The organism is Sutcliffiella tianshenii (genome assembly GCF_016908565.1).
Taxonomy (GTDB): Bacteria; Bacillota; Bacilli; order Bacillales; family Bacillaceae_I; genus Sutcliffiella_A; species Sutcliffiella_A tianshenii.
This window is the reverse complement of sequence record NZ_JAFBED010000003.1, coordinates 403,700-461,370: the sequence shown is the minus strand read 5'-3', so window position 1 is coordinate 461,370 and position 57,671 is coordinate 403,700. Positions and strand designations below refer to the sequence as shown.

59 protein-coding genes and 1 pseudogene (2 of these 60 running past the window's edge) are annotated in these 57,671 nt (G+C 41.0%); 39 read left to right on the top strand and 21 right to left on the bottom strand.

All coding sequences use genetic code 11. The features are described 5' to 3' along the window. The 9 genes from JOC95_RS09220 to JOC95_RS09180 all read left to right on the top strand — a co-directional run. Nucleotides 1–3,477 carry the 3' portion of a DEAD/DEAH box helicase gene (locus JOC95_RS09220; protein ID WP_204415384.1) on the top strand. It extends 1,317 nt beyond the left edge of the window, so the window shows 3,477 of its 4,794 coding nt (coding positions 1,318–4,794); its start codon lies off the left edge, out of view; the stop codon is at nt 3,475–3,477. Nucleotides 3,478–3,734: 257 nt separating this feature from the next. Then, nucleotides 3,735–6,254 carry a UvrD-helicase domain-containing protein gene (locus JOC95_RS09215; RefSeq protein WP_204415382.1) on the top strand — a complete coding sequence of 840 codons (2,520 nt, stop codon included), beginning with the start codon at nt 3,735–3,737 and terminating at the stop codon, nt 6,252–6,254. 625 nt (nt 6,255–6,879) lie between these two features. After that, complete coding sequence (locus JOC95_RS09210) at nt 6,880–7,122, top strand: hypothetical protein (RefSeq protein ID WP_204415381.1); 243 nt, start codon at nt 6,880–6,882, stop codon at nt 7,120–7,122. Between the two features lie 785 nt (nt 7,123–7,907). Beyond that, nucleotides 7,908–8,147 carry a hypothetical protein gene (locus JOC95_RS09205; protein WP_204415380.1) on the top strand — a complete coding sequence of 80 codons (240 nt, stop codon included), beginning with the start codon at nt 7,908–7,910 and terminating at the stop codon, nt 8,145–8,147. An 11-nt stretch (nt 8,148–8,158) separates the two neighbouring features. After that, the gene (locus JOC95_RS09200) at nt 8,159–8,899 is read left to right on the top strand and encodes a DUF6946 family protein (protein ID WP_204415379.1); all 741 of its coding nucleotides are present in this window, start codon (nt 8,159–8,161) and stop codon (nt 8,897–8,899) included. 20 nt (nt 8,900–8,919) lie between these two features. Further along, on the top strand, nt 8,920–9,207 hold the full coding sequence (locus JOC95_RS09195; protein WP_204415378.1) for a hypothetical protein: 288 nt from the start codon (nt 8,920–8,922) through the stop codon (nt 9,205–9,207). Nucleotides 9,208–9,220: 13 nt separating this feature from the next. Continuing rightward, on the top strand, nt 9,221–9,457 hold the full coding sequence (locus tag JOC95_RS09190; RefSeq protein WP_204415377.1) for a hypothetical protein: 237 nt from the start codon (nt 9,221–9,223) through the stop codon (nt 9,455–9,457). A 71-nt stretch (nt 9,458–9,528) separates the two neighbouring features. Continuing rightward, complete coding sequence (locus tag JOC95_RS09185; protein WP_204415376.1) at nt 9,529–10,578, top strand: tetratricopeptide repeat protein; 1,050 nt, start codon at nt 9,529–9,531, stop codon at nt 10,576–10,578. Between the two features lie 508 nt (nt 10,579–11,086). Then, nucleotides 11,087–12,139, top strand: a complete 1,053-nt coding sequence (locus tag JOC95_RS09180) for a PIN domain-containing protein (protein WP_204415374.1) — start codon at nt 11,087–11,089, stop codon at nt 12,137–12,139. Nucleotides 12,140–12,383: 244 nt separating this feature from the next. Here JOC95_RS09180 and JOC95_RS09175 read toward each other — a convergent pair whose 3' ends face one another. Continuing rightward, entirely contained in the window at nt 12,384–13,412 is a 1,029-nt protein-coding gene (locus tag JOC95_RS09175; protein WP_204415372.1) for a DUF4365 domain-containing protein, read from the bottom strand. 404 nt (nt 13,413–13,816) lie between these two features. Between JOC95_RS09175 and JOC95_RS09170 the strand changes: the two genes are divergently transcribed. The 4 genes from JOC95_RS09170 (at nt 13,817) to JOC95_RS09155 (ending at nt 17,958) form a co-directional block, all read left to right on the top strand. Beyond that, nucleotides 13,817–15,202, top strand: a complete 1,386-nt coding sequence (locus tag JOC95_RS09170; RefSeq protein ID WP_204415370.1) for a M20/M25/M40 family metallo-hydrolase — start codon at nt 13,817–13,819, stop codon at nt 15,200–15,202. 33 nt (nt 15,203–15,235) lie between these two features. Next, nucleotides 15,236–16,135 carry a gamma-glutamylcyclotransferase family protein gene (locus JOC95_RS09165; RefSeq protein WP_204415368.1) on the top strand — a complete coding sequence of 300 codons (900 nt, stop codon included), beginning with the start codon at nt 15,236–15,238 and terminating at the stop codon, nt 16,133–16,135. 54 nt (nt 16,136–16,189) lie between these two features. Continuing rightward, entirely contained in the window at nt 16,190–16,711 is a 522-nt protein-coding gene (locus JOC95_RS09160; RefSeq protein WP_204415366.1) for a hypothetical protein, read from the top strand. Between the two features lie 416 nt (nt 16,712–17,127). After that, nucleotides 17,128–17,958, top strand: a complete 831-nt coding sequence (locus tag JOC95_RS09155) for a GNAT family N-acetyltransferase (protein ID WP_204415365.1) — start codon at nt 17,128–17,130, stop codon at nt 17,956–17,958. A gap of 51 nt (nt 17,959–18,009) precedes the next feature. Here the strand turns inward: JOC95_RS09155 and JOC95_RS09150 are convergent, their stop codons facing one another. From JOC95_RS09150 to JOC95_RS09140, 3 genes are all read right to left on the bottom strand, one after another. Next, nucleotides 18,010–18,390, bottom strand: coding sequence for a DnaA N-terminal domain-containing protein (locus tag JOC95_RS09150; protein WP_204415364.1), 381 nt, complete (start codon nt 18,388–18,390; stop codon nt 18,010–18,012). A 105-nt stretch (nt 18,391–18,495) separates the two neighbouring features. Continuing rightward, the gene (locus JOC95_RS09145) at nt 18,496–18,978 is read right to left on the bottom strand and encodes a hypothetical protein (protein WP_204415362.1); all 483 of its coding nucleotides are present in this window, start codon (nt 18,976–18,978) and stop codon (nt 18,496–18,498) included. Continuing rightward, complete coding sequence (locus JOC95_RS09140) at nt 18,978–19,184, bottom strand: helix-turn-helix transcriptional regulator (protein ID WP_204415561.1); 207 nt, start codon at nt 19,182–19,184, stop codon at nt 18,978–18,980. Before JOC95_RS09140 ends, JOC95_RS09145 begins: the two co-directional genes overlap by 1 nt. 379 nt (nt 19,185–19,563) lie before the next feature. Between JOC95_RS09140 and JOC95_RS09135 the strand changes: the two genes are divergently transcribed. The 4 genes from JOC95_RS09135 to JOC95_RS09120 all read left to right on the top strand — a co-directional run bounded on the left by JOC95_RS09135 (nt 19,564) and on the right by JOC95_RS09120 (nt 22,375). Continuing rightward, nucleotides 19,564–19,854 carry a hypothetical protein gene (locus tag JOC95_RS09135; RefSeq protein WP_204415360.1) on the top strand — a complete coding sequence of 97 codons (291 nt, stop codon included), beginning with the start codon at nt 19,564–19,566 and terminating at the stop codon, nt 19,852–19,854. A gap of 301 nt (nt 19,855–20,155) precedes the next feature. Further along, nucleotides 20,156–20,569 carry a GNAT family N-acetyltransferase gene (locus JOC95_RS09130; protein ID WP_204415358.1) on the top strand — a complete coding sequence of 138 codons (414 nt, stop codon included), beginning with the start codon at nt 20,156–20,158 and terminating at the stop codon, nt 20,567–20,569. 83 nt (nt 20,570–20,652) lie between these two features. After that, the gene (tolA, locus tag JOC95_RS09125) at nt 20,653–21,198 is read left to right on the top strand and encodes a cell envelope integrity protein TolA (protein WP_204415356.1); all 546 of its coding nucleotides are present in this window, start codon (nt 20,653–20,655) and stop codon (nt 21,196–21,198) included. Nucleotides 21,199–21,433: 235 nt separating this feature from the next. Then, a complete protein-coding gene (locus tag JOC95_RS09120) occupies nt 21,434–22,375 on the top strand; it encodes a DNA/RNA non-specific endonuclease (protein WP_204415354.1) in 942 nt (313 codons plus the stop codon). 81 nt (nt 22,376–22,456) lie between these two features. Here JOC95_RS09120 and JOC95_RS09115 read toward each other — a convergent pair whose 3' ends face one another. The 5 genes from JOC95_RS09115 to JOC95_RS09095 all read right to left on the bottom strand — a co-directional run bounded on the left by JOC95_RS09115 (nt 22,457) and on the right by JOC95_RS09095 (nt 28,968). Continuing rightward, nucleotides 22,457–24,889, bottom strand: a complete 2,433-nt coding sequence (locus tag JOC95_RS09115) for a bifunctional diguanylate cyclase/phosphodiesterase (RefSeq protein WP_239582794.1) — start codon at nt 24,887–24,889, stop codon at nt 22,457–22,459. A gap of 195 nt (nt 24,890–25,084) precedes the next feature. Then, on the bottom strand, nt 25,085–26,464 hold the full coding sequence (locus JOC95_RS09110) for a sensor histidine kinase (protein WP_204415352.1): 1,380 nt from the start codon (nt 26,462–26,464) through the stop codon (nt 25,085–25,087). After that, complete coding sequence (locus tag JOC95_RS09105) at nt 26,461–27,141, bottom strand: response regulator transcription factor (RefSeq protein WP_204415350.1); 681 nt, start codon at nt 27,139–27,141, stop codon at nt 26,461–26,463. Before JOC95_RS09105 ends, JOC95_RS09110 begins: the two co-directional genes overlap by 4 nt. An 83-nt stretch (nt 27,142–27,224) precedes the next feature. Next, complete coding sequence (locus JOC95_RS09100; RefSeq protein ID WP_204415349.1) at nt 27,225–27,932, bottom strand: ABC transporter ATP-binding protein; 708 nt, start codon at nt 27,930–27,932, stop codon at nt 27,225–27,227. Between the two features lies 1 nt (nt 27,933). After that, nucleotides 27,934–28,968 carry an ABC transporter permease gene (locus tag JOC95_RS09095; RefSeq protein ID WP_204415348.1) on the bottom strand — a complete coding sequence of 345 codons (1,035 nt, stop codon included), beginning with the start codon at nt 28,966–28,968 and terminating at the stop codon, nt 27,934–27,936. 185 nt (nt 28,969–29,153) lie between these two features. On the opposite strand from JOC95_RS09095, the gene JOC95_RS09090 reads away from it, so the two are divergent. The 3 genes from JOC95_RS09090 to JOC95_RS09080 all read left to right on the top strand — a co-directional run bounded on the left by JOC95_RS09090 (nt 29,154) and on the right by JOC95_RS09080 (nt 30,868). Then, the gene (locus tag JOC95_RS09090) at nt 29,154–29,372 is read left to right on the top strand and encodes a hypothetical protein (RefSeq protein WP_204415347.1); all 219 of its coding nucleotides are present in this window, start codon (nt 29,154–29,156) and stop codon (nt 29,370–29,372) included. Between the two features lie 56 nt (nt 29,373–29,428). Continuing rightward, nucleotides 29,429–30,307 (top strand): HNH endonuclease, encoded by an 879-nt coding sequence (locus JOC95_RS09085; RefSeq protein ID WP_204415346.1) that lies wholly within the window; start codon nt 29,429–29,431, stop codon nt 30,305–30,307. A 90-nt stretch (nt 30,308–30,397) separates the two neighbouring features. Then, on the top strand, nt 30,398–30,868 hold the full coding sequence (locus JOC95_RS09080) for a peptide-methionine (S)-S-oxide reductase (protein ID WP_204415345.1): 471 nt from the start codon (nt 30,398–30,400) through the stop codon (nt 30,866–30,868). 79 nt (nt 30,869–30,947) lie between these two features. On the opposite strand, the gene JOC95_RS09075 is transcribed toward JOC95_RS09080, so the two are convergent. After that, nucleotides 30,948–31,913: a phosphotransferase enzyme family protein gene (locus JOC95_RS09075; protein WP_204415344.1), complete on the bottom strand. Its 966-nt coding sequence runs from the start codon at nt 31,911–31,913 to the stop codon at nt 30,948–30,950. 189 nt (nt 31,914–32,102) lie between these two features. Between JOC95_RS09075 and JOC95_RS09070 the strand changes: the two genes are divergently transcribed. The 3 genes from JOC95_RS09070 to JOC95_RS09060 all read left to right on the top strand — a co-directional run bounded on the left by JOC95_RS09070 (nt 32,103) and on the right by JOC95_RS09060 (nt 34,075). Next, on the top strand, nt 32,103–32,633 hold the full coding sequence (locus JOC95_RS09070) for a C40 family peptidase (protein WP_204415343.1): 531 nt from the start codon (nt 32,103–32,105) through the stop codon (nt 32,631–32,633). Nucleotides 32,634–32,803: 170 nt separating this feature from the next. Further along, nucleotides 32,804–33,463, top strand: coding sequence for a Type 1 glutamine amidotransferase-like domain-containing protein (locus JOC95_RS09065; protein ID WP_204415341.1), 660 nt, complete (start codon nt 32,804–32,806; stop codon nt 33,461–33,463). 150 nt (nt 33,464–33,613) lie between these two features. After that, complete coding sequence (locus JOC95_RS09060) at nt 33,614–34,075, top strand: DnaA N-terminal domain-containing protein (protein ID WP_204415340.1); 462 nt, start codon at nt 33,614–33,616, stop codon at nt 34,073–34,075. A gap of 72 nt (nt 34,076–34,147) precedes the next feature. On the opposite strand, the gene JOC95_RS09055 is transcribed toward JOC95_RS09060, so the two are convergent. Continuing rightward, the gene (locus tag JOC95_RS09055; RefSeq protein WP_204415339.1) at nt 34,148–34,504 is read right to left on the bottom strand and encodes a hypothetical protein; all 357 of its coding nucleotides are present in this window, start codon (nt 34,502–34,504) and stop codon (nt 34,148–34,150) included. Nucleotides 34,505–34,787: 283 nt separating this feature from the next. On the opposite strand from JOC95_RS09055, the gene JOC95_RS09050 reads away from it, so the two are divergent. Continuing rightward, on the top strand, nt 34,788–35,813 hold the full coding sequence (locus tag JOC95_RS09050) for an ion channel (RefSeq protein ID WP_204415338.1): 1,026 nt from the start codon (nt 34,788–34,790) through the stop codon (nt 35,811–35,813). Between the two features lie 41 nt (nt 35,814–35,854). On the opposite strand, the gene JOC95_RS09045 is transcribed toward JOC95_RS09050, so the two are convergent. From JOC95_RS09045 to JOC95_RS09035, 3 genes are read right to left on the bottom strand one after another with little or no spacing between them, the layout of a single operon-like run. Beyond that, a complete protein-coding gene (locus JOC95_RS09045) occupies nt 35,855–36,253 on the bottom strand; it encodes a DUF350 domain-containing protein (protein WP_204415337.1) in 399 nt (132 codons plus the stop codon). A gap of 5 nt (nt 36,254–36,258) precedes the next feature. After that, nucleotides 36,259–37,512 (bottom strand): glutathionylspermidine synthase family protein, encoded by a 1,254-nt coding sequence (locus tag JOC95_RS09040; RefSeq protein ID WP_204415336.1) that lies wholly within the window; start codon nt 37,510–37,512, stop codon nt 36,259–36,261. 4 nt (nt 37,513–37,516) lie between these two features. Next, complete coding sequence (locus JOC95_RS09035; RefSeq protein WP_204415329.1) at nt 37,517–37,855, bottom strand: aminotransferase yhxA; 339 nt, start codon at nt 37,853–37,855, stop codon at nt 37,517–37,519. A 148-nt stretch (nt 37,856–38,003) separates the two neighbouring features. Here JOC95_RS09035 and JOC95_RS09030 point away from each other — a divergent pair, with 148 nt between their 5' ends. Further along, nucleotides 38,004–38,459: an RNA helicase gene (locus JOC95_RS09030; protein WP_204415327.1), complete on the top strand. Its 456-nt coding sequence runs from the start codon at nt 38,004–38,006 to the stop codon at nt 38,457–38,459. A 333-nt stretch (nt 38,460–38,792) separates the two neighbouring features. Continuing rightward, nucleotides 38,793–39,065 carry a hypothetical protein gene (locus tag JOC95_RS09025; RefSeq protein WP_204415325.1) on the top strand — a complete coding sequence of 91 codons (273 nt, stop codon included), beginning with the start codon at nt 38,793–38,795 and terminating at the stop codon, nt 39,063–39,065. A gap of 212 nt (nt 39,066–39,277) precedes the next feature. Here the strand turns inward: JOC95_RS09025 and JOC95_RS09020 are convergent, their stop codons facing one another. Then, nucleotides 39,278–39,892, bottom strand: a complete 615-nt coding sequence (locus JOC95_RS09020; protein WP_204415323.1) for a hypothetical protein — start codon at nt 39,890–39,892, stop codon at nt 39,278–39,280. A 340-nt stretch (nt 39,893–40,232) separates the two neighbouring features. Between JOC95_RS09020 and JOC95_RS09015 the strand changes: the two genes are divergently transcribed. Further along, the gene (locus JOC95_RS09015) at nt 40,233–40,571 is read left to right on the top strand and encodes a PadR family transcriptional regulator (protein WP_204415321.1); all 339 of its coding nucleotides are present in this window, start codon (nt 40,233–40,235) and stop codon (nt 40,569–40,571) included. Continuing rightward, on the top strand, nt 40,571–41,560 hold the full coding sequence (locus tag JOC95_RS09010) for an HAAS signaling domain-containing protein (RefSeq protein ID WP_204415319.1): 990 nt from the start codon (nt 40,571–40,573) through the stop codon (nt 41,558–41,560). The genes JOC95_RS09015 and JOC95_RS09010 overlap by 1 nt, the downstream gene beginning before the upstream one ends. 68 nt (nt 41,561–41,628) lie before the next feature. Here JOC95_RS09010 and JOC95_RS09005 read toward each other — a convergent pair whose 3' ends face one another. After that, nucleotides 41,629–42,042, bottom strand: a complete 414-nt coding sequence (locus JOC95_RS09005; RefSeq protein WP_204415317.1) for a VOC family protein — start codon at nt 42,040–42,042, stop codon at nt 41,629–41,631. Nucleotides 42,043–42,116: 74 nt separating this feature from the next. Between JOC95_RS09005 and JOC95_RS09000 the strand changes: the two genes are divergently transcribed. From JOC95_RS09000 to JOC95_RS08985, 4 genes are all read left to right on the top strand, one after another. Beyond that, on the top strand, nt 42,117–42,773 hold the full coding sequence (locus JOC95_RS09000) for an RNA polymerase sigma factor (RefSeq protein ID WP_338083081.1): 657 nt from the start codon (nt 42,117–42,119) through the stop codon (nt 42,771–42,773). A gap of 267 nt (nt 42,774–43,040) precedes the next feature. Further along, on the top strand, nt 43,041–43,613 hold the full coding sequence (locus tag JOC95_RS08995; protein WP_204415313.1) for a TetR/AcrR family transcriptional regulator: 573 nt from the start codon (nt 43,041–43,043) through the stop codon (nt 43,611–43,613). 5 nt (nt 43,614–43,618) lie between these two features. Continuing rightward, complete coding sequence (locus JOC95_RS08990) at nt 43,619–45,046, top strand: serine hydrolase domain-containing protein (protein WP_204415311.1); 1,428 nt, start codon at nt 43,619–43,621, stop codon at nt 45,044–45,046. 88 nt (nt 45,047–45,134) lie between these two features. Then, nucleotides 45,135–45,440 carry a hypothetical protein gene (locus JOC95_RS08985; RefSeq protein ID WP_204415309.1) on the top strand — a complete coding sequence of 102 codons (306 nt, stop codon included), beginning with the start codon at nt 45,135–45,137 and terminating at the stop codon, nt 45,438–45,440. 58 nt (nt 45,441–45,498) lie between these two features. Here the strand turns inward: JOC95_RS08985 and JOC95_RS08980 are convergent, their stop codons facing one another. Beyond that, entirely contained in the window at nt 45,499–46,713 is a 1,215-nt protein-coding gene (locus JOC95_RS08980; RefSeq protein ID WP_204415307.1) for an MFS transporter, read from the bottom strand. Nucleotides 46,714–46,941: 228 nt separating this feature from the next. Between JOC95_RS08980 and JOC95_RS08975 the strand changes: the two genes are divergently transcribed. Further along, entirely contained in the window at nt 46,942–47,661 is a 720-nt protein-coding gene (locus tag JOC95_RS08975) for a UTRA domain-containing protein (RefSeq protein WP_204415304.1), read from the top strand. Between the two features lie 40 nt (nt 47,662–47,701). On the opposite strand, the gene JOC95_RS08970 is transcribed toward JOC95_RS08975, so the two are convergent. Next, nucleotides 47,702–49,432 (bottom strand): amylo-alpha-1,6-glucosidase, encoded by a 1,731-nt coding sequence (locus tag JOC95_RS08970; RefSeq protein WP_239582792.1) that lies wholly within the window; start codon nt 49,430–49,432, stop codon nt 47,702–47,704. 115 nt (nt 49,433–49,547) lie between these two features. On the opposite strand from JOC95_RS08970, the pseudogene JOC95_RS08965 reads away from it, so the two are divergent. Continuing rightward, a pseudogene (locus tag JOC95_RS08965) lies at nt 49,548–50,985 on the top strand (PTS transporter subunit EIIC). Nucleotides 50,986–51,227: 242 nt separating this feature from the next. Beyond that, nucleotides 51,228–51,683, top strand: coding sequence for a hypothetical protein (locus JOC95_RS08960; RefSeq protein ID WP_204415302.1), 456 nt, complete (start codon nt 51,228–51,230; stop codon nt 51,681–51,683). A gap of 154 nt (nt 51,684–51,837) precedes the next feature. Here JOC95_RS08960 and JOC95_RS08955 read toward each other — a convergent pair whose 3' ends face one another. Further along, nucleotides 51,838–52,644, bottom strand: a complete 807-nt coding sequence (locus JOC95_RS08955; RefSeq protein ID WP_204415300.1) for a hypothetical protein — start codon at nt 52,642–52,644, stop codon at nt 51,838–51,840. Between the two features lie 323 nt (nt 52,645–52,967). Between JOC95_RS08955 and JOC95_RS08950 the strand changes: the two genes are divergently transcribed. The 4 genes from JOC95_RS08950 (at nt 52,968) to JOC95_RS08935 (ending at nt 56,462) form a co-directional block, all read left to right on the top strand. Continuing rightward, nucleotides 52,968–54,863, top strand: coding sequence for an alkaline phosphatase D family protein (locus JOC95_RS08950; protein ID WP_204415298.1), 1,896 nt, complete (start codon nt 52,968–52,970; stop codon nt 54,861–54,863). 13 nt (nt 54,864–54,876) lie between these two features. Continuing rightward, a complete protein-coding gene (gene tatA / locus JOC95_RS08945; RefSeq protein ID WP_204415296.1) occupies nt 54,877–55,074 on the top strand; it encodes a twin-arginine translocase TatA/TatE family subunit in 198 nt (65 codons plus the stop codon). A gap of 63 nt (nt 55,075–55,137) precedes the next feature. Beyond that, nucleotides 55,138–55,857 carry a twin-arginine translocase subunit TatC gene (tatC, locus tag JOC95_RS08940; RefSeq protein WP_204415294.1) on the top strand — a complete coding sequence of 240 codons (720 nt, stop codon included), beginning with the start codon at nt 55,138–55,140 and terminating at the stop codon, nt 55,855–55,857. A 176-nt stretch (nt 55,858–56,033) separates the two neighbouring features. Beyond that, a complete protein-coding gene (locus tag JOC95_RS08935) occupies nt 56,034–56,462 on the top strand; it encodes a hypothetical protein (RefSeq protein WP_204415292.1) in 429 nt (142 codons plus the stop codon). Nucleotides 56,463–56,677: 215 nt separating this feature from the next. Here JOC95_RS08935 and JOC95_RS08930 read toward each other — a convergent pair whose 3' ends face one another. Both JOC95_RS08930 and JOC95_RS08925 read right to left on the bottom strand, forming a co-directional pair. Beyond that, a complete protein-coding gene (locus JOC95_RS08930; protein WP_204415290.1) occupies nt 56,678–57,214 on the bottom strand; it encodes an NAD(P)H-dependent oxidoreductase in 537 nt (178 codons plus the stop codon). Nucleotides 57,215–57,301: 87 nt separating this feature from the next. Further along, nucleotides 57,302–57,671 carry the 3' portion of a MarR family winged helix-turn-helix transcriptional regulator gene (locus JOC95_RS08925; protein WP_204415288.1) on the bottom strand. Its footprint extends 56 nt past the window's final position, so only the last 370 of its 426 coding nucleotides appear in the window; the start codon falls outside the window, past its right edge — the gene reads right to left on this strand; the stop codon is at nt 57,302–57,304.

Genomic DNA, 57,671 nt, shown 5'->3' with positions numbered 1-57,671 from the left:
ACACGTCGTAAAAATGAGTCACTCACAAAATATATAGATTCCATTACACATGTGTGGATTAATGAAGAGGATATCATTAACGGTTGGAAATTTGGGGGGAGTAAAGACAGTTTAGGTGGAATCAACAGAACTTTTATTGAGGCCCAGCCAGTTAGTTGGCTACATACGTTCTATCAGTGGGTTGCGGAAACAAGTGGACGAACTAAGTTGATTAAGAAAAAACCGATATTCCTCAATCAAGACAGAAAGGCTGTTGCTGCTTTTGATTCCAATGAACATGTAGTGCTTTTTTTGCCGACTGATACCGAGGGATATAATACCGTGTTACCTGAGTTGTTAGAAAATGAAAATACTGCCGGATTTCTTAAACAGCTGGGAGTTGAACAGCCCTCCTTACGTGATGAAATCTACAATCGCATTCTACCGCTTTATAGTGATAAAAATAGAGCAATCAACACAAAGCAAAACTTTCTTAAATTCTTCGAATATTTTAAAGAGTGTCCGCGAAATGAATTGGATGGATTTATTAAACTTATTAAAGAATGTAAGTTTGTTCGGTATAGTTCTGCTATTGATACCAATATTTATCGCGGTAAGGCAAGCCTTCTTTATTTTCCAACAGAAGCGCTGCAAAAATGGTTTCAGGCAAAACCGGACACTAAATTCATAGAATTTGAAGAATACCTTCAATCTGTTGGTGAGAGCAATAAAGACGAGTTGGTTAGATTTTTTACTGATCTTGGTGTAAAAGATGAACCAAGGGTCTTATCACGTGAGTTGAGTATTGAAGAAGCTTACCAAATCAATAGTGATTGGAAGTATTCAAGTCGTGGTAGGAAATGGACTGAAAAGTATATTGAAGGAAGTAAAGAGATAATTGAATTTTTAATTCAAAAACAAGATGCTGACTTATCAGTCATGGTATGGGATCAGCTGTTGAATTATGTTGAATACGGCTACTCTAGTAACAGCCTACGGAGTGTAATTAAAGGAAAATATGAGTATTTTTATTATAGTCAGCAGTATAGTGAATATGATTCTAGTGAAGCCATACGCTTTCGCACCGAACCTTGGCTTCTCAATAAGGAAGGGGAATTTGTATCAGCAGGCGAACTAACGCAACGAGCTTTATCGGAGCACTACAATACTTCAAGAGATGAGGCGGTGGAGCTGCTTCGGTATTTGGGTATTGAAGATGAAATGAAAGATACTGATTACGACTACCACCAACTAACAGATGAGCAACGAGAAAAAATTGAATTAGCTGAAGCCCTTTCTGATATTCCACAAGAAGATTTGAAGCGGTTTGCAGAACATTACCGTGCAAATAAACACACCTCTACTCATCAGGAAGATAGTGACGAATCTGATGAAGAAGACGAAAATGATACTTCTTCAAAAAATCCTGCTGTTACTCGTATAGCAAAAGAAATCAGTCAGCGGGCTGTTTCTGCTCCACAAACTAAAGAGAATACTGCTCTTTATCAAGAAGAAGCCATGATTGAAACTGACGAGGATGAATACTCTAAGCCCTCTATTAATTTCAGTAAGAAAATTGAACTGGCAAAACAACGAAGTGCAAACGAGATAGCAGAGATCGCTTATCTCGATGAATTGACTCAAAAAGCGATTAATGCTGAAAAATACACTTTCGGGTGGTTCAAAGCTTTACTTGAGTTGGAATCGCATAATAGCGGAGAGAACACTGCTAATAGCAGAGAGATTTCCATATCATTTTCAAAGGTGGAACGTGAGGAAGGCACTTCAAGAACCCTTATTTTGAAACATCCAAGCCGCTATATTCCTCAGTCTATGGAAGACCTTGCGGATATACCACTTGAATTGCATTTTGTCGACCAGCCAATGGTTAAAGTCGCAGTTGAAGTTATTAACGTAAAATCATACACTTTAAGGGCGAAATTAAAGACAAATGCCCAAATCGATGGAGTGGATTTATCACTCGTGACCGAGGCCAGAATAGAGGCAAAGAATCCCGTCTTCCTACTAGAGGAATTGCGTAAAGGGTTTATTCAACTTGGTTTTGATGACGACTATGATATGAAGTACAACCTATGCGATAATATCGAATTTGTTTTTGGGCCGCCCGGAACCGGGAAGACAACGCATCTTGCGGGCGAGGTCATTCTTCCTCTTATGCAAGAAAATCACAATCTGAAGGTACTTGTGCTGACCCCGACAAACAAAGCAGCGGATGTACTTGTGCGTCGAATTATGGAATTGGACACAAAACGCAGTCATACTGAGTGGCTTGTCCGTTTTGGTGCGACGAACGACAGTGTTATTGAACAGAGCGGTGTTTTCCGAAATAAGACCACCGATATTCGTGCATTCCCCAAAAATGTAACTGTAACGACTATCGCTCGTTTCCCATATGATTATTTTCTGCCAGAAGGAGACACAAGACTTCATCTGAGTGCGCTGAAGTGGGACTATATCATTATTGACGAAGCGTCCATGATACCATTGGTAAACATAGTTTTCCCACTTTACAAGAAGACCCCTGAGAAGTTTATCATTGCGGGTGATCCATTCCAGATTGAACCGATTACCACTGTAGATATATGGAAAAACGAGAACATATACACTTTGGTCGAGCTTAAATCATTTACCAATCCCAACACGAAACCTCATCAGTACAGTGTCAAGCTTCTAACCACTCAATATAGGAGTATTCCCGAAATTGGTGAAGTGTTTAGCCGGTTTACATATGGCGGTGTGTTACATCATAATCGTACTGTGAATGATAGACGTCCATTACTTATCGAAGATTTCATTGATATAAAACCATTGAATATCATAAAATTTCCCGTTAGCAAATTCGAGAGCATCTATCGTCCGAAACGTCTAAAAAGTAAGAGCAATTATCATGTGTATTCTGCACTTTTTGCATTCGAATTCGTTAAGTACATGTCATCTCTCCTTGAATTGGCAAATGGAGATGAGTATTTTCGAATAGGTTTGATTGCCCCTTATCGTGCTCAGTCGGACTTGATTGATAAGTTAATGGCCTCTTTCATTTTCCCAAAGAATATTGATATTCAAGTTGGGACAATCCATGGATTTCAAGGTGACGAATGCGACATTATTATCGCACTATTCAACCCGCCACCTACCATATCAGCTTCAAAGGAAATGTTTCTCAATAAACTTAACATCCTAAATGTCTCTATCAGCAGGGCTAGGGATTATCTTTTTGTATTAATGCCGGATGATGCCACAGAAAATGTGGGAAATCTCACAATGGTAAAGAGAATCGAAAACCTATGCAAGCAACAGCCGGACTGGATTGAGTTGGAATCGCATTCAATTGAAGAATTGATCTTTGGAAACAACAGCTATCTAGAGGACAATTCGTTTTCGACAAGCCATCAGTTGGTCAATGTATACGGAAAGCCTGAAAAACGCTATGAGGTCAGAAGTGAAGACACCGCTGTCGATGTACAGATATATGATTAATTTGAGGATAAAAGATGATATACCTATCATGATAATGTGATGGGATACAACTAATTACAATTGATTAAATATAATCTCAAGGTTGGGGAATCCCAACCTTTTTTATATACTATTTTTGAAAGACGAAAATGACAAGCGTTATAGAATTTAGGATATAGCCAAGCCACTCCTCTACTTCTTCAAATTTTTGGATTTCTTCCGATATTAATCGTATGTATTAAAATTACTGAATATTAAAAAAGAAAAGGTGAAGTAAATTGAATAGGTTGGTTATGCCTGAAAGAGATGTGGTTGAGTTTCTCAAGGCTGCTAAAATAGGAGATATTAAGTCGGTAAAAGAATATGTCAAAAGTGGTGGAGATCTTAATGCCCAAAATGACTATGGGGCTACAGGATTAACATTTGCAGTTATATACAAAAAATTAGACGTTATAAAATATCTACTTGAATGTGGTGCCAATCCAAGAATCGCTAATAATAAGGGAAACACTCCTATTAAACTAGCAATCTCAAAGAATTTGGAAGAGATAATAGAGCTATTTGAAAGATACTTAGATCCAAAAGAACTACCGAAAAAGAAGAAAATAATTCTAGATAAATCAAGTGTGGAATTTGACCAGGTTGTATTGGATGAAATTCGAGAATCTGTTCAAAAGGATGTAGTGATAATTTCAAAAAAATTAAAGTCCAATGATTTTGGTGGAGCAGATGCATTTACTAATTCTGTGTTTTCAAGCCGGTCCGTACAACAAAAAAGAAAACTGAACTCGATATATGATGCACCATTTTTCGGTAGATTGGACTTTAGAAATGTCAATCAAAAGCCAGAAAGCTATTATATTGGGCGCTACGATTATCAGAAACATATTATATCTAACAATAATAAAGTTGCGGAACTATTTTATCGCAAGAAAATAGGGAAGGTGATACATGACACTTTAGGCCATATAAATATGAAACTCATTCGCCAATTTGAGTTGAATAAAGGGGAAATTATCTCTGCTCATGATCTTACAAGCGATGATGTTCAATTTTTGGATTCTATTCTAAAGAAAAGATTGGTAGAGGCAGCAAGTGCAGAACTACGGGATGTGGTAGAAACCATTCAGGAAGAGCAGTATCAGGTGATCAGTGCGGATGAAAGAAAGCCCCTCATCGTACAGGGCTCTGCAGGTAGCGGTAAGACGACCATAGCATTACATAGAATTTCTTATCTTCTGTACAACAATAAAAGTTTTTCTCCTGATAAAATAGCCATTTTTGGACCAAATAAAATGTTTATGAATTATATAAGCAATGCACTTCCCGGTATAGGAGTAGAGGGGATTAAACAAACAACGTTTCTGGATTGGTGCCATCAAAATATTAATGATCTCAAATCAGCTAAATACACCTATAAGAGTAATACAGATATGCTGACAGAAATATCTAAAAAGAACCCGGAAGAACAGAGGAATGCTCTTCGAAGGAACACCATTAAAGGGTCATTGAACTTCTATCATATTTTACAAAGATACCTGCATGATATTGTGGTTGGCTATGATGGAGCCAGGTTCGCTCCTATATTTGAGGCTACTAATCAGGTGGTAGTCAAAATGGTAGACGAGATGGAACTGAAATTCAAGGTGGAGTTGGATAAGGAAATCTTTGTGAATATGAAGGACCGCATACATGGTTATTATAAGGACTATCGCTACATGCCTCTTTTAACTAGGAGAGAGCGAATAATCAAAAATATTGAATCTATAAAGGATACTTTTTTACAGAACTTGAAACGTAAAATGTTTCATTCCCACACGAACATACAGAATCAACAAAAAGATATAATTCAAGTAGAAAAAGTTATTTCTGAGTCTATCGCTGCTTTCAAAAAAGTATGGCAACCTTTAAACGCGGTAGAGCTATATTTTAATTTAATCACGAAATTCGAGAATATTTGCCAATACATAGATATCGACAATAATATTAAGGAAATGATGCGATTTGTAGAGGATAATAATAAGCTATATACCCAGAAGAATTTAGAAGCATCAGATCTCGCTGGTATTTTCATCATTGATGATTTTCTAAATCAAGGAGTCTTAGAAGCAACAGAAAAACCTTTTCATTATCTAATAATAGATGAGGGTCAAGACTATAATCCTTTGGAGGTTTTTCTTTTAAGTAAGATTGTCGGCAAAGGAAGAATTACGATATTAGGCGACTTAGGACAATCGATTTTTGCCTATAGAAGCATTAGTGATTGGAAGGATTTAACGGCTACTATGGAGGCTGGTATAGAAATGGACACAAACTATATCGAGCTTTCTTCAACTTACAGATCAACAAACCAAATAACAAATTATAGTAATGAAATTATCCAAGGGTGGAGTAAAAACAAATACACTCTCTCCAAGCCATTTGGAAGAGACGGAAATGATGTCTTGTATCTCTCAGGTGCAAATCCCTTACAAAAAGAATTAGAAATAGAGAAAATCGTCAGAGGCTTTCAAATACGTGGCCTCAATAACATTGCAATCATTACAAGAGACAAGGACAATGTTAAAAAAGTAGCAAGAAAACTAAAGAACATAAAAAATATTAACCTATGTCTTGAGGAAAACGCAAAATATGATGGTGGCCTCATAATCATGCCTGTAATCCTATCAAAAGGATTGGAGTTTGATGCAGTCATCGTATACGACTCCTCAAATTACGAAACGAAGAAAAAAGACTCTGAAAAGAAATTACTGTACGTTGCCTGTACAAGAGCGATGCATGAGTTGGTGGTATTTTAATTGATATTTACTTAATAGATGGTACTGAATCAGGTCCCTGGGAGTGTTTATCATGGTATTTTTTGAAGGGCATTGAAGTGAAATGTGGTGGTAATATTTTTTGTGGGGGTTAAATAGATTGATTAAATTATTGTATTCAGAACGAAAAAGGAGTACTCAATTGCCTATTTTATTAATGATAGTAAATGCCGCTTCCCACACTGGAAAGTGGCAACCCCACTTTTATAAATTACAATAAACCACCAATAAATCAGAATACTCCCTCATACTCCAATCAAACGTTCCAGTACAAGTAATCAAATTCAAACACTTTGAAACAAATAATCAAATTCCCATCCACCGACGCTATAGTGGTGTGGTTCGATGAGGATGCGTTCTTTTTTGACTACTTTCCCTTACTCATTGGTGGAGGGGTGCAGGGGGGAAGGAAGTTTTTCTTTTTCCGGTGTTGAGGAAGGGCGACCTTCCTTTCTTTTTATTTGCCTTGTCGAATTATAGGCTGAATTGTCAGTATTTATCGACGGAATATTGTTTCTTTATTAAATGTTTATTGTCATAATTTTACTAGGAGTCTTGAACTATTAAATAATGGGAGAGGAGGTTGACTAGGAGGAAGAGTTAATAGATGACAATAACACAACATGCTCATTTACGCATGAATGAAAGAATTACACCGATGGGGTTCAATTTTGCAAGGAATTTTGCAAAGAATGAGATCGAGTCAGGAACACCCATCTTTACTTTGTGTAAAGACGGTATAAGAAAAACAAAGGTTATAAACAATGGTATTATCTATATCGTTGATGAAACAAGTAAGCACAATAAAATTGTAGTGACAGTCTATCTTGAATCTGAATGCCAGGAGTGATGTGAATGTTTAATATAAAGATAAAAATGTTGAGAATAAATCCACCTGACGTTTAGTTACCTTAATCTACTAACCTAAAAACTGGTTTAAAACGAAAGAAGAAGTATGTTTATAAAAATTACTAATACTTAGTCTCTCATTATTCTTCAAGACTCCACTTAATGAATAATGAATTGAGACAAAAAGTATTAGTAACTGTAGAATATTAAAATTGAACCAAAATTTATACAGATTTTGAATAAATGTTTATTAATATAGGAAATTTAACTAATAATTAAAAATTGATTTGTTTAAGTATGCCTTGTTACAAAGTTTTAAGCATTATAATGTTTACATTAATAATTTTGAATTGAAAAATGTATTAGATTAGTTTCACTATTATAACCCTAATGATTGTTATAATTGTAGAAGAGATAAGGCCCTTCACTTTAATGAAAGTGAAGGGTTTTATTCTAATTTAAAACAAATCAATACCTCAGTTATTAAAAGTTCAAAGAAAGTAATAGAATGGAAAATTAATAGTTGATATTTTTGTGAATTAAAGGAAAAAAGTTTACGTTGAAGAATGAATATGATAGTTGTTCTTAACATTTTACAAGGAGGCTGCCAATGAAGCTACTCAATAGCAAAGAAAAATTGCTGAGAAAGCTTTGAAACATTACTTACTACAAAACATTACTGGATTAAACATAAGCGAAGCCCTTACTTTTTACACCCAAGGCCTGCATTAATGGAACATAGGAGCGAATGGCTCCAAAAGATGACAAGTTTAAAAGGAGGATAACATGAAGACCCAGGCTGAAGCTGTCTTAGAAGCATTTAAAGCGCTCGGAAACGAAAGAAGTATTGCTGATATAAAAGAATGGGTTACAAAGCAATACGGAGAGAAGTGGAAGGATTATGGGACGATAATGGCTGATATGGTCCCACGGGAATTGGGAGGGAACAATAGCTCTACTGTTCCCACTAGATACAGACAATTAGGAAGAGTTAGGCCAGGTGTATATAGATTGATAGGGGTATAGGAGGAATGAAGATGATCAAAGTTTATGGTAAAAACAATGAAGAAATCCATTCTGAGAGAGAGTGGCTGAACTACGCGGCTCCTGCCAAGAAGGAAGGGCATTTGAAAGACTTAAGAAGTGCATTGGAATTAGCGAAATGCTGGTTTCGGGATGGTGAAGCAAAGGTTCCAGAAGAGCTGCAGTTACTATTAGATGCAAATGATATTACGAAGGGCCTGGTTATTTCTGAAGCATACCCCGAGAAAGAAACCAGATTGGACAATTACGGAAAAGGGAGAAATCATGATCTCGTTCTACTCGGAGAAAAGGGGAAGGAAAGGATTCTCCTATCTGTAGAAGCAAAGGCGGACGAGGCCTATGGGAAGATGATAGGGGAGTACCTAAAGAGTGTGAGCGTACGATCCAATGTACCAAACAGAATCGAGCAATTAACATTCTCCATCCTTGGCAATAAAACCAGCGAACACCTCAGATATCAACTTCTGCACGCCATTGCCGGAACGCTTATTGAAGCAAAAGAGTTAGGCACCACACAAGCCATTTTCCTTGTTCATGAATTCCACTCTGATCAATTAAACTCCAAAAACATTACAAGGAATACTACCGACTTAAATGCTTTTTTGTCTGACTTATTCGAGCAACCAATTAACCTTGAACCAAATCAGTTACTGGGACCGGTGTCAGTGAATGGGGGAGAATTTGTTCCTGAGGGGATACCTTTGTATGTGGGGAAAGTAGTGACGTATCTATAAAAGTGAGGGGTGGTGTACATATGCTTTCATTAGCTGAAAAAAGAAAGATTCTTCAGTCCTTTGAAGAATTAAGGGAAAAAGAAAATCACTTTGGTCGATTCTTCTATTATTACGACAAGTCACCCTCAAGGAAGAAAATCGTAGCCCGGGAGTTTGTATCTTCAGGGAATGGTTATGTGTTTGGAAAGTACCTCACTGAGTATCATGATGTGCTTTATCAAGATGGCTCAGTGTGTGTAAAAAACTTTTCTGCTGATGAACTGAGAAGTATTGTGAAGAAAGCAATTGATTCGTTGAATAAAAACTAGGTGGGGTGAGAACGTGGAATTTCAGGAATATTTGCAGCAGAAGCACTTGTTAAATAAAAGGGAAAGAAAAATGAAAGAGATATCGATAGATCAATATGTTAACAGACATGAAAACATGCGAAGGGACGGCATCTATAATGAAGAGAGCCAAATCGATGCCAGATTGGAGCAGAAAGTACAAGAACGCTACAAGGATTGGAAAACATATATAAAGACTATAAACCATTATTTGTCGTCTAGGAACTATTGAGACCGTGACTGTAGGCATACCGCTTCGGAAAAACAATTTTATATATTTATTATAGATAGGAGGGGATGTCTGTGATATTAAAAATGTTGTCACTAGAAGAACTAGAAGACTACGAACAAGAATTAAGCGAACGAGAAGAAGCCAGAGAGTTTGCATCTAGCTCAGAAAAGATTCAGCTTTATAAGGAAATGTACCAACGTGTGCGAAAACTGATGCGTGAAAACAAGGAGGAGTATGAACACTATGCTCCATATATTAAAGATAAGCTAGTTCATCTTCTTATTCATTATGGAACCTATCTAAAGATGGGAAACCACAAGGATGATTATTTAGCATATCAATGTTTGGAAGATGCTCTAAAGTACGATTGTGACAATCCTGTAGCAGCTTATAGACTTGGTTTTCTCTCTTATAAAAAGTGGGATTATCTGAGTGCTGCTAAATTTTTTCAAAAAGCAATTGATAACCATCAGCATAATAGGCAAAAGGCATATAAGCTTACAGAGAGACAAGTGATGAATGCCCATATTTATTTGACTAATAGTGCCCTATACATAGCAAAGAAAACGCATGAAAAAATGAAAGAACTAAATTATGATGGCGTAGAGGAAATTCAAGAGTACGAGTTTTCCTCACTCTACAACAGCTTGGAGGACAATGAACAGTATCTTCTTCAGAATGCTTTTTACAAGGTTACGCCAGAGGGGACGACAACTTGTTCTAAGGAAGAATGTAATGATCTGATGGGATATCAGCCACGTGACACTCTGATACTTTACTTTAATGATCAAAATAACTCACTCGGGTTTAATGGTGAGGAGAAAACGTTAAGTAAAGAACGTGCGGATATTCTTCATTATTTGTTAGTAAAAAGCTCGGAAGCATCTCCAGCAACGAGACAGGATTTGCAAAATTCCTTTCGCAGGACTAATGAGAGTGGAGAAGTGAGCAGAGAAAACTTCAGAAGGGCGATTTCGAGGGTGCGTGCCAAGCTTACTGAATGCAGCATCCCACAGGTTATTCAAAACACAAATTACCGTGGGGAAAACGCGTATTATTTTAACAGGTCGATTAATTTTATTATCATGTACCGAGTAGATGAAGAAATGGGATATGAGTAAGTGCTTACGTCCACAAGAATGTACCTTCTCTGAAATATTCTTTAAAAGCACTTGCCCTGTAAAGTACCTCTTGATCTCAACATTACAAATAAGAAGCACATCAACGATTTTAAGTAAAAAAGCCTAATTCTAAATTAGGCTTTGCTCTTTCACAATTGAGCCAATTGTGGACACTAATTTCTATTGATTAGTATCTTTGTACTGTGCAATAAAACTTTTTTTGTTGGGTATTCTTATTCAAAATCTGCTACCCGTTATTTGAAAAAGGACTGTAACTAACACCCATTTTCGCACAACCAAAAGTCCCTTCGTATATATCTCTTTTTATCAGCTAACTTTCTCTCGTCTGACGGGCAACCTACAAAAATTCCAAGGATTTAAATAGCTGTATCGTAACTTTTACGGTCTTTCATTTCTTTTCTTCTTCAAAATCAAATCGATACACTCTCTCCCTCTCTATATGCTAAAATTTATTGGATTAGAGTTTGACGAAAGCAGGGATGCACTCATGGATGTATTTTTGGATTCAAACGTTTCATATACCGACCCTTTTATGAAGGAAGTCATTTTTAACCGCCTACTTTTAGAACTATCGGAACACGAACATATTAATCTCTTTGTATCTGAAGTGGTGCGTGATGAAATGATTAATAATTTCAGGCAACAACTTGTAAAACAGTATGAGACAATTAAAACAAGTGAAAAAAAGATTGTTAAACTGTTACATCACAAAGAGGACAAACCAATTGAATACAATCGAACGGTTGAAGACTATGTTGAACAACTGGATCGATATTTACAAGAATTGGAAGATTATCAAGTCATTGAAGTAGTTCCTTACCCTCATGATCTTTTGCCTGAATTAGTAAAGAGATCCATTTCTAGAAGCAAACCATTTTCCGATAATAAACAGGAATTTAGAGATGCCATTATTTGGCTTTCTTATGTGGAATTTGCAAAAAAACACAACTTAGAAAAGTGTTATTTAATTACGGCGAATTCAAATGATTTCTTACAAAACGGAAAATTACATCCAGACCTTGCCAAAGATTCCACCGCTTTCACTGTTTTTAAAGATGCTCAAACCTTTATTAATCAGTCCGAAGAGGTTAAGAAACTACAGAAGACCCTTGAAGTAGAGAAATGGGCAGACGCGAAGCAAATTACTAAGAACCCAGGTCAAATCTTGGAGTTAATAGAAAAACAACAATTTGAAACGGTTTATGATGCTTGTGACAGCTTCTTTACGAATCATGGTGATTCCATGAGTGTGAAATTTGATACTTATGATACAGTTTGGTTGGAATTATACGGAATTGAATTTAAGGAAATTAATAATGTGGAAGTAGAAGTGGTTTTGGATCATGTCATTGTAACAGGCTACCTTACAGTAGAAGCCATGTTCGAGGTAAAAGATCGAAACCCAATGTATGAGCCTGGCGATGAAGAATACTTCGAACTAGGTTCCGATGAAAAAACACTCTCAATCAATTTCTCTCTTACGATTGATCAAGATATGGAAATTGAAGATTTGGATATTAACGAGATTGAGGTAGATTAACTACCTCTTTCTCGATAATAATAGCTAGAATGTTGTTTGATTAAATAAAAATTTGAAGAACAGTGAAAAAAGGCGCTTACTAAGTGTAATCGTCTCTCTATGATTTATGCCATATTTGAAATTGAGCTACGGTGTAAAAACTCCCTTTGAAGGGAGTAATTTTTTGTCTTATCCTTTAAAAAGGCAATTTCATTACCACAGATGGTGCAAAAAAACTGGTGAAATGAAAATATTATTTACTACATTATACTTTTTGAATCTCTTGGAATATTAAAAATGGATCAAAGTAGAAATCTTGGCCATTTTCAAGAACTGTAGGCGTTTTTTTAACAATTTTATAACCATAGTATTCTGGAAAATCATTGTTTATTGCATACAAGATTGTACTATTAGGTCTGTTGGATCCTGATTCTTCGAGCCATTGGCAATAGTAAGCGACATGTGGAAAGTCATTTAAAAAAAATTCAGGCAGATTTAATTTGCATATTGATTCATAGTGAATCTGGTAAAGCTGACTCAGGGTAAATAGACCGTTAGGGTTGACGGTTTTACCCACCGGGACCACAATAGAAAGAATATCTTTTTGAGTTAATTTATCGAGTGAATAAAGAGATGTGTGGTAAACTTCATTCCACAATTTTGTCGTATCACTCGCATCACCGTTACGTTCTAAAACATCTAATAGGTCTGTTTTAGCGATATGAAATGCAGTTGGTGAAGTGACAAGAGATTGCTCGGAGGATTCCCTAGCTGATTTACGACTTGCTCTAGTGCTCTCACGTCCATAAACATCATAAAGTCTATATTGATGTGCAGAAAAATATAACAGCGGTCCCTTTAATCCTTCAAATAAGCTGTTTGCCAAGGGAATTTTAATTGTATAAGATTCCTGATTTTTGTTCCAGTAATCTAAATTATTGTGAACCCAATCTTGTATATGGATATAGTAGGCTTCATCATGTCTATGCTCTCTTACATGTATGACTACAAAGATAACCGGTTCAATACAGCTTAAATAATAATTAATATAGTTCCTATCAAGACTAAAATGAATATTTTTATCAATTACTTTCAAAGATTCGGTCGCCTTTGCTTGTATTCTGATTTGTTTATCAAGCTCTGGTCTTTCTATACTTCGTTGGGCAATTAGGTCTATCCCATAATCAGAACGTTGTCGATCAGAAACAAACCATTTTTTTGATTTGACCAACTGATAAGTAACGAAACATTCACCAATATCCCCAGTAATGTGTGTATCTACTCTACTTGGCATATGTGTATTCTCCCCCCCCAATTAAAATTCAGTTTCCTACTATATTTTACCAAGCTAATTATATATGAGCTATATTTTTTTAATGCAAACGGTCAAACAGTCCAAGTAGAAATACACCGCTAAGCTCTTCTTTTCTGGAAATGTAAAAACTTATGTATTAATCGACAGTATTCGACCTGATAACTTACTTCATATAGTCCACTAGCACAGGAGTTATTTATTACACAGTATAGGTCTAATACGCAATAGAAGAGTTATGCTGTACTTGTTAGTAGAAGACTTACCTTATTAAGAATCAAGTTTGACAGAGGAGAAACATTTCAATGGCTGTAATTCTAGGCGGTGACAGGGGTGTCACCGCCTTTTTCATATAATAAGCTCATCAAGGAAAGGGAGATGATGAGATGAAAAGATGGAATCAATTATTTATACGTCAAGGGTTTATCGTAGAGGAGAAAGGACTCAATAGTTTTTCATGCTTTCAAGAAACAGAAGAGAATCTGGCATTTTTAATGGAGAGCCTTGAGAAGTTAGCTGTAGTATTTACGTATGAAATCGGAATGCTGGATGTGCTTAGCCCAGTTGTTTCCGAAGATGAATGGTTACGTGTTATGGATTTTGAATTCAGAGGACGAGGTGAAGGACTTTGGTTTCGACCAGGTCAGGAAGAGCCAAAAATAAAGGAGCTGGATACCTATATTTCTGGAGTGGTCCGGCACTTAAATCGCTTAGGACTTCATACGAAAGGATGCTGTGATGGGCATGAGAGGAGGCTGCCATCTATCAGCTTTGCAGATTGGGTGGACATGGAGCAGGTTGTAAAGGTATTACAAGCTGCTGGAGCTAACAGAATACACATTCGAGAAAATCGCATTACCATTGGAACTCCTCGCATCCAATTACTGGATGTAACTGAAAAGTTAGCGAAAATTCGCCCCCATTGGATGAACGAGAATTTCGAGTTTATTACTAAACAGTTTTTCCTTCAACAGCTAGAAGAGTGCCTGTCTATTCAAGGTGAGAGTGGCAATGAAGACACGATAAGGCAGTATGTAGTGGAAAAAATGACACCTCTTGTTGACCATATTACTGTTGACAGCAAAGGAAATATCCTTGCCCAAAAAAATTGCGGAAACGCGCAAGGACCAGTGTTACTTTTTAATGCTCATTTAGATACAGTCGAGGAAATCAGTGCGGCTAGGACGATTATGAAAAGTGGTGCGGTTTGGTCTAGTAGTGAAGGTATTCTTGGAGCTGATGATCGAGCGGGAGTTACGATTTTGCTGGAGCTTGCCCAACGTCTTGACTCTATCAAATTCAATGGGAAAGTGAAATTTATTTTTACAGTTGAAGAGGAGATTGGTCTGGTTGGTGCAAGAAAGGTAGATGAGTATTTCTTGTGGGATGTGGAAGCCGCATTTGTCGTGGATCGCCGTAACAATGGAGATATCGTCACCTCCTGTGGTGGATATGAAGCATTTTGCCACCAGCGTTTTGGAGAGTTTGTGGAAGATGTTGCGCTTTCTAATGGACTCGATGGCTGGAAGTGCACAAGAGGCGGAAGCAGTGATACGCGAATCTGGGCGTCCCACGGCATTCAAAGCGTCAACCTCTCTGTCGGCTATCAGAATGAGCACACGGATGATGAAATTTTAGATACAGATGCTTGCTATAACACGTTGCAGCTTCTAGTTGGAGTGGTGAACAATGCGAGGGAGTTGAGGAGGGTTGTGAGGTCTATTCAGATGTTGGAAAGTCCGGTTGGAGGTAGAGGCTTGAAGAAAGCTTAATGGGCCTCTAATAATATTTAGGAGGAATGACAAATGAACGTATTTGTTTACGGAACGCTTAGAAAAGGTGAAAGGAATGCTGGATTGTTGAGAGATGCCAAGTGTGTGGCGGAGCAGAGCTGGACGGAGGGTCGCTTGTATGATACAAGGTTCGGCTATCCAGCTGTTAAACCTGGCGGTGGTGGTTATGTCTACGGTGAACTTTATGAAATACGAGAGGTGAATTTGGATAGGTTGGACCGTTTGGAAGGATACATGGAAGGGGGTGTCGATAACCTATTTGAAAGAGTGGAGCAAACGATTTACACAGATAAGGGTACCGTTTCAGCACTTGTGTATGTTGGTGGACGGAGTGAAATGTTCAAACAGCACATTTCAGGTGGTGATTGGAAGGAGTATACGTTGAACACTTTGAAGCAGCAGCGTACAGTTCGCTATTTTGCCTATGGAAGCTGCATGGACATGGAGCGGATTAGTAATAAAGGTTTTGGTAATTGTTTTCGCAACGTACTTGGAGTTGGTGTCCTTCCAAACTATTCCCTTAAGTTTACGAGAAAGTCCACATTCGATGACATGGGTCGTGCGGACATAGTAGAAGACGGCTGTGGGGTGGTGGAAGGAAAGGTATATGAAATTCCAGTCTCCGTATTAGACGAATATTTGTACGGGCGAGAATTGGCGCCAGGTGCTTACAGACCTACATTTGTGACAGTTAAGATAAATGGAGCGGAAGTTCAAGTATTAACCTTTGTTGTGGTTAACAAAGAACCTGAAACCGCCCCACCACTAGAATACGAAGTAGAAATTTTCCGTGGCGCAGCAGGGTACCTTTCAGAGGCATATTTGGAAGCATTAAAACACCACATAGATTCGTTAAGGAAGCAGGGGGCCTGGGGGGGAGGTTCTGCACGGTCTGTGGAGTGTACTGGATGAGACACAAGAACTTTTCCCCTGTCTCAAATTATAAAAAAATTGGAGGAATGTAAAATGGCTACTTTTACTTGTCAGGTTTTAGTTGGACAGAAGAACTCTTATGATGGTGGAATTATTAATGTGTCTCATACCCTATTTCTCTCGGAAAATAGTATACCGGCCTGGACGTTGAAAACGACTGGTTTATATGGTGATAGTGGAGAAAGCCCAAGCAAAGTAACCTGGATTCCCACGCTGGAGCACATGCTGGAAGATGCATTGGTGATGATTGGTTTGTTTGTATTAAAAGATGAAGGTCTACTTAAATTAGCGAACAAATTTTTCCTAAAGCCAGAACAAAACTACGCGGAATTCTATTCCGACCTCACCACAGAACAGCGACAGGAACTATACCAGCACACTAGGAAAATTGAAAGCTCACACAAAATAATTCTCACCGTATTCGAAGGCTCCTCTATCTCTAAACACCTGCCAGCTTTAGAAACCTACCAAAATGATATTGAAGTTTGTACCAGCGTTTATAGAAAAGAGTTCTCCCTTTGGACGAAGAGTTTTGAGGAGAGGGGAGCATTGTAACTGAAGTGAGGCGGGGGGAAGCAAGGGACGTTTCTATTGCTTCCTATAACGATCGAAATAAACAGTGGACCATCCCTCCTCATCCAGAAAGGAATTTCCGTTCCCATGTAGAATCCTATATAAGATTCCACCCGTTTGGAGGTTATGGTTTTACTACTATTTTTGATATATCACCTGCCTAATAATGAAAATGAGGATTAGGAGAGGATATAGGATGAGATATACTTGTGCCTTCTTCTTTAAAAGGAAGCAGAGAACCGTCCCCTGGCTTCCATGCAGGAAATTTCCTATCATAGCAATTTTTAAACAAACGTTTGATTAAAAAAATTCCAAAGACAAGCCGAATCTAGAATACACCCGGCTCGGTGGCCAACTACCTATTTATATTGTTATTCTAACAAAATGAGGTGCAACCAATGCTAACAAAAGAACAACTACTCCAAATCAAAAAACTTCAACACATCTGTGAACAACAAGGAGGATTCGAACTCAAGCTAAATGTTGATATGCTCGAAAACCGGGATGAAAACAGCAAGGAAGACTTCTTTCATTATGAAGATGGGCAGCTTGTCGGGTTTCTTGGAAGCTATGGATTCGGCAATAAAGTAGAGCTGACCGGCATGGTTCACCCGGGCTACCGTGGGAAAGGGATTTTTTCTACATTGTTTGCTATGGCTGTAGAAGAGGCAAGGCACCGAAACGCCAAGGTCATCTTGTTGAATGCGCCAAGCTCTTCCCAAACAGCCAAGCAGTTTTTAGCCAACATTCCTTGCACGTTTTCGCTGACGGAATATCAGATGAAATGGCATCAGACGGACCTTTATGAGGATCCTGCTGTGACCATAAGACCTTCGGCTTCACAGGATGATTGGGATGCGGAAATTCAGCTTGAAGTGGCCTGCTTTGGATTTAGTGAAAAAGAAGCAAGTGATTTCAACCAGCGGATAAGGGAACTAAACGGGGAAGATATGTTCATCATTGAAGCTGAAGGAAGAATTGCGGGGAAAATCCGTGTATCCGAAACGGAAGGGGAAGCATGGATATATGGATTCGCGGTCTTTCCCGATCTCCAAGGTAAAGGAATCGGCAGAAAGGCTTTATCCAAAGTCGTCAAAATGAAAAGTAAAAAAGGCCTGCCTATCTTCCTGGAAGTAGAAGCTAAAAACGCCAATGCCCTCAAACTATATGAATCTTGTGGATTTAGAAATTATCATTCGCAGGATTATTATCTGTATCAGGGTCAGTAAGCGACGGAGGCCATCAATAAATGAAAAAGCATCGGGAACCAACCCGATGCTTCAACTAAAATGTTTTTTCTCTAACCTATTCAGCCTGTCTTCAAGATCTTGTACCGTTCGCTCAAGTTCGGTTATTTTCTTTTTTAATATGTCAACATCCTGCAAGGTGTAGTTTTTATCTTCAGTGCTTTCTATAAAGCTTTTTCTTGGTTGAACTTCAAAGTAAATTTCATACGTCTGTCCAGTGATTGTTTTAACTGTATGAAAGATAGTATCCTTATACTGCTTTTCAAGCCAATCACGTTGAAACTCGTATTCGGAATAGACAGTGAGAATATCATCATCAAAAGCGGCATGGGTGTTCACGATCCAAGTCAAATAGGATTGCTTTTCCAACTCATCCTTCAGCCGCTCCTTAATGCTGGTCCAGACCTGTGACATAGTATCACTCCTCGTGCTTTAAGTTAACCGATATATCCATCATACCATATCACTATATACCGATATCAGAAGAGTTGAACTTACAAGTCAGTCACATATCCAAGGTTATTCTTCATTACTTATTTCAGAAGCTAATGCACAAAGTACCCCAATGATAGTCGGTGGAATGCTGGCGATCAGAAACCACCAGTTGCCGGTCGTGATTGATAAGATGGTAAAAATAATAAGTGACACTAGCACAATGGCAATTCCGAATTTGACTCTTGATGGTTTCAGAGGCTCTGTCATATTCATATTGATGGACAGAACCATTCCCGTAATAGCCCAGCTCGCCAAATGGACAAGTATAATGACCCCCAGGATCATACCGGCTTTTAATTCAATTCCGAACAAAATCAAAGTAAATAATAAATAGCTGGAAGCAAGAGTGAAGAACCAGGAAATTGCCCGAGCCTTTTGCCAAATATGATCATGCAGTTCATCCAAACCGCGCTGCTTTTTGGCCATGCGGCGGCCAAACCACCAGGCTAATATACCCGCCACAGCTCCTCCGTATAATCCTACCAACCCGCCTACTTGTACCTCCATTATTCCTCGCCCCTTTCTTCCAATATGAAGACCTCTTCAATGATGCAATCGAATGCCTTCGAAATGTTGTATGCCAGTTCGAGTGATGGGTTATATTTTCCAGATTCGATGGCAATGATTGATTGTCTCGAGACGCCTACCTGTATTGCGAGCTCCTCTTGCGTCATCTTTCTTGCTTTGCGCAGATCCTTGATTCGATTTCTCATCATTACCCCACTTCCGTTCCTTTTGTAAAGTTAGCTTTACATTCGATTGTAAGTAAAGTTTACTTTACATTTTTGTGGATGTCAAGGTAGCTTTACATTTTTAGAGGTTAGTTATGGGTCTGTTATTGACGGGGTTTGAGGTTTGAAGAAATAAGATGTAAGTCAATATTCCTCTAGGTGATAATACAGGAAGAAGTGCTATATCATTTAAAAGAGTATATACCTACGAAAAGAACATGAAGGAAGAGTAATTATGCTGGTTACCGTGTTGATCTTAAAATGATGTTATCTGAATATATAGTGTCACTTATGTTCATTATGGGAATATATAACAATAAATGCCCTACGTTCACACTTAATATTGAAAGGGGGTTTAGTTATGGGAGTTACGAAACGGATGACAAGTTTGCAAAAAATACAAGCATTGACTGAAAAATATGGCTCTGTAAGAGAGTGTATGTGCGGTGATGTGTCTGTACCTACAAAAATCACCATTCAAGAAGAGTTTGAAGATGTAGAGTTGGTTATCCATAATTTCCCGGTTTTTCAATGTCTGGAGTGTGATGAAATAACATTCAGTCCCAAAGACCAAGTAGAATACTACAAAAAAGCAGTAAAGCATTACGAAGCCACAAAAAAAACTGAATTCGATTGTAACTTAAGTCAATAGATGTTGGAGTATAGCATGTATGTATGTGCTTTTTATGGCCAGGTCCCTTGTCCATTCCTCCAGGTTATAGCTACAGAAAAGAGACATGCCGCCGAGCATGTCTCTTTTTCGTGAAAGGGACAAGGAAGCATGGGTCCTTCGACACAAAGTAGACCTATTCCTTTGGTTTCAGAAAGGAAATTCCAATTTCATGTCGAATCTCTTGAAATATTCCACCCGTTTGGAGGTTATGGTTTTGCTACTATACTTTTGATATATCACCTGCCTAATAATGAAAACAAGGATTAGGAGGGGATATAGGATGAGATATACAAATAGTACTGATGAGATTACGGCTGATATGCTGAAGGGTTTTTTTGTAGGTTGGCCGGAGCCCCCGAATGCCGAGACGCATTTAAAGCTGCTGCATAATAGCAGTAAAGTGGTTCTAGCACTGGATGAGGATGCGAATCAAGTCATTGGCTTTATCACGGCGATTAGCGATGGCGTTTTGTCTGCATATATTCCGTTCCTTGAAGTGTTGCCGGCGTATAAAAACCAAAGGATCGGCAAGGAACTGGTAAAACGGATGCTAAAGGAGCTCGATCATATCTACATGATTGATCTATGCTGCGATGATGATGTCGTTCCTTTTTACGATAAGTTCGGCATGATCAAATCAAACGGAATGCTTATGCGGAATTATCAATGGCAGTCGGGTGTATGGAATAGATAGATTTTTAAATATGATAGGAGCTGTGGGGAAGCAGAGAACCGTCCCCCTGCTTCCATTAGAAAAATATTATGGGGGTTATTGAATTGAAAAAGTATCTAGTAGGTTTGTTTGCTTTATTATTAATTCTTAGTTTAGTAGCTTGTTCATCTGAAAGTTCCAATACCTCAAAACCAGAGGATAAGAATGAGGAACAGATCTCTGAGGACAAAGCAAAGGCGGAAGAGGAAGCCAAAGCGAAGGAAGAAGAGGAAGCTAAAGCAAAGGCAGAAGCAGAAGCCAAAGCGAAGGCGGAAGAGGAAGCTAAAGCGAAGGCAGAAGCAGAGGCCAAAGCGAAGGCGGAAGCAGAAGCTAAAGCACAGGCGGAAGCAGAAGCTAAAGCACAGGCGGAAGCAGAAGCTAAAGCGAAGGCGGAAGCAGAAGCCAAAGCGAAGGCAGAAGCAGAAGCCAAAGCACAGGCAGAAGCAGAAGCCAGAGCAAAGGCAGAAGCCGAAGCAGCTGCAGCTGAATCAGAGCACTTTGCCAATTGTACTGAGCTAAGAAAGGTATATCCAAATGGCGTAGCGTCCGATCATCCAGCCTATCAATCTAAAATGGATAGAGATAAAGATAATTTTGCCTGTGAAAGATAGATACTGAATGATGAATAATCCCTTCTCCAATAATGAGATGGGATTATTTTTTTATTTTGAAATGAATGATTGAAATCCCCGAATGTAGATTTGAATCGAAAGACCTAGAAGAAAAGAATAATAAATCCTGTTTATTGGAATATAATGATAGTTGATAGAAATCTACTAATCTGTAAAATGAAGTAATCGAGATTTTTAGAATGAACAACATGAAATAACAATAGGGGAGTCCTAAATGAAAAAGAAAATGAACAACTATTTAATGTTACTTTTAACGGCCATGTTGATGTTTGGTTGCACCAACGTAGAAGATGCATCCAATACAGATGGAGAGACAGCCTCACAAGAAGTAACCACAGTTAATACAGAAGATAATAGTGAAAAAGAAGAAGCTGCCACTCCGGTTGTTGAGGAAACAGAGGTAGAGGAAACACCAACAGAACCAAATGATGAATTGTTCGCAGGATACACACTTATTGAAGTTGATGGTGGTGATCTGTCTGGATATCGAGAGGCTAACGTCGTCGTTGACATTGGTTATGGGGACCGTGTATATTGGGCATTCACTAATGAATTCGGACAGCTGGTACGTGTCATTGCTGATGAAATCATTGTTCAAGATGACCTGAACGAACCGGTATTATCGTCAGGCAGATACTACTCTGATGAGGCGAAGGTTCCTGGTGTCGAAAGTGACGTTTTAGATGAAGGGCATATCATTGCTGATTCTCTCGGAGGGGTATCGAATGCTTATAATATTACCCCACAAGATAGTGCGCTCAACCGGCATGGTGATCAAGCTTATATGGAAGAAGTGATCCGCAAAGCAGGCGGGGCCACCAATTTTGAAGCAATTATTACCTATCCGGATACGGAAACGCAGATTCCTTCAAGTTATCAGTATACCTACACTTTAATGGGTAACAGGATCATTGATAGATTTGACAATGTGAACCCTGATGAAGTAAACGCAGAGCGCGGTTTAACAGACAGTGAGCCAACTGAAACAACCGGTTCGGATACAGATGGTGATATTTCCAGTGTTGATACAAACGGTAATGGACAAGTGACGATCAAAGAAGCAAAAGAAGCAGGTTTCAGTATGCCGATAACGAGTGATCATTGGCTCTATAAATATATGGACGATCGAGATGGGGATGGACTGGTAGGTGAGTAAGCCTCTGGAACTTTGAGGCAAGAGAAATATAAGAATTATTACGGAAAAAGTGTTACGCCATCCCAACGGCGTAACACTTTTTTACATTTTAACCGCATTCCCTTCCAACATCCCCCTCATATCCTCCGCTGATATCGGTCTGCTGAAGTAGTAGCCTTGTGCCTCGTTGCACTGCTTTTGCTGCAGGAATTGGAGCTGTTCTACGGTTTCCACGCCTTCTGCGATCACTTTCAGGTTGAGGTTGTGGGCCATGGTGATGATGGTTTCGACGAGGGACGCGTCTTTTGGGTCTGCATAGATGTATCTTGTAAAGCTTTGATCAATTTTCAAGGTGTGGATCGGGAATGTCTTTAAGTAGTTCAGGGAGGAATATCCCGTCCCAAAGTCATCGATGGATAGATGGATCCCCATATCCTTCAGCTGCTGCATTTTCCCTACCGCATGCTTGGAGTCTTGAATGATGCTCTCTGTGAGTTCGAGTTCAAGATAGTGGGCAGCTAAGCCGGTTTCCTTAAGGATGTTTTTCACCCGGTCCAGTAGGTCACTTTGCTGGAACTGGCGGGAGGAGATGTTCACTGCCATCCTTAGCGGTTTGTAGCCTTGGTCTTGCCAGCGTTTATTTTGCAGGCAAGCTTCCTTTAAGATCCATTCGCCGATCTGCAGGATGAGGCCGGTTTCTTCAGCGATCGGAATGAATTCAACAGGTGAGATGCTGCCCCATTCTGGATGATTCCAGCGAAGAAGTGCTTCTGCTCCTATGATCTGATTGGTGTTTACGTTTATTTGCGGTTGATAGACAACTGTAAATTCATGCCGTTCCAATGCTTTGCGCAATCCGATTTCCAGCTTCATCCTACGTGATACAGCTTCGTTCATTGCCGGCGTATAAAATTGAAAATTGTTTTTGCCGAGCTCCTTTACTTGATACATGGCGGTGTCTGCATTTTTTATCAAGGTCTCGATGTCTTTTCCATCTGTAGGGTACATCGCAATCCCGATCGATGGGGTGATATAGAGCTCCAGCTCCTCTACAAGCAATGAGCTGTTAAGGGCGTCTACAATCGCCTTTGCCCGCTTTGTCACTTCAGCAGCCGTTATTTGCGGAAGCAGCACAATAAATTCATCCCCGCCCTGTCTTGATAAAGTATCGTGTTTTCCCAGGAATGTCTGGATGCGGTTTGCCACCTCGATCAATAGCTGATCCCCGACAGCATGTCCGAGCGTATCATTGATATACTTGAAACGATCAAGGTCGATGAACATGATGCTTAGGGAATGCTTATTCTGATCGGCCAGGTCCATTGCCAAGGATAAACGGTCGTTTAACAAGAGGCGGTTAGGAAGTCCTGTCAAAGAATCTAGGTAGACCATCCTGTCCATCTTTTTCTCATTTCTTTTTCTCTCGGTAATATCGCGGATGATACTGCTGAAGAAAATCGTGTCTTCTTCCTTCCAAGCTGCCAACGATAATTCGATGGGAATTTCACTGCCGTCTTTTTTAACGGCTTCCAATTCCACTGTTTTTCCGATCACTTTTGGCTCTTCCGTAGAGATATAGCGGTTCATCCCCTTTTGATGGGCTTCCTGGTATCGTTTAGGAATGATCGTCTGCAGCTTCTCGCCGACGACTTCATCTTTTTCAAAACCAAAGATCTTTTCTGCCCCTTTGTTCCAGGAGATGATCGTACCTGTGCAATCGGATATGATGATGGCGTCATTCGCTGATTCAATGACAGATAAGAATCTTCGCTCCGAAATGATCGATTGATTCTCAAAACGCCGGTCTATCAACACACTCACAAAGACAAACCCCAGTAAAATAAGAACGACAAGCCCTATTCCATAGGCCAAATATGTATTGGTGATGGGTTCTAATCCTGTTACGCCCGTATGGTGGTGATGTGCCTCGTAGCTTGCAGCGGCCATTCCCGTGTAATGCATGCCAGAGATGGCGGCTCCCATGATGAGCCCGCTGATAATCTTCCTCCAAAGGATTTTTTTGGATTGATAGTTTTTACTCACAAAAGAGATCAGATAGATCGCCACTACTGAAGCAATGAATGCGATAAGTATCGATAGACCATAGAGCATTGGATCATATACGATCTCAGCATCCATCACCATCGCTTCCATTCCGGTATAATGCATGGAAACAATGCCTGTCGCTATAAAGAAAGCGCCCAGGAATACATGTCTTTTTTCCAGTACGTATCTGCTGATGATGTACAAGGCTATGCCGGACGAAAGAATAGCAGGCAGAATCGAAATGATCACCCAACGATAATCATATTGGACGGGGATATCCAAGTTAAAGGCGAGCATGGCGACAAAATGCATCGCCCAGATCCCCATGCCCATTGCCAAGGCACCCGCACTGCCCCAAGCTATCTGCGCATATGACTTCGCCTTCCGAACCTGAATCCCCAAATCAAGTGCAGCGTAGGAGGCCATGATGGCGATCAATATCGAGAGCAGCACAAGAGGGAGGTGGTATGAACTTGATATAGCTTCCATGTGGACGATTGCTCCTTTTAAATGACAAGATTAAATCGAAAGTTTGATAGATTAATTTTATCATTTAATGGAAGAGGGAGTGGGAGAAAAATACAGGGGAATGAAAATTTCTATGGAGCAAGTGTGAAGCAAGGGGACGGTTCTCTGCTTCCTTGCCAATCGGCAGCAGAGAACCGTCCCTATGCTTCCTTACACTTATCCCACCGGCAATTCCACCACAAAAGATGTTCCCTCGTCCACTTTGCTTGTTACATGAATCCGCCCACCATGCAGCTTCACAATCTTTGCCACAATGGATAGACCAAGTCCCGTTCCTTCTATGGTTCGGGTTCGCGCCGCATCTGCCCGGTAGAAGCGGTCGAATATCCGTTCCACTTCAGCAGGGCTCAGTCCCATGCCTGTATCCTTAAAGGTGATCAATAGCCTATCTTCTTTGTCCTCAATGATTAGATCGATGAGCCCGCCATCTTTATTGTATTTGATCGCATTGGAGAGCAGATTATCCCAAACTGTATGAAGCAGGGAGGGATCACCGATGATTTCCGTATCGGGCAGGGAATAGCTGAGCATCATTCCTTTATCACTGACGAGCCATTGATAGTTCCGGACCAGATCCCGCAGCTGTTGTCCCACATTGAATGGAGTCTTTTTCACAATAGAATCATCACGGTCCAGGGAGGCAAGAAGCAATAGTTGCTTGGTCAGGATCGAAAGTCTGTTTGTTTCGTCCTGGATAATGGATATATACTCGCTTCTTTCTTCCGGACTGATCGTTTCTTTTTCCAAAAGCGTGGTATAGCCTTTTATATTGGAAAGCGGGGACTGTATATCATGCGAAATGTTTGATATGAATTCCTTGCGCATATCGTCCATCTGCCCCAATTGCTTGGCCATCCGCTCAAAGCTTCGGGATAGCTCTCCAAGCTCATCATGACGGTTGCTATCAAGCTTCACATTGAAATCGCCTTTGGAGAGGGAGGTGGTGGCTTTGGTCAGTTTGGCAATGGGCTTCACGAGATATTTGGCACTGAATACGACCATCACGATGCTCAGTAAGATTGTGAGGAGTAGCAGCCACGCAAATAAATAGTGCATCTCGTTAAATAGAAGCTTAATGTCGGGCCGGACGAAAAGGGCATAGTTTTCCCCTTTATGCGTTAACGGGACCCCGATGGTATTATTCAGGTCATTGGCAAAAAAGCCTGTTACAAACAACTCCTGCGGATATTGAAGAATGCCATGGTAGACATTCCCCGCGAGGACCGCCTCCATGGTCGATGTTGACAGTCCGTTCTCTTTGAATGCTGCACCAAACGAAACGGCCTCACCGCTATTGTCCACGAGATAAAGCTGATATCCGATGGAAGAGACGTTTTCCAGATATTCATTCAAGCTGACATCCGGATGTTCGTCCGCGAACAAGGCGATCGATTGGGCGATCCTGGTTGTTTTTTCATCGTTTTCGGGCTTTAATTTTTGCTGATAATAGGCATTGGAGATGAAAAAGGCGAGCACACCGCTGACTATCATGATCCCGATTGTCATAAAGACAAATTTAGTATAGAGAGATTTCATTCGCGTTTTGCCTCCAATGAATACCCGACGCCCCGTACGGTTTTAATCTGAAAATCATCTGTATATGGTAACAGGCGCTCTCTTAATCTTTTTATATGAACATCCACCGTCCGCACGTCCCCGTCATAATCAAAGCCCCATACCTGTTGTATCAGATGATCCCGGGTGAACACCCTCATAGGATTTGCCATCAGAAAATACAACAGTTCAAATTCCTTCAGGGGCAATAGGATGGTCCGGTCTGCGATGGTCACTTCATAGCTTTTTTTATTTATCCTGGTATTTCCTATCTGTAGCAGTGATTCCTGCGGTTGCTTATCGTACCGGCGCAACAGGGCTTTTATCCGGAAGCACAGCTCTTTTGGTTCGAACGGCTTCACGAGATAATCGTCCGTTCCAGCCTCGAATCCCTGCTCCTTGTCCTCGATCTGATTTTTGGCAGTCAACAGGATAACGGGGATAGAGTAGCGGCGTCTGATCTCCTTCGTCAAGGTAAAGCCATCCATAAATGGCATCATCACATCGACCACTGCCAAATCACAGGGCTGCTTTTGGAGGATTTCCAGTGCTGCCATCCCGTCTTTTGCCTGAAATACTTGATAGCCCTGCTCGGAAAGATGGATCCTAATAAGGTTCAGGATATGGATATCGTCATCAACAATCAGTATATTGGTCATTCTGGTTACTCCTATAAGTTAAAAATCACTTCCACTAAACTGTAACTTTAAAAATCGTCCCATGCAAACTGCAGAGACGGAATTTACGATGTTTCCTTATGCTCTGTTTTTTCCTCCTGCAAAATGCGGCCGTCGCTCATCCTGATGATGCGATCGGCAAAGGGAAGCATCGCTTCGTCATGGGTGACCATCAAGGTGGCAATGTTCAGCGTATCCGTCAATTCCCGTATCAAGGTAAGCACGGCTTTGGATTTTGTGGAATCCAGGCTTGCGGTTGGTTCATCGGCGAAAAGGATGGCAGGCTTATGGATGATGGCACGCGCAATGGCCACCCGTTGTTTTTCCCCGCCGGACAATGAGGCAGGATAGGCGTTTCTGCGGTGCTCCATCTCAACCAGTTGCAGAACCCTTGCAATTTCTTTTCTTTGGGCCTCTTTTGTTAATGTTGATTCCGAGACATCCAGCATCAGCTTTAATTGCTCTTCCACAGTGAGGAATGGAACGAGATGTGCCGCTTGGAAGACGAAGCCGAATTTTTCTGCCCGTATTTTCCTGATCTCCTCCTGATCCATCCTGTGCAAGCTTTTCCCGTCCATGAGGATTTCACCACCGGATGCAGGTTGTAGTCCGGCTGCGATGGTCAGAAGGGTGCTCTTGCCGGACCCTGAAGCCCCCACTAAAGCAGTCAACTCACCTTTTTTCAGAGAAAGGTGGACGCCTTTCAAAATTTCTTCTTCCACATCTCCTTGAATGAACGTTTTCTTCACGTGCTTCATTGTAAAGAATGCCATATTACACCTCTCCTTGCTGAATGGCTTGTAGTGCTTGGGATTTTTTAATCTGAATCCCTGAAATGGAAGCGCCGATAAATCCGATTAGAAGAAAGACTATCGACAGCTGTACGGTTGATGGAAGAGTCAGATGAAAAGGCATGCCTTCCGGGGCAACGAGTTGAAAGCCCTGGCTCACTGCCGCCGCCAGGGTCAGCGCCATTGCCGAAATACTAAGCATCTGCGTCCACATCATCTTGAATAAAGCGCTTGTTTTCAATCCGAGCGCTTTTAAAATGCCATACAAGCCGATCTTTTGGACATTCATCATATAGAAGAAGATGGCAAACAGCATGCCACTGATCACGACCAAAAACCAGACAATCATCGTAAGGGTAATCTGTTCGGCGCTATAACTTGGAATCGATTGGAGAAATTGCTTTTTTGTGAATGCTTCCAAGCCTGCAATTTCCACAGCCTTCTCCATTCCTGGTATGAAAATCAACTGCATTTCCTCCACCCTATGCATCTCCTGGTAGTCGTCCATATGAATGAACGCAACAGGCGCATGGCTGAATTTCTTCTGGTCGACGAATTCTTTTACAGTGAAGTCTCGATTTAAAGCAGGGACAGTCAGGCTGTCTCCCTCGGCAATTCCCTTGCTTTTCATCGAACGATCGAGGAAAATCTCACCGGGCTCTACACGCTTGAAGTGTGGTGAATCGGTCGAAGTGACAAACACAACGTTTAGTGGCTTGTCTCCCTGATCATTCAAGAACCCCATTTGAATCGAAAGTGCCACTGCATTCTTTTGCTCATCTAACACTTTCTCCTGGATATTGCCCTCTATCCTCGATAGATTAAAAGATTCCTCAGCCTCCTCATCCATGTAGAATTGTCCCTCAGGTAAATCCTTGATCAACGCCGCATTGTCCTGTGATAAACCGTTGGCCAAACCAGAAATGATAAACGTCAAAAAGCTGATAAGAAACACAATGGAACCCAAAATCAGAAACCTCACTTTATTCTTCCGCATTTCTTTCCACCCAAGATTCATTGGGATACCTCCTAAATTTTAATAGACCAGTAACAATGGCCACTTTGTAAACTTAGAATATATCTTTTATATGAACGGAGGATGAACGGGAAATTAGAAATGCATCTGAAAAAAGTAATGGGAGTAATTGGAATAATCGTGTTAATATTAAAATAAATGGTATTAGACTGAAGGCGGGTGAAAAAATGATAGGAAAAATTAAAACAGTACCTGAGAAGGCGGCATTTACAATAGGATTAAGTTTAATCTTATTTGTTCCATTATTTCTATTTTTGGTGTCAGTTTTATTCCCTTTAGAAAATTGGACAAAGATGATTATAAGTTCTATCGCAATTTTCCTTTCTACCCTATTTATCCTCAGTGCTGCTGATAAAAGGCATTCAAGGATTGGGAAGGGAAAGTGAAGCAAGGGGTTTATACATAAATAAAAACAGTGTGAAGTGGCTTAGGGGGATATCAGATGGCATTTTTTAGAACGGTCGGGAACGGGATTGGAACCTTGGCAGGTGGTGTCATTGGCGGAGGCGTAAAGCTGGCGGGCAAGGCGGTTAAATCGGAATGGGTGGAAGAAGTGGGGGACGGAATCAAAGTTTCTTCCAAATTTGCATTGGATAGTGCCGGACAGTTTATGGATGGCGCGGTTAAAACAACCTATGGCGCTGTGACTAAAGATGAGCTGATGAAGCGGGATGGATTCGGTGACCTGAAAGATTCCACCGGAAGGACGTTGAAGGGAATGGGGTCAACCATTGTCTATACAGCAAAAAACGCTGGGACGACCTTTGACGGCCTCGTAACCGGAAATAAGGAAAAAACGATGCAAGGCGTGAAGAACATAGGTAAAGTGGCCGCGGTTGCAACGCTTGCTGTCGGGGTGGTGGATGTCATAGATGGGGCTGACACGGCGGAAGCGGCAGAAGTTGAAACAAGGAATGATCATATGGACAGAACGGTCCATTCAGAGACAGGGGTCCCTTATGAATCTAAAACGGTGGAACTGGAAAATGGGAGCTACATCACAGGAGTATTCCCGGTTTTTGATGCGGCCTATGAAGTGGAACTGCCAGAGAGCATGTATCTTCAAAGTGACTACATACATTTCTCCTATGCCAATGTTGAATTATATGAAGAGATCCAGTCAAACCCTGGCCTGATCCAGGAGCTGGGATTAACGGAAATGGATATTTTGGCGCTTGAAAAAGGTGACACACCTGCAGGTTACACTTGGCACCACAGCGAAGACCCCGGCGAACTGCAGCTGGTGGAGCGGGAAGTGCACCATCATACCGGCCATACCGGTGGAAGAGAGCTTTGGGGCGGCGGGAGTGAGTATAGGTAAGAAAGCTCCGGCGACTAGACATGTCACTACCTGGAAGCAGAGAACCGTCCCCGTGCTTCCGGCCATATGACTTAAAAAGGAGATGCAAAAATGGAAATAGTATATTTTGCAGGTGGATGTCTTTGGGGAGTACAGGCATTTATAAAAACGTTGCCTGGTGTGACTTTTACAGAAGCGGGAAGGGCTAATGGATCAAGTCATACACTTGAGGGTGAGTATGATGGCTACGCAGAATGTGTGAAAACAGAATTTGATCCTGGTGTTATAACGTTAACGAGATTAATGGAATACTACTTTGAAATAATTGATCCATATAGTCTGAATCAACAGGGAGAGGACGTTGGGGAGAAATACAGAACTGGCGTGTATAGCAAAGAGGATAAACATCTGGAAGAGGCGAGGGCGTTCATCAGTAAAAGAAGTGATTCTGAACGCATCGTCGTTGAAGTGCTGCCTCTTACAAACTATGTGAGGAGTGCAGAAGAACATCAAGATAGGTTAGCTAGGTGCCCGGATGATTATTGTCATATCCCAGAGGAGCTATTAAATAAGTATAAGTAAGGGAATGGCTGTGACCTCTTTACAGTGCAAATCTAAAAAAGCACTCTTCCATTACATTCTGTAGAAGAGTGCCCTTTTCTTAAATATGTGCCATATCTTCAGTTAACTGGTTAATGAACGATTGGATATTATGGGACTGGATCCATTGAGTACCAAAGACATCATCGTTTTGCAGTAGAATATTCATGAACCATATGCGCCGCAAGCTGACAAATGCTCTTAGCGATTGTTCGTCCTCTTGATTTAAGGTTCTACAACTTTTATATCCTTCCAAAAATGCTTTCCAGCAAGAGGAGGCCAAATTACTATAATTATTTGTGAGATTCCACCAAAACACGGCCAGATCGTATGCCCGATAACCTGTGCTTGAGCAGTCGAAATCAAATGCTCCAATGACTCCATTGTCTATATGCATGTTGAAATTGTGGAAGTCCCCATGGCAAAAGCCGGTCTCTAATTGTTTATCCAGTACACTGCCCTCTATTTTAGTTATAACTTCCTTTAGTAATGCATCGTGCTTGTTACCCATTATGTGGTGGAGTACCGGCTTAATGCGTTCCATTGGTTCATACAATAAATGATGAAGATCCAGTTCAAAGGTGCGATCATGTGTGGAGGGAAAATCTTTCGTTGCTTCGTGAAGCCTCGCTAAAGCACTTCCAATAAGCCTCACATTATTTTCATTGATGTCCGGACGATTTCCTTCTATATAGGTAAAAAGCACACCATAACGTGTTCCCTCAGGAGCAGCAATTGTTGTTATGCTCTGCCCATCTCTTCTATTAATCGGTGTGGAAACAAAAAAATGATTTCGATCCAAGTGATTTAAGGCATCTAGCTCAAATAAAATAGCTGATTCCTGTCGCCAATCATGACGATACAATCGGAAAATGTATGTAGCAGAAGTCGTGGTTACTAAATACGTATCATTTAGTCCCTTCACAAGAAACGTGCAACTAGTAACAGCATCTATATCATAGTCTTCAAGAATATCCTTTATAGATTCCGTTGCGATCATCGAGTACTTTACTTTAACACCTTCCAATAGTTTTCCTCCTCAGAATGAGACAAAGTTATACATAATATACTCATAGATTCTCTTCTATGTCATCTTTAATTAATTTGATAAGCAAAGGTTGAATTTATAAAAAGGGAAAATAGTTCTTAATAGAGAAATCAATATTATGTATAGTTATCCTACGCAGAGGGTTATGGAAAAGGGTGTGATTATAAGTTGAAAGTAGAAGCAGGGGATCTAATTTTCGTTAAGGGGAATTGCTATGCCAGCCCGTTTATCCGATTTTTCTTAAAGTCCAATTACACCCATGTCACGATAGCGCTTGATGAAAAGCATATTTGTGAAGTGGACCTGTTCACTAAAATGGAAGTCTTGCAGAATCCATATACTGAATTTGATTTGTATCGATTGAAGGGGGATTTATCGAGTCAGCAAAAGGAGGAAATGGTAAGTTTTTTAAGAAAGAGATGCCTTTCCTCCAGAGGCTATGACTGGTGGAGAATTGTTTCCCTCTTGCTTCAGAAATACTTTCGGCAAAACATCATCATTCATTCACCCGAACGGTATATTTGTTCAGAAATCATCGATAAGGCCTATCAGCACTTAGGGATCGACCTTGTAGAACACCGCGTGACAGGCGACGTTACGCCGCTGGATCTGATCAGCTCTCCCAAGCTTCTATTAATCGATTCTGTTACGTGTCAGAGGGATCTCCATTTGGGCAAGGAGAAAAATATCAATCTATGAATTAATCATGCAATACTAGGAAAATAATTCTTAAACGAACGTTTGATTAAAAAAATTTCAAAAGCAGGCACTTCAAAGGGAACACCCGGCTGCTTTCAAATTAACTTTTTAAAATGATATGCTATCATAATTTTTATAGTTGAAAGATCGACAAAAGTGAAGGTGATAATATGAATAGGCATCTTTTTCTATTCGGAGGTGGTCCTCCATTTACAGGTGATATGGCAAAGCAGTTTGCAACAAAGGCATTGGCTGGGGGTTCTCCGGTCTCAATCTTATTTGTGGAGCGGGAAGGCTGGGAGGAGTATATGCACTGGTACACGCAGGAGTTGGAGCGGTTTGGGGTCAGTGAATTTAACTATTTGCCTCTTCCTTCGACTCCGATTGAAGTCGTGTTTGAGCGTGTGAAGAACAGTTCCGGGATTGTCATCGGTGGTGGGGACACCAATTTGTATGCTGATTACATCGTGGACACTCCTATCTCGCAGGCTATCAAGGAGAGATATGAGGCAGGCATCCCGGTTGCGGGCTTTTCAGCGGGGGCTTTAATCAGTCCGGAAGTTTGTGTGATTTCCCCTAAGGATAATGAGCAGAACGAATACCAATCAAGAAAAGGCTTGGGATTGGCAACGGATGTAGTCGTTGCCGTGCACTTTTCCGAGTGGGAAGATGAGGATCATTTGAGGAATGCGGTCAGTAAATACAAAGAGTCTATGAACTATGGAATCGATGAGAACACCGGTGTATACCTTTTGGATGGAGAGCTTGAGGCCATGGAGGGGAATGGGGTATATACGGTGGAGGATGGGGTGTTGCGGAAATTAAATTAAGCTGGATAAAGCATAACAGGGACGGTTCCCTGCTTCCAAAGCAGTGTAACCGTCCCTGTGTGCCTGAGAATAGCTTTTTGCTTCTAGATAAAAGTGGTTAAACTAAAAGTAATAGTAAGAGAATACGGAAAATAAGAGAGGTAGGTATATATGTCAAATGAAGAAGTAAGTATACTTTCAAGAAACTTATGGGGAGATGTTTTAGCTGAAATGTCCCGGAGGTTATCGAAACCTTCATATGACACCTGGATTGCACCATTGAGCGGGGAGGTATTTGAAGACGGTAAGCTAATAATAACGGCGCAGAATGACCTTTCAAAAGAATGGATCCAATCAAGATATAAACAAGAGCTGCTTGATGTGTTAAAAACGTTAACAGGACAGAATTATAAGATAAAGGTAACTTCAGTAGGAGAAAGTAAACCATTACCAAAAACCCGTATGAACAACGAGCAAGCAATAGGTTATATGCTGCTAGCGTGTAAAGAAGTCAATTTTCCAATTGAAGCGGTAAATCAGCTTCATGTGAGCATGCTTTCTCAGTTTGATTTTTACACACCTGAAGAAGCGGAGAAAGGAATAGAGTGGTTTAGTAAAACAGGTAAAGAGTGAGGGAAAGCACAGGGACGGTTCCCTGCTTCCAAAGCAGTCGAGCCTTCCCTGTGCGTCCCTACCTAGAGAGAACTAACAATCGCATGTAATGACGACGAATTCTCCTGTTCTCATTGAGACCGTTTGTGCTGGCGGGCCACTTACTCTTCGTTCGCAAAATACATCAAGAGTGGTTAAACCGCAAAAAATTCTAACGTATTGGTCGCCTCTTAAGTTAACGTCTGGTAATCTTCTCTTTGGAGCTCCAAAGATAGGCAAGCAAAACACAACACCAATCTCTCCAGGCCGTAAAATCTCTTCACTTGCCAGGGATGTTCTACTTCTGCCTTCTTCATCGACGATGGTAATTAAATGTGTGCCGACGTGAGGGATATTGAAGAGATTCCCCAATAAGCTCTGACTGATGGATTTTCTGTTATTTTCATCCATTTTATAACCTCCTTTTCATAGATTCATAGATATGATGTGCATTTGGGGGGATTCTGACAGGGCATGTATGATCTTTATTAAAAATTTAGCATTTATCATGATAGAGTTAATAGAATAAAGGGTATCCGTAATGTCTGGGGGATTATGTATCGAAGTTATGGTAAAAAGATTATAGAGAGCATAAGCTTTTGTTAACGGAAGCAGGGAACCGTCCCCGTGCTTCCGTATTACACAGTAAATGGTAAAATAGAGGAATGGAAATGTAAGAGGAGGGATATTCTGAGTGTGGATTTTGCAGCGGTTCATGAAAAACGTGATTAAGACGAATAATTTTGCGATTGTGCTTATTTCTTTTCTAGTGATTGGGGGCAGTTCCTATACTATTCATCTGTTGGAGCCGGAAACGTTTCCGACGGTTTTTGAGGGACTGTGGTGGACGATGACGACGGTGACGACTGTTGGGTATGGAGATGTGTCTCCGACAACGGTTGCTGGGAAGACCTTTGCGATGTTCTTGTTTATTTTCGGGATTGGACTCATTGGGGTTTTGATCGGGAAGGTTGTCAATCTTTTGTCATTGTATCAACGGTTGAAGGGGGAAGGGAAGTTGAGTAGTAAGAAGATCAATCATTACATTTTTGTTGGCTGGACAGAGAAGACGGAAAAAGCGATGGAAGAGATTTTGGAGGAAAATCCGGACGCGCGGATCGTGTTGATAGATTCCAAGAAAACAAATCCTTGTGACTTAGAGGTTGATTTTGTTCAGGGGGATGCGAGTGAGGATGCGGTATTGCTGCAGGCGAATGTCCTTGAGGCAAAGTCAGTGACGATCTTTTCGGATGATACGATTGAGGATGCCTCGCTTTCGGATGGGAAAACCCTGTTAGTCGCGTCCTCGGTTGAAAGGCTGTCAAAAATACATAATCGCAACGTCTATACGATTGTGGAAATTCGCAAGGAGAAAAGCATTCCGAACTTCTCTCATGCCAATGTGGACGAATTTGTGCTTTCTGGAGAGACAGCGTCACGATTGATGGCAAAGGCTACGCTATATAATGGTTCGACTCATTTGTTTAGTCAATTGACTAGCAGGATGCATGGCGATAATATTTATGAAATTGCTGCAGATCCTGCCTGGATCACCTATAAACAAGCATTCCATGAAATCCTTGAAAAAGGGGCCACCTTACTGTCGAACGGAAAAGATCTGGACATTAACAGAAGGCTGGATGAAAAAATCCCAAGCGATGCGAAGCTATATATCATCTGTGATAGGCAAACCTATGAAACGAAATTTAAAGTGGGATAAATGGAAGGAGCTCAAAGCAAAGGCTTTGAGCTCCGTTTTTTTTAGTACGTTAACGAACTGGCAATGATCCATCCAATGGACAAAGAGAACATCATCAGTAAAACTCCCACAGAGATGCGGTCTTCATTGATGGCCTCCTTAATGCTGTAATTGATGGTAACCACTTCTGCCAGTATGTAGAAGAAGATTTGTGCAACAATCCCGATTACTCCCCAGATGACCATATCCAGGAATGATACGGAATGTGCGATGGCAGATCCGATGACGAATGCCAGACCGAGAAGCTTTCCGCCCATTACAAGTGCGGCTGTTGTATTTCCTTGTGACACCTTTTTGATTTTTTCATTACGGGAAGTCAGATCAAACAAAAACAATCCAACAAATAAAAGAACAAATGCTGTTCCTGCGTAGATTCCAAACGACGCTAAATAGCTGCCCATTTCACTCACTCCTTCGTATCTTTACACCCTACAGGCATAAAATAAGATAAATTATCAATGATTTGTTTTCCTAGACGATATCCGAATGCACTTGCTTGTTCATTAATGAGAAAACAGCCAATCATCATGTGACCTTCTTTTTCTCCGTTGGTTGTCGGGAACATGATCTTCGGTAAGTCTATATACTCCTGATACACCTGCACATAATCAACATAGCTATTGTTGGGGTCTTCCTCGACCTTTTCCCCTGATGGAGCGTAGATTTTAACGGAATCGCCTTCCCTGCCGAATGTCGGCTTTTCCACATACTTTTTCCCTGCAGCAAGAAACGGCGCTGGCTCCAAGTAGGTGGCGAGAAAATATTCGCCAATCCACTGGTGCTCCTGCGGGGTAAAATAATCGCTGTTTTGCTCATGGAGCCCCCAAATGATGGCTTGAACGGCCTTTGATTGAAGCAAAAAGGCACTTAAAGGATTGATGATGCTAAGCTTACTTTGGCGGACCAGCTCCAGTAATTGCAGCCCGACATTCGCCCCGGTGGCCCCATCCTTATCGAGAATGAGGGATTCAATCGGGAACGTTTGCCTGTACAGGACATCGATCCTTCTGCCTTCCGCATCCAGCAGTGCTTCCCCTTCAATGATCTGCAGCTTATCCAAGGGTACATACTGGGAGGGAAGCTTGCATAGATCCTTTAAGTACAACACAGTTTGTTTATCTTCGAAATTTTCTTCATGGGAGGTAAACACGATGTTTGGGAACTCTTTTTTTTCCAAAGCCTGATAGCTCTCGAAAATCGCATTCTTTACGGCTCTTCCCAGACGTTCCTCTTCGTTGTCATTAGGATTAAGGCGCTGGAACTCCTTACATACTTCACCATTCATAAGGAATAATTCCTTGATAAAAGTAGGGGTGTCACTATTTATCTCCAAGACTTTATATGTATGGTTCGTTTTGACCAGATCCACACGCGAGATAACGGACTCAGCCTCGATGCTTTTGATTTTTAAGAAAGGAATCGTTTCTTTTGGATACCCCAAATCAAGAAGCGTATCCTCGTCCAGCTCCCGCAGTAGCCTGGCTGTTTTTGAAAATATCCTGCCTACCCGGTTTGTCACCGTCCGAATATGGGCTGCTTCCGCTTGTTCGATCTCATGGCAGGTGAAAAGTGCATACTCCTGGCCATATAAATAACTCCAGAAAGTAGGATACTTTGCATAAAAATCATCTCGTGACGTCTGATTGGCTTGCTCACTCATTTGTTCATCCCCCTGTATAAGAGGAGCCGCTGCCAAAGCCTTTACTTGGCTTCGTATTTGATTCAAAGGTCGGGCTGTTTCGGTAATTCTTATAGGATGAATCTTTCTTTAAGGAAGATAAAGTTGCAAAGAAAAATCCGCCGTAAAAATAATTGCCATGATAACTGGAAGAATCATCATCACATTGATACACGCCTTCTTCGTTATTCCATTCATACTCGTTACAGCGATCATCTGTCGGTTCTGGCGGAAGGGTGCTTTCTTCTTCTGACCCACATCCAGTCATACCGATAGCGAAAATCGTGGCAGAAACACTTGTTAATACTTTTTTTGTTTTTGTCATGGAGCCTACTCCTTTCGTGCAAAATCAACTAAGCTAATAGTAACAAAAAAAGGAAATGAAAAGGAGGGAGTTTGATAAAAATAAAAGATAATTATTTTTAATTTTGATATGATGACAGTAAATAACACTTGAAGGCAGGTGTCTCGAATTGGAACTGATCTATTATTTACACGATCGAGGAAGCTACAAACCCATTTATGAATATAAAAAAGGAACCGTCAGCGAGGATGAAATTTACGCAAGGCAGCTTTGTACCTTTTTCATTAAAAATGGTGTGCAATATAAATTAATATGCAATGAAGGGACTTTACATAACAGTACCGAAACCCTGACAGTGGAAAGGGATGACCTGGCAAGGGATTTTTATAAGCAAAAAACCTATCCTGAAGGCATCCACCTGGAATTCCGCGAATATCGATACCTTCAGGATATGCCGCTTCTCCATACAGAAGAATTGGAAAGTCATTGGACAGCCATCAAATATTTGCTGAAGGATATCATCCATCTGCCTGGCATTGGCGAATGTCACATAGACTCCAAGGAAATCGATGAGGACCGCCAATGCTATGTCATTTACATATCGAAAATCGTGAAAGAAGGGTAGAGGCTCGTTGCTACACTTTTATTTTATATAGAGAGAAGGATTGAGATGGACATCCTCCTATTGTGATTCTTCCTTTTACAGGGTTATATTTGCTTTTGGAAAGCTTGTGAGCAAAAGTCTTCTTCCGGTTGGGAGAAGACTTTTTTACGTATTCGGAAGCAGAGAACCGTCCCGCTGCTTCCCCCGCTGCTTCCATCGTGATTTATTGTCATGCAATGAGATATCAGAAACTATACTATTGGTAAGGCAATGCCATACAAAAACTAACGTGATCACACCATTCATGCTTAGACCATTTGCATGGTTGGAAATGTTTCACGAGATGGAGAGATTATGAAACTATTTATGATTTTAAGCCAACTATTTTATGTGGTGGGATTGGTTTTCTGGCTTCCGATTTGGGGTATGTCCTTCATGGCTTTTGATCAGGGTATTGCTTTCTGGAATACACTCTTTGTGCTAACCATCAGCGCCTACCCACTTGCGGTGATCATTTGTTCTATCCTGGCGTGGGTCCTTCATAACAAAAAGAGGCGAGCCGCAGTAATCATAAACCTTATTCCAATGCTGTGGGTAGTCGGGGCGGGGATGCTGGTGTTGCTTTAAGGGGACAGGTCCATTGTTCCGTTTGTGCCTAGTGTGCAGGCGGGATGATGGACCTGTGCTTTTGTCTATATTCAAGAAATGTACTTGATAGAAATCTATCAATGATAGAGTTAATTTTGCAAAGGCCCTGTGGTATTCTGTGAATGGACCGGCAGTAAGTGCATGTCTGTCCTTCTTCCCAAACCAAATCAACTCCGCTTCCTACCTATCTCTTATCCTGGGAACTGGTTCCTGCCCTCAACTCCAACTTCCGCGCTCGGTTCTCGAAATGCTCTGGTGATGGCGGTGATGATTTTCATTGTTAGGTAAGGTACAAAAGCGATGTAGATTCCGTAGTAGAAGCCATATTTAATCATGTCTGTTAAAGTAGTGGAATCATGTGTGATATAGCTCACGTATACTTCATTTTCAAGCATCTCAATGATTGTCACAAACAATCTGGTCGCTAAGGCAAAGCATCCTAAATAAAAGACAAAATTTAAAAACTTGGATCGGCCTCTGCTTAAAACCATGAAAAGGAAGGACAAGCCAAAAGCAATCCATATATGTGGGGTATAATTTGTGGAATATCCTAGAATAAAGTGACTGCCAATTAAACTGGCAACGACTAGTACAGCGCCGAAGATCAAAAGAAATAACGCACCTAATCCAGATTCCTCTTCCTTGCCATTTCCCTGTCCATACTCCTCTTCAAATGAGAAATATCCATCATTATCTTGATCATAGCCCCTACGAAATAATTCCTGTTCTATTTTGTAATTATCACTATGTCCGCTTTGATATAGTGATTCTAACTCACTTGAATTCTTATTTGAATATTTTGACACATGAACACTTCCTTTCCGGTATTTTACAAAGATAATGTATTATTCCTCCTCATTAATGATATTGGTATTATTTTACTACTAAAAATATGTCTATGCATTAATTACTTGTTATGTATGGCCCTTGAGTATAAAACGTAAAGAAGCCTTGAATGCATGGGCGCAACATATAGAATGCACCCCTCAAAAATGCGAATATGTGAAACTTCATGTAATAATTCTTTATCATATTCTTTATAAGAATGACCGAAAAATTATTCCTTTAATTAGTGAACGATTATAGTGTATGATACATAGTATAAAGCATATAGTGTATAACATACAGTATAAATGAGGTGAAACGATGGATAGATCTTTACTGACATCCATGACGACGGAACTGCGGAGAGGCACGTTGACATTAGCGGTTCTTAGTCAATTACGAACTCCGCAATATGGATATTCACTTGTTCAATTATTGGAGGAGAGCGGCATTTCTATCGAGCAAAGTACCCTGTATCCATTGCTTCGCCGCCTGGAAAAGCAGGAACTGGTTACAAGCAGCTGGGATAAAACGGAAAGCCGGCCGCGAAGGTATTACATTTTAAGTGAATTTGGAAAGGAAATATTGCAACAACTGAAGGCGGAGTGGGATAAGATGTCCCAAGAGCTGACCTTGTTGCTAAAGGAGGATGAGAAATAGTGAATCTGATTGATCTTTACATTCAAGAAGTGACCAAAAGACTTTCCATCAAGACCCGGGAAGATATAGCCCTTGAACTAAAGTCAACGATAGAGGATATGCTTCCGGACAATTACACAGAGGAGGATGTGAAAGAAGTTCTTTCTTCGCTTGGAAATCCAGCCGTGTTGGCAAGCAATTATCAGGAACGTCCAATGCATCTGATCGGACCGCGGTACTATGATCTGTATGTGAGTTTGTTGAAAATGATCCTTCCGATTGCCATGGGTATTACCATGTTGGTTTTAGTCGTAACCAGCATCTTCTCCCATTCAGGTGAAACGTCGTTATTGAATATGATTCTTACTATTTTGGGAGAAGGGATTTGGGGTGTGATCAGTACAGGGATCCAAGTGTTCTTCTGGGTGACTTTGGTTTTCGCAATCATTGAACGCACGGACTCTTCAAATAAGCAGCTTCCCATTACAAAGAATTTCAAGGAATGGACCCCTGATGATTTAAAAGATGTACCGTACCTTCCAAAGGAGAAGATGGTTTCTAAAGTGGAAGCGATAGGGGGATTAATATGGACGACGATATGGGCCACATGCTACTTTAACGCCCCCAATCTGATAGGAGTCTATGAAAAAGGTGAGGGCGGACTTCAGTTTGTGATGCCTACCTTTAATCAAGATGCTCTTCTGTCCTATTGGCCCCTGGTGGTCCTCATTATAGGATTGGAGTTAGCGCTCGTCGTCTATAAGTGGAGAACGGCAGTCTGGACGAAGTCATTGGCAATCTATAATGCACTTGCCCAACTGATTTCCTTGACCGTTTTCATCATCATTATCCGCGACTCATCCATCTTGAACGAAGCATTTGTCACGTATATGAAAGAATTATTCGGATTAGGTTTCAGCATGAAATGGGTATTAGTGGTAGCTGTGCTGAGCTTTATTTTCTCCGCTGTAGCTGAAGGATATAGAGGGTTTAAAAAAGCGCTGGGTTGATGGATAGAGCGGGGACGGTACTACTGTTTAGGAAGCAGAGAGCCGTCCCTCATCTATTAAAAATTCAATCAATTATTTTGAAGTTTTCTTACATTTTCACGATGATAAGGTGAATCAATCACTTCGTTAACAACGCTAAATGAATTTCCGTCTCTATCAAAGAAATCAAAAAATTTCATTCCTCCAAAATCATCTATTTCAGAAGTTACCACCCCGTTTTCATGGAAATGCTTGTAGGCTGCATCGATGTCGTCAACAAGGAAATTATAATAACTATTCTTGTTCTTTCCTTTTATCGTAAATTCCGTTGGTTGCGGGCTCTCCACTTGTATTAATGCCATTTGTGTCGGGCTGTTGGGAAAATAAAAACCTGCTCCTTCCTCCCACTCATCAATTTTTTTTACCCCTAAATTCGTTTCATACCAAATCGTGGATTGCTTTAAATCAGTCACCGGAATAAAAATACCACCAACTTTAAACATAGGCTCACTCCTTATTTTAAATTCATATGTTAAACGGATATAATAAAGAAAAAGTTACATTCAATTTAGAATTTTTGGAGGGTAAAAGTTTGGTCTTTGATAATTTAGAAGAAACAATTCAAAAACTATACAAATATTGCCTTAAGCTTTCACGATCTTCTTGGGGGGCAGAGGACTTGGTACAAGAAACCATGATGAAGGCGTACAAACTATCAAAAGAAAATCCAGATCGCACGCTTACATATTCTTTTCTCTATAAGATGGCAAAAAACCTGTTTATTGATGGGCAAAGAAAATACAAAAAAGAACAACTTTCCTGCGACAATGTAGAGGGTAGTGTGGAAGATTTCGCAGATTATGATAGCTTAATAGAAATACTGCTTATGACACTTCCATTGAAGCAGGCCATGCTCATCACCTTAAAGGATGTGTTTGGATATTCCACTAAAGAAATGGCTGCCATGCTTAGGGTAAGCAATGAATCAATTAAAACAACGCTGCACCGTTCAAGAAGAATCCTTCAGTCTTCGCCGCCTTCAGAACAAGCAAGTGATATTCCACATCCAACCATACTCCAAGGTATCTCGACCGCAATAAAGAAGCAAAATCCGCAGCAACTTTTTCTTTATTACCGATTATTGGAAGCCCGGAATTACAAAGTATTGCGCTCGTCCAATGCGAAAGGGTTTCATGTCGTTGATCCAAGCGGGAATGTTTTGGAGGTACGATAACATCCCATAATTTCTTGGGATGGGTTTCATAATACGTACCGTGCCCATTATTTTTTTTCTAGTCAGGCGGTACGATGAGAATCGGTGACTTTTTCAAAACCCTATATTCTAAACAGAGTCTTCTTCCGGCTGCAAGAAGACTCTTTGGTGCGCTTTAATTAGGAAGCAGAGAACAGTCCCGCTGCCACCCACACTAGGAATTTATTGACAAATATAAGTATTTATATTATATTTTGGTTGGTTGACCAACTAATAAAGGAGTTTCCTATGGAAAAGAAAAACAATAAAAGAAAACAGTTGATAGATGCAGCATATAAGGTTTTTGTGAAAAAAGGTTATCTTAATGCATCGATAAAAGATATTGCAAATGAGGCGATGATGACGCCTGGCCTGGTCCATTATTATTTTAAAAATAAGGAAGAACTGCTCTTATCCGTTCAGCAGGAAATACAGACAAACTATCATCGCAACTATGATGGAAAGAGTCGGGAATTGCCGTCCCTTAAAAGTACGTTAAATGAAATTAAATCCAGATCCCATGAGAATCCGGATTGGTATCGATGGAGATATGAAATCTATTCATTGGGGATGAAGGATGCGGAAGGCAACTTGGAACAGCAAGTACGAACAATACTCAAGGACGGACGGGATAGCCTTTCTAAACCAATGGAGAGCATACTAGGTGACACTAAGGAGTCAAATTCCCTGGCAAGTGTATTATTGGCTTGTTTTGACGGATTGGCGCTGCAAAGAATTGTAGATCCTGAGTTAGATATAGACCATTCCTATGAGGTCCTTCATGAAATGCTTGAACTTTATCTTAATAAAGAGAAAGGATAGATAATATGAAGAAATTAGTATTAAGCCTTTGGGTACTCATCCTGATGCTTCCACCATTACATACATCCGCCCGGGAAGATAAGGAAATTACTGATAGAATACAAGCGTTTATGGATCAAGCAATCGAGGAATACAATATTCCGGGGGCATCCTTGACTGTCATACATAATGGCTCATCCATTTTCCAGGACAATTGGGGCGAGATGAGTAATGGGGAGAAGGTCACAGAGGATACGACCTTTTTGATAGGATCGGTCTCCAAGCCCTTGACCTCTCTTGCCATCATGCTGCTTGTCGAAGAGGGAAAAATAAATCTGGATAGTCCCATAGATGCCTATATTCCTTGGTTCGCCTACCAGTCTGAGGTAGAAAAGAAGATAACTGTGCGCCACCTTCTACTACAAACAAGTGGAATAAGTTTTCTTGATGGATTTGAAGTGACGGATAACTTCGAAGAAAATAATGATATTAAGAGAGCTGCCAAAAAATTGAGTGGAGTCACTCTTGGACATCCTCCCGGCGAGGTTTATGGGTATAATTCAGCCAATTATCTGTTATTGGGAAGCATTATTGAAGCAGTCGCGGGCCAGCCCTTTGCAACCTTCATGGAACAGAAAATATTCTCGCCGCTTGGGATGAATAACACCACCGCTGATTATGAAAGCGCCCTCCAACATGGCTTAGTACCGGGCCATCAATCCTGGCTTGGGCAGCCCATGAAAAGTAAAGGGATGTATGACCATGCCGGGGCCCCTTATGGATATATGACCTCCACTGCCGGCGATTTATCTAGATTCATAGACTTCATGCTGGACGGAGAGGAACTTTTATCAGAGGAAGGATTTCAGATGTTAAAAAGTCAGCCGGAAGGTGACGGAAGCTACGGATTTGGGTGGCATTTTCCAAAGGAAGGGAGTGTCTACCCTTATCATACCGGTGCAACCCCTGATTACCGGGCAGAAGTTTTCTTTCTACCCGAGAAAAACCTAGGTGCCGTGCTTCTTACAAATAAGTATCATGAACTCGAGGCCGTCTCCTATTTAAGTATGATGGATGGAATCCGCGCTATAATGGACGGAGATGAACCAAGACTGATAGGTTTGGATAACAAAATTCAATGGATCACACTGGGTGTGGTCGTCCTGATTGCTATTGTTCTGGTCGGTAGTATATACCGAATGATAAAAAAGGATAAGGTGAATAAGAAAATCTGGCTATGCATTGGATTTTTATCCATTCTCCTTGGTGCAGGAATCATCCCATTATTTACGTTCATGATGGGTGTCACCTGGCGTACACTAGGACTTTTTGTGCCGGATATTCAATTTTTCCTTACATGTATGGTGGCTCTGCTAACGGTGTATGGTTTTGTTATCATTTTGACGGTTACTAGAAAAGGAAGGATTGCGCGGAAACGGTACGCTGCAGCTTAGCCCTTTTTCTTAGTCTGGTTATCTGAGAGTATACTAAAAAAATTTAATAGCGAAAATAAAAGGTAGTGGCAAAGGATGCTGATACATAATGGAGATTTTAGCAACAGTTTTTGGGATGCTCGGAGTATTTGTCTCGTTTCAGTTATTGTTAGCTCTCTTGTATTTAATTAGCAGGACGGCAGGAAACGTTTTTTATCGGTGGGTTGTCCATGACTTGGATTTCTTGATGGTTTTATCCTTTCCATTATTCGGGGGGACCCAGTATGTGGCAAGCAGGACATATCATCGTTTTAATTGGTTTTTAGCCAGGCTGTTGTTGATTCTTTTTTCCATATTATTATTGATTGTAGCCGTTGTTTTCTTTATCTTGTTCAGTTATTTTGCAGAAATGTAGTTGTCGTATAATCAAAAAAAAGTCTTCTCCCGGCTGGAAGAAGACTTTTTTATACGCTTCAATTAGGAAGCAGAGAACCGTCCCGCTGCTTTCTCGCTGTTTTCTTATCCAATCTATAACTCAGGAAGGTAAGAAAGCTGGCACACACTGCTACGATCGCGCCGACCCAGGTTACATGGATGAGGCCGCCTTGATGGTAGACGAATCCGCCGAGGGCTGAACCGAAGGCGATGCCGACGTTGCTTGCGACAGGCATGAGCGATGCGGCGAGTCCGGTTGCACTCGGCTGATAGATTTTGGCAAGGTCTATCAGGTAGAGCTGGGTGGATGTGGTCAAGAGAATAGCCGTTAACGACATCAGCCCAATGTTGATCAATCCCAGTGTAAAATAGCCTGTCGTGAAGTATAGGCTTGCCAGGATAAATGCCTGCACGAGAAAGACGAACCGCAGGCGGCCGATTGGATTGTGGCTTGCAATTTTACCTGCCAGGATGTTGCTGAAGATCGAGATGAAGCCGTAGACGAACAAGATCAAACTGATGGAATAGTCCGGTGCTCCCATTCCTTTTAAGATGGGAACGAGATATGTGAATACGGCATACGTTGCCCCGAATCCGAGGGCTGGAATGAAAAAGGCAATCAAGATCCTCGGGTTTGTCAGTAGGGTGAACTGATCCCGGATCGAGCTGCGAACCTGGCTGAGTCCGCTTGGCAGTACGAAATAGGAAGCCAGGAATGCGACTCCACCGAGTATCGTGGTCAGCATAAAGGTGGCATTCCAGCCGAACCACGATGACACGACCGTCCCGATCGGCACACCGACCACATTCGCAAGGGTAAAGCCGCCGAACACGAATGAGATGGCTAGTCCACGCTTTTTCGCTGGCATGGTTTCACTCGCCACGATCATGGCCAGGGAGATGAGCACACCTGTCACAATCGCTGTCAAGATCCGGAATGTAAGCAGCATTGCATACGATGTAGATAAGGCACACAGCGCATTGAATAAAATGAAGGCAACAATCAAAGCCAGCATCCATTTACGCTTAGGGAAATGGCTCGTTGCCGACATCACTAAGGGCGTGGCAATGGCAAACGTAATCGCAAACGCAGAAACGAGCGTACCCGCTTTTGCATTGGACATCGTAAGGCTTGAGGAAATATCCGTCAATATCCCCACTATCACAAACTCGCTTGTCCCAAGAACAAAGGTTAATAAACTAAGTGTAATAATAAGCAGCCAATGCTGCCTCGTCAATGTATCTGAATGCATAAATATCTCTCATTTCTTTGCTTGATGTAAGGTCAGATGGTTGATGAATAACCTAAACATCATAACATAAAAATTGCTCTTCAAGAAATTTTCCCGCAAGCAGAGAAATCCTGCGGGAGATTATGATACTATCTACTATATAAACAATGAGAGACTTATGCATTGGCAGGCAGATCTATTAAACCCTCCAAGCATATTACATACAGTCAGGTAACATGGGAGGCAATTATGCCAAAAACAAAATATGTGGAAATATATGAAGATTTGAAGCAGAAAATAGAAAAGAATATGTATGAGTATCAGCAATTGCTCCCTTCAGAGAATACGCTCGTAAAGGAATATGAGTGCTCAAGGAATACCGTGCGAAGAGCGATTGGTAATCTTGTGAATGATGGGTATGTGCAAACGAAGCATGGGCAGGGTGCACGGGTGATTTATCAGGATTTCAAGCAGAATGAGTATATGTTTGGGGAGACGGAAACCTTCAAAGAGTTTGCCCTTCGAAATCTTAAGAAGCATGAGACGAAAGTGGTTGTATTTGAAGAATTGACAGTGGATGAAGCGATTCATGAGCACACGCTGCTTCCAATCGGTGTCGAAGTGTACCATATCCAACGTGTCCGGCATTTAGAAGGCAACCCTGTAATCATGGACTATAATTATTTCAGGAAGGATGTCGTGAAAGGCCTGACTGTGGATATAGCGGAGGATTCCATCTATGAATATCTGGCAAGAGAACTGAATCAAAGGGCGGTCACAGCAAAGCGTAAGATGGTGGTGGAAAGAACTACCGAAGCTGACGAGAAATATTTGAAGCTGGATGGATTCAACAGCGTTGTGGTTGTGACGAGTCACATTTTTAATGCAGATGGCGTCATGTTTGAACATACTCAATCCCGGCACACTCCAGGGAATTTTGTCTTTTTTGATCAAACACAGCGAAAATGAAAAAGTGTACGAGAACGGATTCCATTCTCGTACACTTTTTTTATTTTGCCAGCTTCCCGGCGAGATGGATAAATACACTGGAAGTCCATGTGTGTGCAAGGTCTCTTAGTCCTTCTCCCGTTTCTGCGTGGAAGTTTTCTGCAAATCCGCCTTTTTTGCAGAGTGCCAGAAATTTCTGGGCTACTTCTTCGGCAAGTTCCTGTTCGCCGCATTCTTCAAATGCCTCTGCGAAAAGAAGGGTGGTAGGTGCCCAGATCGGTCCTCTCCAGTACGCATCCTCTTCGTACAAGGGACTGTCGATTGCTTCTGAGGCAATTCCCCACTCTGTCAAATACTTGTCGCTGCGTAAGAGCTGAATGATTTTTCTTCTAGCCGCTTCCGGCAATCTATTAGCAATAATAACTGCCATGAGTGGAAGGATCGATTGACTCTCAATAATTTTTGCATCTCTTGTAAAACGAGCTCTTGGAACATCATCAACCAGAAAGTAATCACAAAACTTACTTGTGTACAGTTCTGCTTCTTTTTCCCAGTACTCTTTATCCTGTTCACGGTCCAACTTTCCTGCCACTACAGAAAGCATCTCCATCGATTTGATCATGAATGCAGTTAAGTCAGGGGAATCGATGATATTCGCGTCCCTGAAAACAGTGCTGTTATCCTGACCTGAATCATTGCCGTGATGGTACTCGCAGATGCCATCCTTATTGTAATCCTTATACTGAAGATAAAATTGAACATGTCTTTTGATCTGAGAAAAAATCGTCTCCAATTGCTCGGTGGAAAGCGTCATTTTCTCCATCATCTTCAATACGAAAAGCCCTTGAACCGGGGGCTTCGAGAAATTCCAGCGGATGGTCGAATCACTGACGGACCCGGGAATCTGCCCTTTCTCATCCTGGTGATCAAATAGTAGTTGTATCTGGTCCCAGGCAAGCTTATCATCTACTCCTGCCAAGGCTAGGGCATTAAAGGCATTATCCCAGCTCCATACACCAGGGAAATTCGCATTCGACATATACATGGCTTTTCTTTTCAGAAGGCCTTGTTCATTGACGATGCAACTCCAGTTCAGGTATGCGGCTTCTCTTAAGGTTTGCTCGTATCCTTTTGGGACAGCAGGTTGTTTTGATAAAAATTCCAAAAAGTGATTCTTGCTTTTTTCTAGTGCCGCTTCGAACGAATAGGATCTCTTTTCAGGCATGCAGCCATGTGTTGGCACATCTTCTATTACACATAGGAAGTCTTCAGCATCCACTTCAGAGGTTATGTGTATACTAGACATATTATCTGCCTTATTCGTACTACCTGTCGTGTCCATGAATACATTCTGCTGCAGGCTGACAGAGCCGTTTGGTGCGAAAATCATGTACTTGGTCAGATTTTTGTAGCTATTCACAATACAGAATTCTTCACCGGCGTTTCCCAATAGATAGTTATATTCAAAGTTGAAGACAGGCTGGGTATCAAGTGTTAGTCCAACATTATCTCCACTGCCTTTTACAAAAATTCTCTCTGAATCTTCAAAGCAGAGGTGCATTTCCCCTCCATCGAATGATAGGGAGATCTGGAATTCATCGGCTTTATATGTGTAGTCAACAGGAGTACCATTCACTGTAGGGATAATTTTGAGGGCGTTCTGATGCTGCTTGGATTTTCCTCTTACAGAATTAATGTAAATCCCATTTTTCCCGGGGGTTTCACTCTCTTGGTATGTGAGTGCCATGTAAGAACCGAAGTGGCTCATCGGCGTGACTCTTATATCCAACATACAACACTCCTTTTTAGAATTTGCTTGACATCATGCTATAACAATTTATACTGTACTATATCGAACTTGTTTAAACAAGTTAAAATATTTTTGTAAGCGATTAACCGAGGAGGTCATGAGATTGGGATTCAAAGAGAATGTTGCTGATATAATAAAAAATATCGGCGGACCTGAAAATGTCAGTAATGCATCGCATTGTGTGACTCGACTCCGCTTGATATTAGTAGATGATAGTTTAGTAAATAAAGAAGCATTAGAGGAAAATGAATTGGTCAAGGGAACGTTCGCAGCAAATGGTCAGTTCCAGGTAATCATTGGTCCGGGATTGGTTGAAAAGGTTTTACAAGGAGTTTGTTGACCAAACCGGTGCAGATGAAGCGTCTACTGATGAAATGAAAAAAATCACTGCTGAGAAAGGCAATGTCATTCAAAAAGGTGTAAGGATCTTAGCGGATATTTTCATCCCGATACTGCCGGCTATTGTTGCTGCCGGGCTACTTTTAGGGTTAAATAACCTGCTTGCCAACCCTGGTATTTTTTATGATGAACAATCGTTGCTTGACGTGCACACCGGCTGGACAGGCTTTGCTGAGTATATCAATGTGATTGCAAATACAGCGTTTACATTCCTGCCTGTACTCATTGCATGGTCTGCTGCCAAGAAGTTTGGAGGCAGTCAATTACTAGGTATCGTTTTAGGTCTATTGTTGGTCCATCCTTCCTTGATGTCTGCTTATGCGTACGCAGAAAATCCAGGGGATGTGGAGCATTGGAGCCTTTTTGGCTGGGACATTGCGAGAATCGGCTATCAGGGGCAGGTTCTTCCCGTTATTTTTGCAACATTGATCTTAACTTGGTCTGAAAAACAGTTGAAGCGTTTTATCCCGGATAACTTACAAATGCTATTTGTGGCACCGCTTGCATTAGTATTTACGGGTCTGGTGACGTTCGGAGTGGTTGGACCGATCACGATGACAGGATCGAATTGGATTACGGATGGTATTTTATATCTATTTGAGGTATCCCCTGCATTGGCCGGCGCTGTGTACGGATTTATCTCCGGGCCGCTTGTCATCACAGGCATGCATCATATTTTCTTGGGTGTAAACCTGCAAATGGCAGGAACACTCGGTTACGTCACCTTATGGCCGATCGGAGAAACGGTTACACTCGCTCAAGGTGCTGCCGCATTGACGATGTTCTTCATTATTAAGCAGAATAAAAAGCTGAAGGGTGTTTCCCTCACTGCAACCTTGTCTGCTTGGCTTGGGGTTACGGAACCTGCCATTTACGGGGTTAACCTTCGATTTAGATATCCATTCATCGCCGTTATGATCGGAAGTGCAATCGGTAGTGCGTACTTGGCGGCTCAAGGTGTGAAAGCTACCTCTGTAGGTGTGGGAGGCGTACTATCCTTCCTATCCGTCTACCCTGAACACTGGAGCTTCTACTTCCTCGGGATGGCGATCACTTTTGTCATAACTGTTGGGTTAACTTTCGTGTTCTTTAAGAGTAACTTATTTAAAACGGTTGATGAAAAGTCAAAGTTATAAGACTGGTGGTTCTTGTTGCCACTCTGAATTAGCCAAGCATTAATTTTAAAGCCATCCGAAATCCATTGAGATTCGGGTGGCTTTTTGATTTTTAATAAAGTTGTTGTGATTATTACTCTACCTTTTTATCTTCCAATAATGATGAAGGTTGGAAGCGACGATACGGCTTGTCCAGGAAGAATTCCGCATATATTGGGGTATGGAACCATAAGGATAAATTCCAGAAAAGCAGGTGAAGGATCATGAACTTTTTCGATAAATTAAAGAGCGGCGTCAACATTATCAAGGAAGGAAAGGGTATACCCATCCCTGTCACAGCCAACATGCTTCAGGAGGTGCTTCGGCGAAATGATAAGCTGCAGGAGGTTGGGGTAGAAATCACAGGCGGCGAAATCACTGTCACCGGAAAAGCGGAGGCGGACTTTAAGGTGACAAAGAAGGACCTTTCATTCTCCATCACCCTCGAGCCGGTTAGGATGGAAGGAAGGGAGCTGGTCTTCAAGATTGCCAAACTAAAACCCTTGAACCTTAGCATCCTCAATAAACGTATTTTCGATAAGCCGCCACACCTTACCTACAAGAGCGGTCATATCAGGATTGATTTTAATAGCTGGGATATCATCCGTAAGATTCCTGTCGGGAAGATCAAGAGTTATAAGGTGGTGGAAGGGGCGATTACGGTTGTGGTGGGGGTTTGAGTTTTTATCGGTAATTTGAAATTAAAAGTGAAGGAAGCATGGAGATAATTATCTCAGCTTCCTTTTATTATCTGTTACCATTAGGTGAAAATCATAGGTATTTGTGCAAAGATACATTTAAAATTTTTCTGAATCGAGGCATCTGTTCACTCTTCTACTCCACAAAAATCAATTCATGCAAGCTCTCCCCGCCATTCGTACTCTTGTAATAGGAAACAGAATATTCCCCTTTGGGCAGATGATCAGATTCCTGCAAAAACGCCACTACCTTGTCGAATGTCTCCTGGGCAGTCGAGTTGAAGGAAGGTTCAATACTAATTGATATTTCTGGTAGATATCCTCTTTCCAAGCTCTCATTACCTTCATAAAGATATTTCTCCATCAGTTCTTCATACTTTTGTATGTTGCTGAATTCGCCTTCCTTGTAATCCTCCGATATGTTCCGTACAATACTTTCCTCTTCCTGTGGGTCTTCAATATAGGCCGAAGTTTTGGCTAGCACCTCAATCTGATCCACCTTGATTCCGGACTCCAGACCTTCTATTTGCTTCCAAACTTTTTCATGCTTTTTCTTGAACAGCTCAGCCAAAAGAAAACCGCCAAAATCCTTCAATCCTTTCCCATACTCCCCGGCCACGTCAATCGTCTGTATCTCTTTTTTATTTTCACTATTATCCTCGAGCAGCACAATGGCTTGAAATTTGAAAACGGGATCCCCTTTCACCTTGACCGGCACACTTACTTTATTTTCATCGCGTAACGGGATTCCATTTTGAAAGCCGAACTTCATTTCCTCCGTATCGGGAACTAGCGTCAGTCCATAATCCTCCTCGCCTAATCGGATGATTTCTTCTTCTATGTAATCTTTTACGTCTTGTTCCCTGATAAACTCTTTCGCATCCCCTGAAACACACCCAGTCAAGAACGAAATTCCCATTAGTAAAAGAACCGCTCTTCTCATCACACACCTCTCTTTCAGAACTTCTTAGATTTCATTATACACATTGCATACCCTGTTACTGCAGGGTGAATGCAAAAATGGCATGGTTGTTTAGAGGTATATTATTGTTCGGGAAATATCGACAACTTTTTAATGTATACCAGGATAGTTTATCCGCGAAATTTATGGAAAAGGAAGGTCCAATCGAATCTATTTGAAAATATAACCAGCTATGTCACGTGCTTTTAATAAGCTGTTAATACGGTTGTAACAGATAATTCAAACCCGGTTCATTTTCTCCCATTAAGCTATAAGCGTACCTAACTTACGAGGAGGAGACAGCGTTGAGAGAGAGCAGAAGAGTGGAAAAGGAAGCGTACGATCAATCTAAAAGGACTTTTTTGAAGTATTTTTTGGCTGGTTCCGCAGTAGTTGCGTTAGAGACGACAGGAGTTGGAAAATTGACTTCCTTCCTATCAAAGGCTCATGCGGCTGAAGGTGTTTCGCCTTATAAAGGGCTTTATCCCATTGGGGAAGGATTTCCACAATCGGTAGCTTCAGGTGACCCGACATCCAGTGGCATGATGCTATGGACGAGAGTGGATCCCTCAAAGGAAAATGGCTTCTCTACAGCAGAAATCACAAGTGATGTCATCTATTATATAGAGAATGCATCTCCGGATAATGATGAAACGCTGATGGACGCAATCGACCAAGGAAAGTTCGTCATGTTTGAAGTAAGTACAACAGAAGACTTTTCAAATGTAGTGGTTAAAGGCTTCTCCCCAATCTGGAAGGATCACGATAATGTGGTCCGGATCGATCTGGACGGCAAGCTTGCTCCAAATCAGACCTATTATTATCGTTTTACAACGAAAAAAGGTTATGTAAGTAGAACTGGTACATGCAAAACGCTTCCCCAAGAGAATAGTCAGGTTGCCTCTGCCAAGATAGGCTATGTCTCCTGCCAAGATTATACGAATGGTTATTTCAATGCACTTGGTCACATGGCAGACGAAGAGATGCTATTCTTCCTGCATCTTGGTGATTATATCTATGAATCTGTAGGCGATGCTGCCTATCAAGGGAATTTGAAGGATAGACAAATCAAACTTCCGAGTGGACAGGCTAAAGCCTTTACTAAAGAGGACTATCGAAAGCTTTATCAAACGTACCGTGGAGATAAGGATTTACAGAAGCTGCATGAACGTCATGGGATGGTGGCGACATGGGATGATCACGAGTTTGCCAATGATGCGCATTATCCTGCAGTGGCACCGGATGATAACCCGGAATCAGATCCGGCGCGAAGGCTGGTGGCAAATCAGGTTTGGTTTGAGTACATGCCAGCGCGTGTTCCTTATGACGGAACGAAGTCCTTTGAGGAGTCCATCAAAATATATCGTGCTGTGACTATTGGGAACCTGGCAACGATCCTTTTAACGGACGAGCGTTTGTATCGAAATGCCCATCCTTGTGGACAGGGGACATTAGATCGCTATATTTCCGGAGGCTGTGAGGCCATTAATCATTCCGAACGGACGATGCTTGGCAAACCACAGCGAGATTGGTTTTTGAATGAATTGAAGAACGCAAACAGTACTTGGAAGATTTGGGGCAACGAAGTTCAAATCACTCAAATGAAATTACTGAATCGCTATTTGAACCTGGATGCCTGGGACGGCTTTGCCTATGAAAGGGATCTGATTGCACAAGCCATCATTAATGGGAAGATCGATAATTTCATTGCGCTGACCGGTGATTTTCATACCTTTGAGGCCTCATATCTTCAATATAAATACGATAGAACCAGCGAAAAGTATGGCGTGGAGTTAATGGTAGGTTCGGTTACATCAAGTAATCTCAGGGAAACCTTGCGCAACGCGTTGAACCAGGCTCCTGATACGTCCGGCCCGATTCCGATTGACGCCGCACAGGAACTAATCGACATCGTGAAAGGCCGCTTAAGTGGGGTAACGACCATTACTGCCGAGATTCTCTTTAAAGAAATACAGAAGATTGTCAAGCTTGAGAACCCATGGATTGAATTGTTTGATAGCACCACCCATGGTTATGCAGTACTTGAGCTCTCGAACACGAAAGCCACATGGACTGCCTACGCAGTTGACAATATCGAAAGTCCAAATGCAGCCAAGTCATTGTTATGGCAATGCGAGGTTCCAAATGGTGAAGTGAAGATCAATATCACGCAAGGTCAAGACTTGATCACACAATCTTAAGGAGGACGAAAATATGCTACAAAACATTGGTATCCCAGGTCTTATCATTATTCTTGTCATCACCCTGCTCATTTTCGGACCGTCCAAGCTTCCCGAGATCGGAAAATCATTCGGTGTCACATTACGCGAGTTTAAAAAGGGGACAAAAGATTTAATGAAGGATGATGAACCAGTGGACACAAGCAAGAAGGTAGAAGAGAAAACGTTGTAATAAAGAGTGGGCTATCTTTTTCAATGGATAGTCCATCATTTATTTTACAAAGGAGGATGCCTGGTGGAAAAGACTTTTTTTCTCACACATATTGCAGAACTAAGAAAAAGGCTGCTGATGATCCTTTTCTTATACGCTACTATTTTTCTAATAAGCTTTTTTCAAGTGGGAAAGGTCTATAGCCTGATCATGAGGGAGGCTGAAGTGAAGTTGACGGTGCTTGGCCCATCTGAGATATTGTGGGTTTACTTTATTCTTGCCAGCACATGTGCCCTAGCTGCAGTCATCCCATTTGCAGCATACCAAATATGGGCTTTTGTCCAACCTGCCCTTAAGCCTATAGAACGCAAGTCTACCGCACTATTAATCCCGGTGATGTTCATTCTGTTTGCAGTTGGCATATCTTTTGGATACTTTGTCGTATTCCCGAAGGTTTTTGGTTTCGTCGTGACTTTATCAGAAGGGATGTTCCAGACCATGTTCACAGCCGAGAAGTATTTCCGCTTTCTTTTCCAGATCACGATTCCACTCGGGCTTATCTTTGAGATGCCGGCCATCGTATGGTTTTTAACGAAGCTAGGCATATTAACCCCAGCCTTGATGACAAAATACCGGAAATTCGTATACTTGGCCATGGTCATCCTATCAGCCGTCCTTACCCCGCCGGATCTTATATCACAAATGTTCGTCCTTATCCCATTGATCCTGCTATATGAATCTAGCATATTTTTATGTAGCTGGGTCAAAAGGGATCGTGCCGTCATTTCTGAAAATGTTCAATAATCCTATCTGTAGGATGATATATAATTGTTAAATGAGTCTTCTTCCAACTGGAGAAGAACTGTTTTTTCTGTATGGGGAAGCGAGGGAACGGTTCCCAGCTTCCCTTACGAAACTTTTTAAATGTTTATCACGTATATTAAAATGCAAATAAAATTACATACAGTGGGATGATGCAAATGTATTATGCTATGTTGATACTCGGCATGGTGTTATTGTTCATTGGAGTTTTTTGGATTGTTTTTATGTGGAAGGAAAAAGAAGTTACTGTCTCCAATATATTTAAAGTTCTATTATCATTTATACTAAGCGGATTGTTACTGGTAATAACCCTACCTAGCCTGAAATATATGGTGTTTAAAGAGTATGAAGTTGTAAAAGGGACTTGTACAATTGAGATAGATTCTGGTGGGAGAACCAGTTCCGTAACAATAAGAATGGTAGAAATGGACGAAATATTTGATTTTAGAAAAATTCCTGACTTGGATTCCTATGGAAGGGCAGTTTCCTACTATTGTGAGGTTACTGTTACAAAGGATCATGAGTTTGGAATAGGTTATAAAATTTTTGATATTGAATCGAGAGAACTTATAGAAGCAAGTGAATGACTTCGTATTTATAATTTTTGTATGCTTTTTACCGAGCTATATTGATATAGATGTTTTTAAATAAACGTTTGTTTAATTGGTATTATGGTGTTGTTGTATGAGGGTTTATAGTTACTCGGGAAACTCCGACAAAATATTTATGTATATCAGGATAGTTTATCTATGAGTAATAAAAAATAGGAAGCAGAGAACCATCCCCCTGCTTCCCCTTTTGATTAAGCTTTAATGATTGATGACTGAAGTACATATTCTACATATGCTTTTGCATTGGCTGCCAGTTCTTCTTCTGAGACATGCATGACTCCGTTTAGAACAAATAACGGCATGAATCGAGTGCCGATTAGATTGCTTGTTTGCTGTAGTGGAGTAGTTAAAGTCTCCATTGTGAAATGGTTATAGCCAGTTGGGTGATATGCTTCTTTTGGACCAAAGGTTGAAATTGCAAGACCAAGTTCTTTTCCGTGAAGCTTGTCTCCTCCTGGTCCATAAGCCCAGCCGTATGCAAGGACTTCATCCTGCCATTGCTTTAATAATGCTGGCGAGCTGTACCAGTAAAATGGAAATTGCAAAATGATGCGATCATGAGCTTCTAATAGGCTTTGTTCATATGCAACGTCAATTTTCCCATCTGGATAGGCTTGTTGAAGAGCGTGAACCGTAATTTCTTCATGCTTTTGCAGTTCCTCCATCCACGTGCGGTTGACACGGGATTGTTCTATATTGGGATGAGTGATGATCACAAGTGTTTTCATATTAGAAAGTCTCCTTTATTTTTCGTTGTTTGTACAAGCAAATGTTTAGTGGTATTTCCTTTGCGTTTTCAGCAAAGGATAATAGGATTACTTTTCAAGCTTCTTACCAGCTTCGTTAATTAATGAATTGAGTGTTTTTCCTTCTTCTTCACCTAGGATATCGGAATAAGAACGGAATAATATTTTCCAACCTTCTTTAATATCTGTCACGATTTCATTGCCTTTTTCAGTTGGATAGTTTAACGATCTTTTACCCTCTGTTTTTCGCTCGATCAACCCTTTTTCCACAAGCTTATCCACAAATCGAGTGATGGTAGATGGCTTAAGGTGGAGAGCTTCTGCTAACTCTGACTGGGATATGCCCGGCTTTTCAATGACTAGCATCATCAAAAAGGCATGAGTGGGAGATAACCCTGTTTTTGCAAAGGACTCCTCAGCCATTTTAGTAATGGAACGT

Bases quoted from the DNA above. Each gene is read 5' to 3' on its own strand.
- JOC95_RS09210 (WP_204415381.1), top strand. From the start codon at position 6,880: ATGACAATAACACAACATGCTCATTTACGCATGAATGAAAGAATTACA.
- JOC95_RS09205 (WP_204415380.1), top strand. From the start codon at position 7,908: ATGAAGACCCAGGCTGAAGCTGTCTTAGAAGCATTTAAAGCGCTCGGA.
- JOC95_RS09200 (WP_204415379.1), top strand. From the start codon at position 8,159: ATGATCAAAGTTTATGGTAAAAACAATGAAGAAATCCATTCTGAGAGA.
- JOC95_RS09195 (WP_204415378.1), top strand. From the start codon at position 8,920: ATGCTTTCATTAGCTGAAAAAAGAAAGATTCTTCAGTCCTTTGAAGAA.
- JOC95_RS09180 (WP_204415374.1), top strand. From the start codon at position 11,087: ATGGATGTATTTTTGGATTCAAACGTTTCATATACCGACCCTTTTATG.
- JOC95_RS09175 (WP_204415372.1), bottom strand. From the start codon at position 13,412: ATGCCAAGTAGAGTAGATACACACATTACTGGGGATATTGGTGAATGT.
- JOC95_RS09170 (WP_204415370.1), top strand. From the start codon at position 13,817: ATGAAAAGATGGAATCAATTATTTATACGTCAAGGGTTTATCGTAGAG.
- JOC95_RS09165 (WP_204415368.1), top strand. From the start codon at position 15,236: ATGAACGTATTTGTTTACGGAACGCTTAGAAAAGGTGAAAGGAATGCT.
- JOC95_RS09160 (WP_204415366.1), top strand. From the start codon at position 16,190: ATGGCTACTTTTACTTGTCAGGTTTTAGTTGGACAGAAGAACTCTTAT.
- JOC95_RS09155 (WP_204415365.1), top strand. From the start codon at position 17,128: ATGCTAACAAAAGAACAACTACTCCAAATCAAAAAACTTCAACACATC.
- JOC95_RS09150 (WP_204415364.1), bottom strand. From the start codon at position 18,390: ATGTCACAGGTCTGGACCAGCATTAAGGAGCGGCTGAAGGATGAGTTG.
- JOC95_RS09145 (WP_204415362.1), bottom strand. From the start codon at position 18,978: ATGGAGGTACAAGTAGGCGGGTTGGTAGGATTATACGGAGGAGCTGTG.
- JOC95_RS09140 (WP_204415561.1), bottom strand. From the start codon at position 19,184: ATGAGAAATCGAATCAAGGATCTGCGCAAAGCAAGAAAGATGACGCAA.
- JOC95_RS09135 (WP_204415360.1), top strand. From the start codon at position 19,564: ATGGGAGTTACGAAACGGATGACAAGTTTGCAAAAAATACAAGCATTG.
- JOC95_RS09130 (WP_204415358.1), top strand. From the start codon at position 20,156: ATGAGATATACAAATAGTACTGATGAGATTACGGCTGATATGCTGAAG.
- JOC95_RS09120 (WP_204415354.1), top strand. From the start codon at position 21,434: ATGAAAAAGAAAATGAACAACTATTTAATGTTACTTTTAACGGCCATG.
- JOC95_RS09115 (WP_239582794.1), bottom strand. From the start codon at position 24,889: ATGGAAGCTATATCAAGTTCATACCACCTCCCTCTTGTGCTGCTCTCG.
- JOC95_RS09110 (WP_204415352.1), bottom strand. From the start codon at position 26,464: ATGAAATCTCTCTATACTAAATTTGTCTTTATGACAATCGGGATCATG.
- JOC95_RS09105 (WP_204415350.1), bottom strand. From the start codon at position 27,141: ATGACCAATATACTGATTGTTGATGACGATATCCATATCCTGAACCTT.
- JOC95_RS09100 (WP_204415349.1), bottom strand. From the start codon at position 27,932: ATGGCATTCTTTACAATGAAGCACGTGAAGAAAACGTTCATTCAAGGA.
- JOC95_RS09095 (WP_204415348.1), bottom strand. From the start codon at position 28,968: ATGAATCTTGGGTGGAAAGAAATGCGGAAGAATAAAGTGAGGTTTCTG.
- JOC95_RS09090 (WP_204415347.1), top strand. From the start codon at position 29,154: ATGATAGGAAAAATTAAAACAGTACCTGAGAAGGCGGCATTTACAATA.
- JOC95_RS09085 (WP_204415346.1), top strand. From the start codon at position 29,429: ATGGCATTTTTTAGAACGGTCGGGAACGGGATTGGAACCTTGGCAGGT.
- JOC95_RS09080 (WP_204415345.1), top strand. From the start codon at position 30,398: ATGGAAATAGTATATTTTGCAGGTGGATGTCTTTGGGGAGTACAGGCA.
- JOC95_RS09065 (WP_204415341.1), top strand. From the start codon at position 32,804: ATGAATAGGCATCTTTTTCTATTCGGAGGTGGTCCTCCATTTACAGGT.
- JOC95_RS09060 (WP_204415340.1), top strand. From the start codon at position 33,614: ATGTCAAATGAAGAAGTAAGTATACTTTCAAGAAACTTATGGGGAGAT.
- JOC95_RS09055 (WP_204415339.1), bottom strand. From the start codon at position 34,504: ATGGATGAAAATAACAGAAAATCCATCAGTCAGAGCTTATTGGGGAAT.
- JOC95_RS09045 (WP_204415337.1), bottom strand. From the start codon at position 36,253: ATGGGCAGCTATTTAGCGTCGTTTGGAATCTACGCAGGAACAGCATTT.
- JOC95_RS09040 (WP_204415336.1), bottom strand. From the start codon at position 37,512: ATGAGTGAGCAAGCCAATCAGACGTCACGAGATGATTTTTATGCAAAG.
- JOC95_RS09035 (WP_204415329.1), bottom strand. From the start codon at position 37,855: ATGACAAAAACAAAAAAAGTATTAACAAGTGTTTCTGCCACGATTTTC.
- JOC95_RS09025 (WP_204415325.1), top strand. From the start codon at position 38,793: ATGAAACTATTTATGATTTTAAGCCAACTATTTTATGTGGTGGGATTG.
- JOC95_RS09015 (WP_204415321.1), top strand. From the start codon at position 40,233: ATGGATAGATCTTTACTGACATCCATGACGACGGAACTGCGGAGAGGC.
- JOC95_RS09005 (WP_204415317.1), bottom strand. From the start codon at position 42,042: ATGTTTAAAGTTGGTGGTATTTTTATTCCGGTGACTGATTTAAAGCAA.
- JOC95_RS08995 (WP_204415313.1), top strand. From the start codon at position 43,041: ATGGAAAAGAAAAACAATAAAAGAAAACAGTTGATAGATGCAGCATAT.
- JOC95_RS08990 (WP_204415311.1), top strand. From the start codon at position 43,619: ATGAAGAAATTAGTATTAAGCCTTTGGGTACTCATCCTGATGCTTCCA.
- JOC95_RS08985 (WP_204415309.1), top strand. From the start codon at position 45,135: ATGGAGATTTTAGCAACAGTTTTTGGGATGCTCGGAGTATTTGTCTCG.
- JOC95_RS08980 (WP_204415307.1), bottom strand. From the start codon at position 46,713: ATGCATTCAGATACATTGACGAGGCAGCATTGGCTGCTTATTATTACA.
- JOC95_RS08975 (WP_204415304.1), top strand. From the start codon at position 46,942: ATGCCAAAAACAAAATATGTGGAAATATATGAAGATTTGAAGCAGAAA.
- JOC95_RS08970 (WP_239582792.1), bottom strand. From the start codon at position 49,432: ATGTTGGATATAAGAGTCACGCCGATGAGCCACTTCGGTTCTTACATG.
- JOC95_RS08960 (WP_204415302.1), top strand. From the start codon at position 51,228: ATGAACTTTTTCGATAAATTAAAGAGCGGCGTCAACATTATCAAGGAA.
- JOC95_RS08955 (WP_204415300.1), bottom strand. From the start codon at position 52,644: ATGAGAAGAGCGGTTCTTTTACTAATGGGAATTTCGTTCTTGACTGGG.
- tatA (WP_204415296.1), top strand. From the start codon at position 54,877: ATGCTACAAAACATTGGTATCCCAGGTCTTATCATTATTCTTGTCATC.
- JOC95_RS08935 (WP_204415292.1), top strand. From the start codon at position 56,034: ATGTATTATGCTATGTTGATACTCGGCATGGTGTTATTGTTCATTGGA.
- JOC95_RS08930 (WP_204415290.1), bottom strand. From the start codon at position 57,214: ATGAAAACACTTGTGATCATCACTCATCCCAATATAGAACAATCCCGT.